This is a genomic window from Nocardia heshunensis (assembly GCF_054782115.1).
This window is the reverse complement of record NZ_BAAGTC010000009.1, coordinates 57,276-114,140: the sequence shown is the minus strand read 5'-3', so window position 1 is coordinate 114,140 and position 56,865 is coordinate 57,276. Positions and strand designations below refer to the sequence as shown.

General features: G+C 68.5%; 51 protein-coding genes, 1 tRNA gene and 2 riboswitches (2 of these 54 running past the window's edge). Of the genes, 21 read left to right on the top strand and 31 right to left on the bottom strand.

Going from position 1 to position 56,865, the window contains the following annotated elements:
• Together ACYVN4_RS28415 and ACYVN4_RS28410 are read left to right on the top strand one after the other, a co-directional pair.
• Positions 1-621: the 3' portion of a hypothetical protein gene (locus ACYVN4_RS28415; RefSeq protein WP_460725080.1), read on the top strand. It extends 84 nt beyond the left edge of the window; only the last 621 of its 705 coding nucleotides appear in the window; its start codon lies beyond the left edge, outside the window; it ends in the stop codon at positions 619-621.
• Positions 622-718: 97 nt separating this feature from the next.
• Positions 719-806, top strand: a riboswitch (glycine riboswitch).
• Positions 807-900, top strand: a riboswitch (glycine riboswitch).
• Positions 901-941: 41 nt separating this feature from the next.
• Complete coding sequence (locus ACYVN4_RS28410) at positions 942-1,475, top strand: hypothetical protein (RefSeq protein ID WP_460725079.1); 534 nt, start codon at positions 942-944, stop codon at positions 1,473-1,475.
• A gap of 34 nt (positions 1,476-1,509) precedes the next feature.
• Here the strand turns inward: ACYVN4_RS28410 and ACYVN4_RS28405 are convergent, their stop codons facing one another.
• On the bottom strand, positions 1,510-1,860 hold the full coding sequence (locus ACYVN4_RS28405) for a DoxX family protein (protein ID WP_460725078.1): 351 nt from the start codon (positions 1,858-1,860) through the stop codon (positions 1,510-1,512).
• 60 nt (positions 1,861-1,920) lie between these two features.
• Between ACYVN4_RS28405 and ACYVN4_RS28400 the strand changes: the two genes are divergently transcribed.
• Positions 1,921-2,817, top strand: a complete 897-nt coding sequence (locus ACYVN4_RS28400) for a LysR family transcriptional regulator (RefSeq protein WP_460725077.1) — start codon at positions 1,921-1,923, stop codon at positions 2,815-2,817.
• Between the two features lie 23 nt (positions 2,818-2,840).
• Here ACYVN4_RS28400 and ACYVN4_RS28395 read toward each other — a convergent pair whose 3' ends face one another.
• The 5 genes from ACYVN4_RS28395 to ACYVN4_RS28375 all read right to left on the bottom strand — a co-directional run bounded on the left by ACYVN4_RS28395 (position 2,841) and on the right by ACYVN4_RS28375 (position 6,643).
• Positions 2,841-3,710, bottom strand: a complete 870-nt coding sequence (locus ACYVN4_RS28395) for an SGNH/GDSL hydrolase family protein (RefSeq protein WP_460725076.1) — start codon at positions 3,708-3,710, stop codon at positions 2,841-2,843.
• A gap of 88 nt (positions 3,711-3,798) precedes the next feature.
• Positions 3,799-4,617 carry an acyl-CoA thioesterase domain-containing protein gene (locus ACYVN4_RS28390; RefSeq protein WP_460725075.1) on the bottom strand — a complete coding sequence of 273 codons (819 nt, stop codon included), beginning with the start codon at positions 4,615-4,617 and terminating at the stop codon, positions 3,799-3,801.
• 75 nt (positions 4,618-4,692) lie between these two features.
• The gene (locus tag ACYVN4_RS28385) at positions 4,693-5,640 is read right to left on the bottom strand and encodes an RNA polymerase subunit sigma-70 (RefSeq protein ID WP_460725074.1); all 948 of its coding nucleotides are present in this window, start codon (positions 5,638-5,640) and stop codon (positions 4,693-4,695) included.
• A complete protein-coding gene (locus ACYVN4_RS28380) occupies positions 5,637-6,179 on the bottom strand; it encodes a dihydrofolate reductase family protein (protein WP_460725073.1) in 543 nt (180 codons plus the stop codon). The genes ACYVN4_RS28385 and ACYVN4_RS28380 overlap by 4 nt, the downstream gene beginning before the upstream one ends.
• A gap of 89 nt (positions 6,180-6,268) precedes the next feature.
• Positions 6,269-6,643: a cupin domain-containing protein gene (locus tag ACYVN4_RS28375; RefSeq protein ID WP_460725072.1), complete on the bottom strand. Its 375-nt coding sequence runs from the start codon at positions 6,641-6,643 to the stop codon at positions 6,269-6,271.
• A 78-nt stretch (positions 6,644-6,721) separates the two neighbouring features.
• Between ACYVN4_RS28375 and ACYVN4_RS28370 the strand changes: the two genes are divergently transcribed.
• Entirely contained in the window at positions 6,722-7,168 is a 447-nt protein-coding gene (locus ACYVN4_RS28370; RefSeq protein ID WP_460725071.1) for a MarR family winged helix-turn-helix transcriptional regulator, read from the top strand.
• A gap of 13 nt (positions 7,169-7,181) precedes the next feature.
• Here ACYVN4_RS28370 and ACYVN4_RS28365 read toward each other — a convergent pair whose 3' ends face one another.
• Positions 7,182-8,039, bottom strand: a complete 858-nt coding sequence (locus tag ACYVN4_RS28365) for a GNAT family N-acetyltransferase (RefSeq protein WP_460725070.1) — start codon at positions 8,037-8,039, stop codon at positions 7,182-7,184.
• A 27-nt stretch (positions 8,040-8,066) separates the two neighbouring features.
• The gene (locus ACYVN4_RS28360) at positions 8,067-8,456 is read right to left on the bottom strand and encodes a VOC family protein (protein ID WP_460725069.1); all 390 of its coding nucleotides are present in this window, start codon (positions 8,454-8,456) and stop codon (positions 8,067-8,069) included.
• Positions 8,457-8,555: 99 nt separating this feature from the next.
• Between ACYVN4_RS28360 and ACYVN4_RS28355 the strand changes: the two genes are divergently transcribed.
• Positions 8,556-8,870 carry a hypothetical protein gene (locus ACYVN4_RS28355; protein WP_460725068.1) on the top strand — a complete coding sequence of 105 codons (315 nt, stop codon included), beginning with the start codon at positions 8,556-8,558 and terminating at the stop codon, positions 8,868-8,870.
• A gap of 49 nt (positions 8,871-8,919) precedes the next feature.
• Positions 8,920-9,984: a crotonase/enoyl-CoA hydratase family protein gene (locus ACYVN4_RS28350; RefSeq protein WP_460725067.1), complete on the top strand. Its 1,065-nt coding sequence runs from the start codon at positions 8,920-8,922 to the stop codon at positions 9,982-9,984.
• 3 nt (positions 9,985-9,987) lie between these two features.
• Here the strand turns inward: ACYVN4_RS28350 and ACYVN4_RS28345 are convergent, their stop codons facing one another.
• Positions 9,988-10,452 carry a MarR family winged helix-turn-helix transcriptional regulator gene (locus ACYVN4_RS28345; protein WP_460725066.1) on the bottom strand — a complete coding sequence of 155 codons (465 nt, stop codon included), beginning with the start codon at positions 10,450-10,452 and terminating at the stop codon, positions 9,988-9,990.
• Between the two features lie 386 nt (positions 10,453-10,838).
• On the opposite strand from ACYVN4_RS28345, the gene ACYVN4_RS28340 reads away from it, so the two are divergent.
• Complete coding sequence (locus ACYVN4_RS28340; RefSeq protein WP_460725065.1) at positions 10,839-11,144, top strand: excalibur calcium-binding domain-containing protein; 306 nt, start codon at positions 10,839-10,841, stop codon at positions 11,142-11,144.
• A 110-nt stretch (positions 11,145-11,254) separates the two neighbouring features.
• Here the strand turns inward: ACYVN4_RS28340 and ACYVN4_RS28335 are convergent, their stop codons facing one another.
• Entirely contained in the window at positions 11,255-11,479 is a 225-nt protein-coding gene (locus tag ACYVN4_RS28335; RefSeq protein WP_379357640.1) for a DUF3618 domain-containing protein, read from the bottom strand.
• Between the two features lie 290 nt (positions 11,480-11,769).
• On the opposite strand from ACYVN4_RS28335, the gene ACYVN4_RS28330 reads away from it, so the two are divergent.
• Entirely contained in the window at positions 11,770-12,063 is a 294-nt protein-coding gene (locus ACYVN4_RS28330) for a hypothetical protein (protein ID WP_460725064.1), read from the top strand.
• Between the two features lie 22 nt (positions 12,064-12,085).
• Complete coding sequence (bcp, locus tag ACYVN4_RS28325) at positions 12,086-12,559, top strand: thioredoxin-dependent thiol peroxidase (RefSeq protein WP_460725063.1); 474 nt, start codon at positions 12,086-12,088, stop codon at positions 12,557-12,559.
• A 66-nt stretch (positions 12,560-12,625) separates the two neighbouring features.
• Here bcp and ACYVN4_RS28320 read toward each other — a convergent pair whose 3' ends face one another.
• Positions 12,626-13,933 carry a hypothetical protein gene (locus ACYVN4_RS28320; protein ID WP_460725062.1) on the bottom strand — a complete coding sequence of 436 codons (1,308 nt, stop codon included), beginning with the start codon at positions 13,931-13,933 and terminating at the stop codon, positions 12,626-12,628.
• Positions 13,934-14,253: 320 nt separating this feature from the next.
• Between ACYVN4_RS28320 and ACYVN4_RS28315 the strand changes: the two genes are divergently transcribed.
• The gene (locus ACYVN4_RS28315; RefSeq protein ID WP_379358314.1) at positions 14,254-14,892 is read left to right on the top strand and encodes a TetR family transcriptional regulator; all 639 of its coding nucleotides are present in this window, start codon (positions 14,254-14,256) and stop codon (positions 14,890-14,892) included.
• A gap of 40 nt (positions 14,893-14,932) precedes the next feature.
• Here the strand turns inward: ACYVN4_RS28315 and acpS are convergent, their stop codons facing one another.
• Positions 14,933-15,355, bottom strand: a complete 423-nt coding sequence (gene acpS, locus ACYVN4_RS28310; protein ID WP_379357645.1) for a holo-ACP synthase AcpS — start codon at positions 15,353-15,355, stop codon at positions 14,933-14,935.
• 189 nt (positions 15,356-15,544) lie between these two features.
• Complete coding sequence (locus ACYVN4_RS28305; protein ID WP_460725061.1) at positions 15,545-24,883, bottom strand: fatty acid synthase subunit beta domain-containing protein; 9,339 nt, start codon at positions 24,881-24,883, stop codon at positions 15,545-15,547.
• Between the two features lie 389 nt (positions 24,884-25,272).
• Between ACYVN4_RS28305 and ACYVN4_RS28300 the strand changes: the two genes are divergently transcribed.
• Positions 25,273-25,354: transfer RNA gene (locus ACYVN4_RS28300), tRNA-Leu, on the top strand.
• Between the two features lie 108 nt (positions 25,355-25,462).
• Here ACYVN4_RS28300 and ACYVN4_RS28295 read toward each other — a convergent pair.
• Genes ACYVN4_RS28295 through ACYVN4_RS28285 form a run of 3 tightly spaced genes read right to left on the bottom strand, consistent with a single transcriptional unit; the run spans position 25,463 to position 27,519 of the window.
• Complete coding sequence (locus ACYVN4_RS28295; RefSeq protein ID WP_460725060.1) at positions 25,463-26,182, bottom strand: MerR family transcriptional regulator; 720 nt, start codon at positions 26,180-26,182, stop codon at positions 25,463-25,465.
• Between the two features lie 31 nt (positions 26,183-26,213).
• Positions 26,214-27,104: an alpha/beta fold hydrolase gene (locus ACYVN4_RS28290; protein ID WP_460725059.1), complete on the bottom strand. Its 891-nt coding sequence runs from the start codon at positions 27,102-27,104 to the stop codon at positions 26,214-26,216.
• 34 nt (positions 27,105-27,138) lie between these two features.
• On the bottom strand, positions 27,139-27,519 hold the full coding sequence (locus tag ACYVN4_RS28285; protein ID WP_460725058.1) for a VOC family protein: 381 nt from the start codon (positions 27,517-27,519) through the stop codon (positions 27,139-27,141).
• A 103-nt stretch (positions 27,520-27,622) separates the two neighbouring features.
• Here ACYVN4_RS28285 and ACYVN4_RS28280 point away from each other — a divergent pair, with 103 nt between their 5' ends.
• Entirely contained in the window at positions 27,623-28,606 is a 984-nt protein-coding gene (locus tag ACYVN4_RS28280; RefSeq protein ID WP_460725057.1) for a helix-turn-helix transcriptional regulator, read from the top strand.
• Between the two features lie 277 nt (positions 28,607-28,883).
• Positions 28,884-29,831: an AraC family transcriptional regulator gene (locus ACYVN4_RS28275; RefSeq protein WP_460725056.1), complete on the top strand. Its 948-nt coding sequence runs from the start codon at positions 28,884-28,886 to the stop codon at positions 29,829-29,831.
• Positions 29,832-29,891: 60 nt separating this feature from the next.
• On the opposite strand, the gene ACYVN4_RS28270 is transcribed toward ACYVN4_RS28275, so the two are convergent.
• From ACYVN4_RS28270 to ACYVN4_RS28260, 3 genes are all read right to left on the bottom strand, one after another.
• Complete coding sequence (locus tag ACYVN4_RS28270; protein WP_460725055.1) at positions 29,892-31,664, bottom strand: acyl-CoA dehydrogenase family protein; 1,773 nt, start codon at positions 31,662-31,664, stop codon at positions 29,892-29,894.
• 416 nt (positions 31,665-32,080) lie between these two features.
• The gene (locus tag ACYVN4_RS28265) at positions 32,081-33,337 is read right to left on the bottom strand and encodes a cytochrome P450 family protein (RefSeq protein ID WP_460725054.1); all 1,257 of its coding nucleotides are present in this window, start codon (positions 33,335-33,337) and stop codon (positions 32,081-32,083) included.
• Positions 33,338-33,410: 73 nt separating this feature from the next.
• Entirely contained in the window at positions 33,411-34,097 is a 687-nt protein-coding gene (locus ACYVN4_RS28260; protein ID WP_460725053.1) for an arsenate reductase ArsC, read from the bottom strand.
• 157 nt (positions 34,098-34,254) lie between these two features.
• Here ACYVN4_RS28260 and ACYVN4_RS28255 point away from each other — a divergent pair, with 157 nt between their 5' ends.
• Positions 34,255-35,217: a LysR family transcriptional regulator gene (locus tag ACYVN4_RS28255; protein ID WP_460725052.1), complete on the top strand. Its 963-nt coding sequence runs from the start codon at positions 34,255-34,257 to the stop codon at positions 35,215-35,217.
• 249 nt (positions 35,218-35,466) lie between these two features.
• Here the strand turns inward: ACYVN4_RS28255 and ACYVN4_RS28250 are convergent, their stop codons facing one another.
• Both ACYVN4_RS28250 and ACYVN4_RS28245 read right to left on the bottom strand, forming a co-directional pair.
• Positions 35,467-36,468 carry an alpha/beta hydrolase gene (locus ACYVN4_RS28250; RefSeq protein WP_460725051.1) on the bottom strand — a complete coding sequence of 334 codons (1,002 nt, stop codon included), beginning with the start codon at positions 36,466-36,468 and terminating at the stop codon, positions 35,467-35,469.
• 84 nt (positions 36,469-36,552) lie between these two features.
• Positions 36,553-37,281, bottom strand: coding sequence for a hypothetical protein (locus ACYVN4_RS28245; protein ID WP_460725050.1), 729 nt, complete (start codon positions 37,279-37,281; stop codon positions 36,553-36,555).
• Between the two features lie 207 nt (positions 37,282-37,488).
• On the opposite strand from ACYVN4_RS28245, the gene ACYVN4_RS28240 reads away from it, so the two are divergent.
• Positions 37,489-38,418 carry a tyrosine-protein phosphatase gene (locus ACYVN4_RS28240; protein ID WP_460725049.1) on the top strand — a complete coding sequence of 310 codons (930 nt, stop codon included), beginning with the start codon at positions 37,489-37,491 and terminating at the stop codon, positions 38,416-38,418.
• A 40-nt stretch (positions 38,419-38,458) separates the two neighbouring features.
• Positions 38,459-39,064 carry a hypothetical protein gene (locus ACYVN4_RS28235; RefSeq protein ID WP_460725048.1) on the top strand — a complete coding sequence of 202 codons (606 nt, stop codon included), beginning with the start codon at positions 38,459-38,461 and terminating at the stop codon, positions 39,062-39,064.
• Here the strand turns inward: ACYVN4_RS28235 and ACYVN4_RS28230 are convergent, their stop codons facing one another.
• On the bottom strand, positions 39,065-39,607 hold the full coding sequence (locus tag ACYVN4_RS28230) for an SMI1/KNR4 family protein (protein ID WP_460725047.1): 543 nt from the start codon (positions 39,605-39,607) through the stop codon (positions 39,065-39,067).
• Between the two features lie 140 nt (positions 39,608-39,747).
• Here ACYVN4_RS28230 and ACYVN4_RS28225 point away from each other — a divergent pair, with 140 nt between their 5' ends.
• Together ACYVN4_RS28225 and ACYVN4_RS28220 are read left to right on the top strand one after the other, a co-directional pair.
• The gene (locus tag ACYVN4_RS28225; protein WP_460725046.1) at positions 39,748-40,698 is read left to right on the top strand and encodes a LysR family transcriptional regulator; all 951 of its coding nucleotides are present in this window, start codon (positions 39,748-39,750) and stop codon (positions 40,696-40,698) included.
• Between the two features lie 88 nt (positions 40,699-40,786).
• Positions 40,787-42,646 (top strand): glycoside hydrolase family 5 protein, encoded by a 1,860-nt coding sequence (locus tag ACYVN4_RS28220; protein WP_460725045.1) that lies wholly within the window; start codon positions 40,787-40,789, stop codon positions 42,644-42,646.
• A gap of 142 nt (positions 42,647-42,788) precedes the next feature.
• Here the strand turns inward: ACYVN4_RS28220 and ACYVN4_RS28215 are convergent, their stop codons facing one another.
• Entirely contained in the window at positions 42,789-46,019 is a 3,231-nt protein-coding gene (locus ACYVN4_RS28215; RefSeq protein WP_460725044.1) for a BTAD domain-containing putative transcriptional regulator, read from the bottom strand.
• A 132-nt stretch (positions 46,020-46,151) separates the two neighbouring features.
• Here ACYVN4_RS28215 and ACYVN4_RS28210 point away from each other — a divergent pair, with 132 nt between their 5' ends.
• Complete coding sequence (locus ACYVN4_RS28210; protein ID WP_460725043.1) at positions 46,152-47,672, top strand: FAD-dependent oxidoreductase; 1,521 nt, start codon at positions 46,152-46,154, stop codon at positions 47,670-47,672.
• A 5-nt stretch (positions 47,673-47,677) separates the two neighbouring features.
• Here the strand turns inward: ACYVN4_RS28210 and ACYVN4_RS28205 are convergent, their stop codons facing one another.
• Complete coding sequence (locus ACYVN4_RS28205) at positions 47,678-48,520, bottom strand: SDR family NAD(P)-dependent oxidoreductase (RefSeq protein WP_460725042.1); 843 nt, start codon at positions 48,518-48,520, stop codon at positions 47,678-47,680.
• A gap of 137 nt (positions 48,521-48,657) precedes the next feature.
• Here ACYVN4_RS28205 and ACYVN4_RS28200 point away from each other — a divergent pair, with 137 nt between their 5' ends.
• The gene (locus ACYVN4_RS28200; RefSeq protein WP_460725041.1) at positions 48,658-49,518 is read left to right on the top strand and encodes a helix-turn-helix transcriptional regulator; all 861 of its coding nucleotides are present in this window, start codon (positions 48,658-48,660) and stop codon (positions 49,516-49,518) included.
• 76 nt (positions 49,519-49,594) lie between these two features.
• Here the strand turns inward: ACYVN4_RS28200 and ACYVN4_RS28195 are convergent, their stop codons facing one another.
• The 7 genes from ACYVN4_RS28195 to ACYVN4_RS28165 all read right to left on the bottom strand — a co-directional run bounded on the left by ACYVN4_RS28195 (position 49,595) and on the right by ACYVN4_RS28165 (position 56,386).
• Positions 49,595-50,230 (bottom strand): YcnI family copper-binding membrane protein, encoded by a 636-nt coding sequence (locus ACYVN4_RS28195; protein ID WP_460725040.1) that lies wholly within the window; start codon positions 50,228-50,230, stop codon positions 49,595-49,597.
• 79 nt (positions 50,231-50,309) lie between these two features.
• Entirely contained in the window at positions 50,310-51,002 is a 693-nt protein-coding gene (locus ACYVN4_RS28190; protein WP_460725039.1) for a hypothetical protein, read from the bottom strand.
• A gap of 28 nt (positions 51,003-51,030) precedes the next feature.
• Positions 51,031-51,429 carry a copper resistance CopC family protein gene (locus tag ACYVN4_RS28185; RefSeq protein ID WP_460725038.1) on the bottom strand — a complete coding sequence of 133 codons (399 nt, stop codon included), beginning with the start codon at positions 51,427-51,429 and terminating at the stop codon, positions 51,031-51,033.
• Between the two features lie 228 nt (positions 51,430-51,657).
• A complete protein-coding gene (locus ACYVN4_RS28180) occupies positions 51,658-52,209 on the bottom strand; it encodes a hypothetical protein (RefSeq protein ID WP_460725036.1) in 552 nt (183 codons plus the stop codon).
• A 171-nt stretch (positions 52,210-52,380) separates the two neighbouring features.
• The gene (locus ACYVN4_RS28175) at positions 52,381-53,193 is read right to left on the bottom strand and encodes an esterase/lipase family protein (RefSeq protein WP_460725035.1); all 813 of its coding nucleotides are present in this window, start codon (positions 53,191-53,193) and stop codon (positions 52,381-52,383) included.
• Positions 53,194-53,222: 29 nt separating this feature from the next.
• Positions 53,223-54,788: a family 20 glycosylhydrolase gene (locus ACYVN4_RS28170; protein WP_460725034.1), complete on the bottom strand. Its 1,566-nt coding sequence runs from the start codon at positions 54,786-54,788 to the stop codon at positions 53,223-53,225.
• The gene (locus tag ACYVN4_RS28165; RefSeq protein WP_460725033.1) at positions 54,785-56,386 is read right to left on the bottom strand and encodes a CocE/NonD family hydrolase; all 1,602 of its coding nucleotides are present in this window, start codon (positions 56,384-56,386) and stop codon (positions 54,785-54,787) included. The genes ACYVN4_RS28170 and ACYVN4_RS28165 overlap by 4 nt, the downstream gene beginning before the upstream one ends.
• Before the next feature lie 247 nt (positions 56,387-56,633).
• On the opposite strand from ACYVN4_RS28165, the gene ACYVN4_RS28160 reads away from it, so the two are divergent.
• Positions 56,634-56,865, top strand: the beginning of a protein-coding gene (locus ACYVN4_RS28160) for a class II fructose-bisphosphate aldolase (protein WP_460725032.1). It continues 596 nt past the right edge of the window; the window shows 232 of its 828 coding nt (coding positions 1-232); the start codon lies at positions 56,634-56,636; the stop codon falls past the right edge of the window.

Sequence of the window (56,865 nt, the reverse complement as noted above, 5' to 3'; positions counted from 1 at the left end):
CCCGCCTGGGGCAGTGACGCCGACCTGACCTTCGTGGCAAGCAATCAGCAGCCCGAGCCCGGCGCCTGGTGGCTGGTCGTCTCCGATGATTCGGATCAGGCCGGCGCGCTCGGCTACCACGACCTCACCTCCGAGGGGCTGCCGATCGGAAAGGTGTTCGCGCGCAGCGACCAGAACGCCGGACTGCAGTGGACCGTGACCGCGAGCCACGAAATGCTGGAGATGCTCGCCGATCCCGACATCAACCTGGCCGCCTACGTGTTCACCGCCTCGACCACCGGCACCATCTACGCCTACGAGGTCGCCGACGCCTGCGAGGCGGATCAGTACGGGTACCAGATCGACGGAGTCACGGTGTCGGACTTCGTGTTTCCGGCCTGGTTCGAGAACTTCCGCCAGGCGGGCAGCACCCAGTTCGACTTCGGCAAGCACATCACCGCGCCGTTCCAGTTGCTGCCCGGCGGCTACATCGGCGCGTTCGACATCAGCGGCGGCAGCGGCTGGCATCAGCTGACCGCGCAGGACACCACGGCCCAGTACTCGATGCGGGCCCGGGTCGGCAGCCGCCGCGAGCGCCGCCGCACCCCGCGTGACCAGTGGCTGCTCAGCGACCCGCGGTGAGATAGGCCACGTTTCGTATGCCACCGGGTTGCTGGTCCCTGGCCAGCAACCCGGTTCTCGTCTAGGCTCGCCGGGACAATCACATACAGGGCCGCTAGGAGTCGTGGCGGGAGAACCCCGGTCAACGGGGTACCGAAGGAGCAACCTCCCCGGAATCTCTCAGGTACAGATACCGTTTCGACCAGGCCACTCTGGAAAGCAGGCGCCTCCGCGCCTCACCTACGGTGCAAATCGCGTCCGCGCGGTGAAGCTCTCAGGTCCCGTGACAGAGGGGGAGATCCGATAACCGGGCGAGTGCCCGGCTGACCAGAGGACCTCCCATGCCCGGCCGTTCCCCGTTCCTGCCCCGCACCGCCGCCGAACCGACTCCGATCGATGCGCGCCCACCCGTCCCCGCGCTGGACACCCTCGCCGCCGCCGCACTCGGCCGCCGCTGTGCACTGGCCGCCGTGCTGGACTACACCCGCCGCTTCACCACCGCGTATTGCCGCGCCGCACTCGGCGCGAGCCCCGACGCCGATCGGCTGGCCACCGAGGTCAGCGCCACCGTCGCCACCGGCTGGCCCACCGCGCACGCCGAGCGCCGCGACTTCCTGGAATACCTGCATGCGACCGCGCACCGCGCGGCCCGCCTCGCCCGCTACGAGACCCCGCCGTCTCGCCTCCCCGGTCAGCTGACCGATCTGCAACGCGAAATCCTCACCCTGCGTGTGGCGGTGGGGCTCTCGCCACTGGAAACCGCTGTCGCACTCGGTATCCGGGTGCTCGACGTGCATCGGGACTCCGGCCGCGCCCTGACCCGGCTGCGGCGGACCGCGCATCGGCACACGGCCGCGTGCGCCGTCGCCTCTTGACGAATCCCGCAGCGTCGTAGCCCGATCCGCCTCGCTACTGCGCGACGGCCAGCGCCAGGGTCGCCGCGGCGAACGCGAAATACGCTCCGGGGAAAGCGATGTTGTGGATGACGCGGGTGCGAACGTGGACGATCAGGGCGGCGGCGAAGTACAGGACCAGGCCGAGGGCCGCCGCGATGCCGAGCGGGCGGGCGACCAGGAGGCCCAGTAGGACGCCGATGGCTCCGGCCATCTTCAAGGCTCCGGCGAGGGGGATCCAGGGGCGGGGGAAGCTGACGGCGTCGGAGTTGGCCAGCACGAAATCGGCGCGGGCGAAGTCGGCGACGGCCATGCCGCCGTTGATGGCGATCGTGACGACGGCGGCGATCAGGTAGGCGGTGAACATGATTCGAGCCTCGCCGGGCAGGGTTCACGCGTCCAATACCTGCATCTATAACCTGATGGCATGGATGTCGACACCCGGCTGCTGCGCTACTTCGCCGCGGTGGCGGAGGAGGGAAATCTCAGCCGCGCCGCCGAGCGGCTGTTCGTGTCGCAGCCGGCGTTGACCAAACAGATCAAACAGCTGGAGGGCCAGCTCGGCGTGCGGCTGTTCACCCGGTCGAAAGCCGGTATGGCGCTGACGGATCCGGGGCGGGCCCTCGCCGCCCGGGTGCCGCGGGTGCTGGGCAGTTGGGACGAGGCGCTGACCGAGACTAGGAGCGCCGCGAGCCGGGCGGCCAGCGTGCTGCGGGTCGGGTACGTGGCGAGCGCGGCCAATGAGGCCACCCAGCTCATCATCGCGGAGTTCAGCGGGCGCAGGCCGGGCTGGCGGGTGGAGATGCGGCAGGCGGCGGCCTGGTCGGATCCGACCGCCGGACTGCTCGAGGGCGAGGTCGATGTCGCCTTGCTGCGCTTGCCTTTTCCCGGCGACCAGGCCCTGCGGACCCAATGGTTGCTGACCGAGCCCCGGTGGGTCGCGCTGCCCGAAGCGCATCCGCTCGCCGCCCGGGCGGCCATCGAGTTCCACGAACTGTGGGACGAGCCCTTCGTCGCGGCCCCGCCCGAAACCGGTGCGTGGCGCGACTTCTGGCTGGCGGCCGACGAACGCGCGGGCCATCCGGTCCGCATCGGCGCGATCACCGACCGCACCGACGATTGGCTCACCGCCGTGGCCAACGGCTACGGCATCGCCCTCGCTCCGGCGTCGGCGGCCCGCTTCTTCGCCCGCCCCGGCATCGTCTACCGCCCGGTCACGGGTGTCAGCCCCACCCGGGTCGGCGTCGTCTGGCGGCCCGCCGCCGACACCGACCCGGTGGTCCAGGACTTCGTCCGCAGCTGCCTCGCCCACCGCGGGGCATGAGCGACCTCGGCGCGTGAACAACCTCAGAGGGTGGCGGCCATCTTCTGCGCGGTGGCGGCGTGGCCGTACTGGTTCGGATGGAATTGCGCGCCTTCGCCGTTGTCGACCGAGGTGCCGTTGACCCAGCGGTCCGGGATGGCCTCGCAGACGTCGTGACCGTTGTAGATCTCGTAGGTGCTGAAGTACTCGGTGCCGGTCTGCGACTTCAGCATGGTGTTGAGGCCGCCGATGACGGTGTCGCGGGCCCAGTCCACGTCGGCGGGCAGCACCGGTTGCCGACCGGCACACAGGGCGGCGTTGTCGGGCAGGATGTGCGGGTAGCCGACCAGCACGACACGGGCCTGGGGCGCGCGGGACTTGATGTCGGACACCAGTTTCGCGACCTTGGCCGAGGCGTCCGAGAGGCGACCGGGCATCGAGGCGTCGTACTTGTTCTTGCAGCCGAGCAGCAATTCGGCACTGCCGCTGGTGCTTCCGGTGCCGAGATTCTGCAGGACCGCGCTGCCCGTCCCGGACCCCGTGCCGAGGGTGCCCGCTTCCACGCAGCTGCGCACGATATCGGTGAACCCGATGTCATTGCCGCCGACACCCAGGGTGACCAGATTGGTGTCGGAGGTGACCGCGGAAAGCTGGGTGCTGGTCACCGAGTCGGTGGTCGCGCCCCCGCAGGTGACGTCGGTGAGGCTGTACCCGCGGGCCGCTGCGAACAGGTGCGCGTAGTTGCGATCCGACCGCGAGCAGGTCTTGTCCAGGATGTTGGAGATCCCGACCCCCGCCGCATACGAATCCCCCAGCGCCACATACTTACCGCCGTCGGCATGGGCGGGCGCGATACCCACCAGCGATCCGGCCGCGACGATCGCAATAGTGGACAGGCAATGCTTCAGTTTCACGGTAGACGTCCTCGTAGATGGCGCTCGGGTGAGTAGCCACCGACGGTACGAGACGGCCTACCGGCCAGTAGGGCAAGTTGCCGAATCGTTACCTTTCGACCGGGAGGGATCGTGAGGCAGCGAATTCGGCCATGTCGACCTGGCGCATGGCGTTGGACAGGGCCGTGATGGTGACGGTGCCGAGCGGGCCGCTGCGGTCGTACATGGTGGCGGTCGCGGTGGCGATGCCGTCGGCGGACATGTGATCCTGGGCGAAGAGGCCCACCTCGCGGCCCTCGGGCAGCCGGGAAAGGGTCAGGGCGACATCGGTATTGATGTAGCCGACGCCCCCGGTCCCCCAGTTGCACACCAGGTTCGCGGTATCGGCGACGAACGCGGCCCGTTCGAACGGAGTGACGGGGAGGCCCTCGACCACGGCGGGAACGTTGTTCCAGGCGGCCTTGCGCAGCGCATTGACACCGGAAGCGAAATCGTGGGTCCAGTCCAGGTCACCGGACTTGAACAGGGGCGGATTGCCGAAGGGCCCGTCCAGCGGGGTTTCGGGGACGGGCAGTTCCCGGGCGGGTTGCCAGACCTCACCCGGCGGCTCGTCGGCCAGGGCGAGAAAGTGCACGGTGGCGCGGGCACGCACCTGGCCGTCCTGGACGACGCTCGCGTCGGCGACGCGGATGCGGCGCCCGTCCCGCACGATCGAGCTGCGCAGTTCCAGCGGCTCGTTGCGGACGGGACTGAACAGATCGACGGTGAAGCGGGCGGGCCGGAAGTCCGTTCCCGGACTGTGGTTTTCGAGCTCGTGGGCCAGCAGGCCACAGACGGCGGTGCCCGCCAATTGTGCGTCCGACCATGCGCTGACCGCCATCTGACTCGCGGTGTAGCGACCGTTCTCCCGAGTGAAGAACGCGACCATGCTGCCTCCCCTACCGATTGTTGATCTTCCAAATTAGAACACGTTTCAGAAACGCGAGGGAGGACCCCGCTTCGGTCAGCGGAGAAAACGGGCGGCGAGCAGCGAGTCCTCGAAGAAGACGATGCGGGAGATGCCCATGCACGTCGTGTCCAGGAGCACAACACCGGACAGCTCCTCGCCGTTGTCCGACCGCCGGTAGGCGACGGCGGCGGGACCGCCGTTGGCCGCGGTCGGCACCAACCGCCAGAGTCCGGGAACCGGCAGCACCTGCTCGGCCAGAAAGGGCAGGCAGGTCCGGCGGCCCGCGAACCAGGTGGAGCTGGGCGGCATTTCGAGACTGGCGTCCAACAGCAGCAGGTGTTCGAGCTCGGCGAGATCCGCGTTCTCGAACGCGGCGATATACCGCTCGAGCAGCGCGAGGGAATCGGCATCGGTCGGCGGGATCACCCGATCACGCGCGGGCGACACCTGATCGAGCGTCGCGCGCGCCCGCTGCAGCGCGCTCTTCACCGCCGCGACGCTGGTCTCGAGCAGCTCGGCGACGTCGCTTGCGGGCCAGTCGAGTACATCCCGCAACAGCAGCACTGCGCGCTGCCGCGGTGGCAGGTACTGCAGACCCGCCACCAGCGCCAGCCGCAGGCTCTCCCGGGAGACGACGATCGCGGCCGGATCATCGGACTCCACGCTCACCAGGGCGTCCGGAATCGGCTGCAGCCACTCCACTCCGGACCCGTCGGCGAGCGCCGCACCCCAATCCGCCTCGGGCGCACCCAAACCCGAGGGCAGGGGTCGGCGCGAGCGTCGTTCCAGCGCGGTCAGACAGACATTGGTCGCGATCTTGTACAGCCAGGTGCGCAGGCTCGACCGCCCGTCGAAACCCGAGTATCCACGCCAGGCCCGCAGATACGTCTCCTGCACCAGATCCTCTGCCTCGTCGACGGATCCGACCATGCGATAGCAGTGGGCCAGCAGCTCGCGCCGATGCGGCTCGGTCGATTCGGTGAACTGGCGATCCGGGTTCACAAGACCGGAACGTACTCCAGTGCGACCACGCCATTGTCGAAAGTTGTTGTATTCGTGAGCTTCAGGCCGAGATACTTCGGGTCGACGCCGTCGAACAGCCGCCCGCCGTGGCCGACCACCACCGGCATCACCGCGAAGCGGAATCCGTCCACCAGACCGTTCTCGATCAACGGGCGGTCGAGCCCGCTGGTGCCGTACTTGATGATGTCCTTGCCCGGCTGCCGCTTCAGCTCCCGGACCGCGTCGACCAGGTCGCCGGTGAGCAGCGTGGCGTTCCAGGTCGCCGCTTCCAAGGTCGAGGAGGCCACGTATTTGCGCATGCGGCCGATGGTCTCGAAGTATTCGTCGCCGGTGATACCCGACCAGTTGGCCAGGAACTTCTCGTAGGTGACCCGCCCCAGCAGCATGGCGTCGTAATCCGCCAGCTGCCGCAGCGACGCCCGCTTGTTCTCCGCGTCGAAGAACGGGTTGGCCCATTCCTCGGGCGACTCGACGACGCCGTCCAGGGAGACCAGGGTCGATTCGATCAGTTTTCGCATGGGATTGCCTCGCTCGGGTCCGGCGACCGGCGTCTCCGATCGCTCACCGGTACTGACCCGGACCCGAGCGAAAAGGAATCGGAGCCTGATCAATTCACCCAGGGCGGGGTGATGACGGTGCCGTCGAGGAGCTCGCCGGTGAAGCCGACGGGCGCGTTGACCAGGACTTCGGCCGGGCTGTCGGCCGGATTGTCCAGGCGGATGGTGGATCCGGCGGGGGCCACCGCGGCGTCACCGGCGGCCAGTACGGCGGACTCGCCGTCGATGGTGATCGTGATGCCGCCGGAGAGGACGACGAACGCCTCCTCCCGATGGATGCGATGCGGGACGCCCTGCGTGCCGGGGGTGATCTCCAGCCGCCACAGGCACAGTTCGCTGCTGCCCATGCTCGGGCGGATCAGCGGGGTGAAGCGGGAGCCGTGCATTTCGTGGACTTCGGTGTCGGCGGCGTGGATGACGGACATGGCCTTCTCCTTTGGTCAAGCAGCTTGACTATATGGTCAAGCTTGTTGACTTTTCTGTCAAGTGCCAAGATCTCTGACATGCCCGGATACGCACAGGACCTGCCGCTGCTGCTGCTCGCGGCCGCCGCACAGGTGACCGACGCCGTCCACCACGGCACCGTGGCGGCCGGATTCACCGATATCCGACCCAGCCACGGCTTCGCCTTCGTGCGCATGGCGCCCGACGGCGCGACCGTCGGCGAGCTCGCCGAGCATCTCGGCGTGACCAAGCAGGCCGCCAGCCAATTGGTCGAGGAGCTCGTGAAAAAGGGCTACGCCCAGCGCAATCCGCACCCGAGCGACGCCCGCGCCAAGATCGTCACGCTCACCGAGCGCGGCTGGGCGTGCACCCGCGCCGCCGACGCCGCGCTGGCGAGGTTCACCGACCACTGGGCGGCGACACTCGGCCCGGAAGCGACGGTGGCGCTGCGCAATACGCTCACGCGAGTGGTCGTACCCGGCCGGGTACGACCGTCGGCGTGGTGAATTCGGTTACCGCTCAGCCGAGTTCGAGGGTGGTGACGCCGAAGACGCGTTCGCGGCGGAACGGGCGCACCGGCCCGGTGTACATGCGCGCGGTCTCGAAGCTGGGCCGCAACCCGGCCTCGGTGACCAGCCGCACCGCGGGCTCGTTGTCCAGCGGGACATCGATCGTCAACGGGATCCCGGCCGCGTGCGCGGCGAGCGCCGCCAGCAACTGGCGGGCGTCGAGTGGCGTGTCGGCGAACAGCGGTCCGACGCGCAGCGATTCGCGGGCCGGGCGCAGGGTGGCGTAGCCGGTCACCCGGCCGTCGACGATGCGGGCGAAGGTGCGATGCCCCGGCTCGGTCAGCCACGCGGTGAGGAAGGCCGGCCGATCCGCCGGACCGCACTCCGCGTCGTAGGGCAGCAGCGCCACGAAATCCGCCGGGTCGAGCGCGGCGATGGTGTCGTCCGGCAGCGGCAGGCGCGGCACACCGGTGAATCGCGCACTGCGATAGGCGAGTTCGAAACCGCTGCGCCGGTAATTGTCCTGCTGATCCGGCACGCCGTCGAGCCCGACGACCCGGTCCCCCGCATGCTTCATCCCGGCCGCCCAGGTGGCCAGTCCGAAGCCGCGCCCGCGCAGATCCGGGCGCACGAGATAGAAACCGAGAAAAGCGAATTCGTCACCGTAGTTGACCACCGACACCGCCGTGGCGGGCTCCCCGTTCACCCGCCCCAGGAAGAACCCGTCGGGATCCTGGGTGAAGAACGCGGTGACATCACGCGCGCCGGGGTTCCAACCCTCGTCGGCAGCCCATGCCACGACCGCGGCCCACTGCGCGGGAGTAGCACGGGAAATGACCAGATCATCGATACGCACGGCATCCGGCATGCGAACACGGTAGCGGCAAAACCTCTGCTACTCACGCAGATTCAAGCAGATGGGGTGCCCCTCCGGATCGAGCACCACACCCCACGGCAGCTGATTGTCCCAATCCGGATTGAGGCCCGGCTGGAACTCGGGAATGCTCGCGCCCAGGGCCACCGCGAGATCGGTGGCCTGATCGATGTCGGCGACATTCATATCCAGGTGCACGCGCTTGGGGTGGGCCGCGTCGTCCGGCCACGGCGCGGCCGTGTGTCCGGGCACGAAACCGAAGCACAGCACCGACTTTCCATCGGTGATCAGCGCGTACTCGTCCTCGGCGTGCATGATCCGCCAATCCAGCAGGGCACTGTAGAACTCGGCGAGCCGGCCCGGATCGGCCGAGTCGATGGTGACGCAACTGAGCACGATCGGCGCGGTCACGGCGAGTCCTTTCAGCTGGGCAGAGCCCTTCGGTCGGTGGAGCTGCCATCGAACTGCCCGGTCACCATAACCCGGCGCTCGGGTAGTGTCTGGCACAGCATGGCCGACTACGCGCATTCCGATCACGCCAGCCGCAGCCGGGAAGAGAAGGCCCGGCGCCTGGCCGCGTACATCTGGGCGCGCGGCATCACCGGCGACGAACTCCTCGCCATGCCCGCCGCGCAACGCCGCAAACTGGCCCGCGCCGCCGACACCAATCCCCCGAGCACCGAGGAAACCTGGCAGGTAGTGGCCCGGCTGCTCACCGACAAGGACGCCTGGGCCGAGCGGCATCCCGCCCACCCCGCCGCCCACCGCGAACACTCCGACGAGAAGATCCTCTGGGTGAAACCACCGGTCAAACCCTGGGAGTAGCGGGCCCCGACCCTTGACAGCAAGAAATGAACGGTAGTTCACTGCTTGAGTGTCCCCCGACTACGAGAACCACTCCGGCACCCGCCCGGCCGCCTGGCGCGACGATCTGACCGGCGGTGACGACTCGCTGTTCGCGGGGCGTCCGGAGCCGGTCGACGAATACACCGGCCGCACATTGACCTACGAGGTGACCGGGCGGATCGCGCGCATCACCTTCAATCGGCCCGAGCGTGGCAATGCCATTACCGCCGATACGCCGATCGAGTTGGCGGCGGCTGTCGAACGCGCGGACCTGGATCCGCGGGTGCACGTCATCGTGGTGAGCGGGCGGGGCAAAGGGTTTTGCGGCGGATACGACCTGTCGATCTTCGCCGAGAACAATCACGAAACCGGCACCGTTGCTCCGGCTGAGGGATCGCAGCCGACCGAGGGCACCGTGCTGGATCCGGTCGTGCAGGCGCGCAACCATAATCCCTGGGGCACTTGGGATCCCATGGTCGACTACGCCATGATGTCGCGATTCAACCGCGGGTTCTCCAGCCTGCTGCACGCCAACAAGCCGACGGTGGCCAAGGTGCATGGCTTCGCCATCGCGGGCGGCACCGATATCGCGCTCTACGCCGACCAGATCATCTGCGCCGACGACGCCCGCTTCGGCTACCCGCCCACCCGTACCTGGGGGATCCCGGCGGCCGGGATGTGGGCGCACCGGGTCGGCGACCAGCGCGCCAAGCGGCTGCTGTTCACCGGCGACAGCCTCAGCGGCAAGCAGGCGCAGGAGTGGGGTCTGGCCATCGAGGCCCCGCCCGCCGACGAGCTCGACGCCCGCACCGAGGAACTGCTGGAACGCATTTCGCGGGTGCCGATCAACCAGCTGGTGATGGCGAAGCTGGCGCTCAACAGCGCGTTGCTCAATCAGGGCGTGCTGAACTCCGGCATGATCAGCACGGTGTTCGACGGCATCTCCCGGCACACCCGCGAGGGCTACGCCTTCCAATTGCGTTCGGCCACCGCCGGTTTCCGCGAGGCCGTGCGCGAACGCGACGAACCGTTCGGGGATTGGAAGCGCGCCCAGTTCGAGCCGCCGAAGGACTCCCGGCCAGCCGACGACTGAGCCTCAGCCGAGGCCCTCGACATCCGTTCGCTCGACCTCGGCGACCACCCGCCCGGCCAGCGAGCGCAGGGCCGCGGCCTCGGCGGCGGTCATGTCGTCGATGAACAGCCGCCGCACCAACTCCACATGATTGGGCGCGGCGGCCTCGAGAGCCGCGCGGCCCGCGTCCGTGAGCCGCACCTCCCGGCCGCGCGCGTCCTCGACGGCCTGGCAGCGATCGATCAGGCCGCGCGCGCTCATCCGGGTCAGATGTTTGGACAGGCGGCTCTTGTCCCAGCAGATCTCCGCACCCAATTCCTTGGCGCGCAATTGTCCCCCGGCCGCGGACAGCGCGACCAGTACCTCGTAGTCCGACAACGACATCCCGTCCTGGGCCAGCCCGGCGGCGATGGCAGCGTCCAGCCGCTGCCGCATGCGAATGTAGGACTGCCAGGTCACCTGTTCCGCATCGCTCAGCCAGCGCGTCATGCCTCCATAGTATCGACGGTTAGTTGACGTGGACACTATGTGGATCCACAGGAACCTCACCGCGAATCGGAGCGGACCTCGAACGGGGTGCTGCCGTACAGTACTGACGGTTCGATTTGCGTAGTTCTGGCGGAAATCATCAACGCGCGAGCGGGTTTCCAGACGGGACGAATGAGACATATTCCGGCAGAAGAGCTTCCGGCGTTCGGGGCAAATCCCCTAATCCACCTGGATGGATAGCCCATCCGGTTGACAATGCAACGTTGCGCCAGAAAACTCGACGCCGAGCCCGGACCGGTCACCGCGCCGCGACCCCGTGGCGGCGGTGGCACCTCCGCGCCGAACCGGGCCAGCTACCACCCTATTGCGCCGACATTGAGGAATACATGAACGTTCGCCGGCTTCTCGTCACCGCCAGCGTCGCGGGCTTGACGACCATCGCAGCCCAGTCCGCCGTCGCCCTCGCCGACGTCCCCACCGGTTCCTCGGGCACCGGTTCTTCCGCGATCGACACCGGCTCCGCCGCCACCGGCTCGGCGGGTCTGTCGCAGACCGGCTCGGCCGGCGGACCCGTCTACGAGAACTGCGACCAGGCCCGCGCGGCCGGGGTTGCCCCCCTCTTCCGCGGCCAGCCCGGCTACAGCCCACACCTCGACCCCGACGGCACGGGAATGGCCTGCCCGACCGTCTGATTCGAGAGTTGCAGCAACTCTCGAACTCTCAGGGGCAAGCCCCTGAAACCCCGAACGAGGGCGGCCCCGGTCCGAATGGACCGGGGCCGCCCTCGTTTTTGTCGACCGGCTCAGCGGCGGAAGATCTTCACCACGACCAGGGTCGCGATCAGGGCGCCCGCGCCGATCAAGCTGTACTTGATCTTCGGCTCGTTCAGCTTGGCCACCACGGACTGCTTGGCGTTGTCGGCCAGCCGCTGCGGGTCGGCGCGGACCGCGAGTTCGTCGAGGGTGCTTGCGAGCCGGTTGCGGGCGGCCTCGATCTCGCGCTCGATCGCCTCGGTGTCTCTCGCCACGTCACACTCCTGTCTGAATGCCGCACTGCCGGCGGCGACTGTCGTCTCTGGGGTCGCCCGCGCCGGTTCGTTCGCGCGGCAGGCGGACCCGAACAGGAGTGTATCGCCAATACCGCGCCGGGCTCCGGGACTCACACGCGAGTCCCGACCGGCCGGGTCTGCACGACCGCTGCGCAATTGGTTGGAGTCTCCGGTGAACAGGAAATTCCGATCGAATACGGCCATAGCATGGCCCGTGCAAGTTTCGAGTGCATTGCACAACAGATTGCGCACAAAAGGGAAGGCTCCCAATGAAATCGAAAATTGTCGGAACATTGTTCATCGCCACCGCGACCGGCGCCCTGATCGCGGGGCCGATGATCGGCACCGCGAGCGCCGCCGTCCCCACCCTCGCCCATCAGCAGCCGGGTTGGGGTGATCACGACCGGGACCGCGACGGCGACTGGGGTGGTTTCAATCGTCCCGGCTGGACCGATCCCCGCGATCCCTGGCGCAATGACTGGCATTGCGACAGACGCGGCAATTGGCACGAGGACGAACACGATCACGACGGTCACCACGATGACCGTTGCCGCGCCTGGTAATTGCATCGGCTAGCGTGACGGCATGACCGAGAATCACCGACTCAGTCCCGGCGACACCGCCCCCGCCTTCACCCTCCCCGACGCCGACGGCAAGGACGTCTCGCTGTCGGACTACCGCGGGCGCAAGGTGATCGTCTACTTCTACCCGGCCGCCAGCACCCCCGGCTGCACCAAGCAGGCCTGCGATTTCCGCGACAACCTGGCCGAATTGGAGGGCGCGGGCATCGAGGTGATCGGCATCTCCCCCGACAAGCCGGCCAAGCTCGCCAAGTTCCGCGACACCGAGCAGCTCACCTTCCCGCTGTTGTCCGACCCGGACAAGGAAGTGCTCGGCGCGTACGGGGCCTTCGGCGAGAAGATGATGTACGGCAAGAAGGTCACCGGAGTCATCCGCTCCACCTTCCTGATCGACGAGACCGGCAAGGTCGAGGTCGCGCAGTACAACGTCAAGGCCACCGGCCACGTCGCCAAGCTCCGCCGCGACCTGTCCGTCTGACCGCCGAAAACACCGAACCCCGGCCGATATTCGGCCGGGGTTCGCTGTGAGGGGTGTCGGGAAAGGCTAGACCTTCGGCATCATCTGGGCGGCCCACTGGAGCATCATGCGCCAGTGGCCGTCCCACCAGTCGGCGAATTCGGCGGTGCCTAACGGGGGCGGCGCGGTTTCGCCGGGGAACAGGCCGGATTCGGTGGGCGCACCGACCGCGTGGGTCGGGGCCGGGATGATCGACTCCGGATTCGAGGCGACCTCGGGCTCGGGCTGGGCCTTGATCAGCGGCCGGGGATGGGACTTCGGGCCGTCGGAGTGCGGACCCCAGTTGAGGGTGGCCGGATCGATGGTCACCATTTCGCCGGGCGGCGGCGCGGGGGCGGGCTGCTGATCGGTATTGGGCGCGACCGCGTCGGTGGGCATGACCATGCCGGGCATGCCGGGCATCGCCGGCAGACCGGCACCCGCCGAACCGGAATCCGGTGCGGGAGCGGCGGGCGCGTCGCCGACCGGATGCTCGGGCCCGGGGTTGCGCGCGTCCGCGGACACTCGGGAGTCGATGAGGATCGGCTGGGGCACCTTCTTCGAATCACTGCCCGCCGCATACACACCGCCCGCCACCAGGCCGCCCGCCAGCACACTGGCCGCGGCGAACAGGGCCGCGGTGCCGCGGGCCCGGCCGATGCGCTCGGCCGCCTCCCCCGCGATCTCCGCCTCCGGCAGTGCCGTCAGCGCCGCACCGATGGCGGGCGCGACGGTGGCCACCGAGCACGGGATGACCGGCGCGCCGAAACCCGATTCCAGCGCGGCCACCACCGCGGGTTCGGTTGCGGCCGAGCCGATCAGCACCACCGCGTCCGGCTTCACCCCGGCCGCGTCGAACTGATCCCAGGCGGCGGTGACGGCGGTGCGCATGGTCTCCTCGGTGGCCGCGCCGCCGCCGAGGGTCACCGCGGCCAGCACCCGGCCCCGATCGGGCGAGATGAGCGAGAACGCCTGGAAGCCGGGCACCACCTCGCAGATGGCCAGGTCTTCGAACTCGTCGACCCAGGTCATGGCGCGCGCCACCGCGAGATGCGTGGCCTTGGCCGAGACCAGGGAGGCGTCGTGCCACGGGCCGGCGGCCAGCTTGGTCACGATCGCCCGGCGTTCGGCGGCATCGCGGTAAGCGACCGCCGCGCCGAGGATCTCGCGATCCGCGCCGATCTTGTCGGCGATGTCCTCCATCGCCGCTTCCACCGCCGCGGCCAGGTCGGCCTTCGTCTCGCCGGCGATCGGGACGACCCGCTCGAGCACCACCCGTTCGGGCAGCTTGTCGCCGTCATCGGCGAGCGCCACGGCGCGCACGGTGCCGCGCTCGGTGGCTACACCGATGGTCACCGCGGAACGAACAAGACTCGAAGAAACCACAATCAGCCTTCCAAGGTCATGCCGACAATGTTTCGATTCCCGGGACGTACGGCCGAGTCACCGGCCCACCCGCCCGCTCAGCAGAGATGCACAGCTGGGAAGCAGCTGCGATGGTCGTTCGGTGCCGACGGCGGCGTGGATGGGTCGGAATCGGTGACACACGAAGTACCGCAGCGTGTCATGCGCGTGTCGCTACCCGTAGGCTGTTCCTCGTGGAAGCGCGCACGGGAGCCAGGTCGACTCGACGACCGGACCCTGCGTTGGAGCTGCAGGACGACCCCCAGGAGCTGATGCCCCGTCGCCGCCCGACGCAGGAACGATCGAAACGAAAGTTCGACGCCCTGTTGCACGCCTCCCGGGTTTTGCTGGTCGAGGTCGGGTTCGAATCCTTCACCTGTGAAGAGGTGGCGGCCCGCGCGGAAGTGCCGATCGGCACGCTGTATCAGTTCTTCGCCAACAAGTACGTCATCGTCTGCGAGCTGAATCGCCAAGACCTGGTGGCGGTTTCACAGGAGCTGGCCGACTTCCACGGCGAGATCCCGTCCATGGACTGGCTGCGGCACATGACGCAGCTGGTCGATCACCTGGCGGATCTGTGGATGACCGACCCGTCGCGGCGCGAGGTGTGGCTGGCCATGCAGTCCACGCCCTCCACGCGGGCGACCGGCGCGATCCACGAAAAGGAGTTCGCCGAAGCGGTTTCGCAGATGCTGCGCCCGCTCATGCCGCGCACCCCCCGCGGCCGCCGCACCATGATGGCGCAGGTGCTGGTGCACGTCGTCTACTCGATGCTGAATTTCTCGGTGCAGGACGGCCTGAGCCATGAGGACGCCGTCGCCGAACTCAAGCGCCTCATGGTGGCGTATCTGCTGATCGCGGAGAAGGAATCGCGCTCGGGCGGGCAGCGCACCACCTTCGACCCGGACTAGATTCCGGCCACAAGCACGCCGGAATGACGGTGGACGAGGCTCAGTCGCGGATCAGGTCGGCTAGTTCGCCCGGGTCTTCCAGCACGACCATTGCCGCCGCCGTATCGCCATCGTGGGTGAGCGACAGGTGAACTCGCACCCGGGGCAGGAATTCCGCTGCCAGGCCGTGCAATTTGATGCTGGGGCGTCCCCAGGCGTCGTTCACGACCTCGATGAGCGGGTACGGGTTGTCGCCGATCTGCGGGCTGCGCGCGAAGCGAGATGTCGCCCACGCCTTGATGACCGCCTCCTTCGCCGCCCAGCGGATGGCGTAGCTCCGGGCCGGGTCGGTGCCCTTGCTTTGGCAGTAGCGCCGTTCTCCGGCGGTGAAACTTTCCCGGAGCATGGTGGTTCCGGTGCGTTCCATTTGTTCGGCGAACTCGGAGATGGTGACCAAGTCCAGGCCGATACCCAGGATCGTCACAGTTCGGGACTCCTAGATTCCTCGTTAGTGCAGTCGAATTGGCTGCGAACATACCAGCGGACCTACGGCACCGTAGGCACGCACATGGGAACGGCGGGCTCGCGCCCGTGCGCTCGGTGAGGAGCGCGGGACGCGAGCCCGCCGTGTCTGACCTGCCGGGGAGCTACTCGTTACCGGCAGGCCCGTTCTCTACTGGCAGGCCGGGCCTTTCGGCACTGCCACGTACACCGCGTCCGCGCCCAGGCGAGCCTGCTGCGAGAGCAGCATGTCGGCCTCGAGCTGACGCGACTTCTTGGCGGGGGTGCCGTCCCCGCCGAGGCGGCGGTCGGCGGGCCGCTCGTACATCGGGGCGCCACCGCACATGGCTTCGGCCAAGCGCTGGCGACCGGCGAGCTGACGCTGCTGCGCCTTGCGCTGGTACGCCTCCCGCTGGTCGGCGTCGGCAATGGCCTCGACGAACGCCTGCGGGTGCACGATGGCGACCAGACCCGACACGTGGCCGAAACCGAGCGAGGTGACCAGACCGGCCTTGAGTGGGAAGCGATCTCCCACCGTCAGCGCCTCGCGCAGCCACACCAGGTGCGGGTACGCCTGCATCTTCTCGTCCACGCAGTCCAGGCTGCGGTTGGGCGGGATGACGCCGGACTCGAGCACCTGGCACAGGCCGATCATCTGGAAGGCCGCCGCGCCGCCCTTCGCGTGACCGGTGAGGGTCTTCTGCGAAACGACGAACAGCGGAGCGCCCGCCGAGCGACCGATGGAGTCGGCCAGGCGTTCGTGCAGTTCGGACTCGTTGGGATCGTTTGCGGCGGTGGAGGTGTCGTGCTTGGACACCACCGCGATCTCGTCCGGGCTGACGCCGAGCTTGCCGAGTTCCTTGGCCAGCTTGGACTCCGGGCCACCGCGGCCCGCGCCCAGCGCACCCAGGCCGGGGGCCGGGATGGAGGTGTGCACGCCGTCGGCGAAGGACTGCGCGAAGGCGACGACACCCAGCACCGGCAGGCCCATTTCCAGGGCGACCGAACCGCGGGCGAGCAGCACCGTTCCGCCACCCATGGATTCGACGAACCCGCCGCGGCGGCGGTCGTTGGCCCGGGAGAAGTAGCGGTCGCTGATGCCCTTGGCGGACATGGCGGCCGAATCGGCGGTGGCCGACATGTCGCCGAAGCCGACGATGCCCTCGATACCGAGGTCGTCGTAACCACCGGCCACGACCAGGTCGGCCTTGCCGAGCTTGATCTTGTCGACGCCCTCCTCGACGGAGACCGCCGCGGTCGCGCAGGCGGCGACCGGGTGGATCATGCCGCCGTAGGAGCCGACGTAGCTCTGCACCACGTGCGCCAGAGCGACGTTGGGCAGCGCCTCCTGCAGGATGTCGTTGGCGCGCGGCTCACCGAGCAGGTTGTCGATGTAGAGCGAGCGCATCGACGACATGCCGCCCATACCGGTGCCCTGGGTGTTGGCGACCATGGCCGGGTGCACCCAGCTCATCAGTTCGGCCGGGCTGAAGCCGGAGCTCAGGAACGCGTCCACGGTGCAGACGATGTTCCACAGCGCGACGCGGTCGATGGAGCTCGCCATATCGGCGGAGATGCCCCAGCGGGTCGGGTCCCAGCCGGTCGGGATCTGACCGCCGACGGTGCGCGAGAGCTTGGCCTTGCGCGGCACCCGAATCTCGGTGCCCGCCTTGCGGATCACCTGCCAGTCGCCGGTGCCCTCGATCGGGGTGACGACCGTCTGCTCCGGGTTGGCAGAGAAGAAGGCGCGCGCCTCGGACTCGCTGTTCACCACGAAGGTGAGGTCCTTGTCCAGGAACACCGAGGTGAGCAGCGGGGCGGTGTTCTCGATCATGGCACCGTCGTCGCCGTAGCGACGCACGCCGCAACGCTCCACCACGGTGTCGTGGTAGCGGTCGGCGATCTCGGATTCGTCGACGTACTCACCGGATTCGGTGTCGTACCAGCCCGGCTTGGGGTCGTTCTCCCAGGTGACCAGGCCGGTGGTCCAGGCCAGCTCCAGCACGCCCGCGGCGGAGAGCTGATCGGAGACCTCGATCTCGAAGCGGGTGCGCGCCGAGCCGTAGGGGCCGAGCTCGCCAGCGCCGACAATGACGACCATGTCGTCGAGATCGGCGGTGACCGAACCCCATTCGGGGGTCGGCAGCTTGGAGGACAGGGTCGGCGGGGCGGGCAGGGCCGAAATGGTCACGCCGTCAACGTCTTCGACGTCCGCCTCGGCCTCGGCCTGCTCCCGGGCCTGGCGAGCCAGCTCCGGCAGATCCAGCTTGGCACCGGCGAGACCGCCGGTCAGGTCGATCTGCTGCGGTCCGGCCGCAGTCACGATGCGGGCCCGCGAGGTGCACCACTTGAGCAGTTCGTCGGCCATCTGCAGCGTGGACCAGGTGTGCACGCCCGCCTTCTCGACGGCCACGACCAGCGGGTCGTTGCCGCCCATGAGGCCGGTGCCACGCACCCAGCCGATCAGCGCGTGCACCAGGGTGACCCGCTCCGACCAGGACTTCTCCGCACGCCACTTGGCGACGATGGCATCCAGCGCGGCCTTGGACTCGCCGTAGGCGCCGTCACCACCGAACATGCCGCGGTTGGGCGAACCCGGCAGCACCACATGCAGTTTCGCGTCCACGTCGTGGTCCACGCCGATCTTGGACAGACCGCCGATGAGGCGCTCCACCGACCACAGCAGGACCCGCATCTCCATTTCGGCGCGAGCGCCGGCATCGGACATGTCACCGGCCACGCGGGGTGCGGCGAAGGGCAGCAGCAGCGTGGGGGTCATCGCCTCCTTGACGAGAACCTTGGCGCCACCGGCATTGTCGACCTGCTCATTGCCGACCCACTCGATGAGCGCGTCGATATCGGTGTAGGAGGCCATGTTCGCCGGGACCACCCAGAGGGCGGCACCGTGGCGAGCGTTGTCACGGTAGAGCTGCTTGTAGAAGGCCAGGCGGTCATCGTCCAGCTTGGAGGTGGTGACCACCACGGTGGCACCGCCCGCGAGCAGTCGGCCGGTGGCCGCCGCCGCGATGGAACCCTTGCTGGCACCGGTGATCACAGCGATGTCGGAGGACCAGACACCGGCCTCGGCGGTGGACAGGGCGGCCTCGGCGATCGCGCCGTAGACCCCGGCCAGCACCGAACGGGCCTCCTTCATGGCCCGGTTGCGCCACCAGTTGGCCTGCGCCGCAACGGCTTCACCGGCACCGCGGTAGCCGTCCACCTCGGGCTCGACCGGCAGCGAGCCGTCGTTGCCGAACCACAGGCGGGCGAGATCCTCACGGGCACTGGCCCACCGGTCGTCGATGAGCAGGGCCTTGCGGGCGTCGAAGGCGGGCGCGACCAGTCGCGGCCAGTCCGAACCCAATTCGGCCGAGACCAGGTCCACCAGGGTGTCGGTGGTGACCTCCGGGGCGGACGCCTGCTCGGCGTGGCCGAGGGATTCCAGGATCACCCGGGCGGCCTGCGCCAGCACGCCGTCACGGCCGGTGATCTGCTCGGTGAACTCGCCGAGGGCGGCCGCGTCGACGGTCGCGCCACCCGCACCGCCACCGGCGGACGGCATGGAAACCGCGACTCCGCGGCGCGCGGCCACGGACTGCACGGCGGCGTCGATGGCGGCATCCACGGACGCACCGTCCGAAAGTCCGCCGGAGACAAGGCCACCCAGGTCGCCACCGCGGACGGAGGCGCCCTCACGGGTGCCGAGGGAGACCTCGGCGGTGACGTGGCTGGCCCAGCCGTCGCCCAGACCCCAGACCTTCTTGACGCGCTCGCCGATGGCGGCGGGGCGCTTGCCCGAGGGGCCGAAGACCTTGCGCAGGTGATCGCCGATGGAGTCGGACAGCACCGAGCCGAACGGCTTGTAGGTGCGGGCCAGGCGCTCGACCGTGCCGGACAGCGCGCCCATGTCGGCGTCCGCGGCACCGTCGATGGCACCGAGCGAGAGCTCCGCGCCGAGGTCGACGAGCAGCTGGTTGCGGCGCGAGGAGACGCCGTCGCACAGGCCCTCGATGGTGTCGACCGGACCGATCTGGTCCATCCGCAGCTTGGTCCACAGCGCAATGAGCACGCGGGTGGCGTCGGCGGCGGAGAACGCGATGTCGTCGGCGATCGGGCCGCCGGTCGGTACGGCCACGGGGGCCGGGGCGGCGGCAGCGGCGGGAGCCGTTGCGGCAGCGGCGGTCTCGGCGGGAGCCTCCTCCGGCTCTTCCACCGGAGCGGGATCGGTGTCGGTCGAGTAGACGACGCCGCGCTCACGCTCGATGTTGACGACCTCGACCACGGCACTGCCGAACTGCGGCAGCTTCAGCGTGTTGGACGCCAGGTTGGCGACGGTCGGCGTTGCGGCCAAACCGATTTCGACGAACCGCTCGACGCCCAGGCCACCGTGCTCGACATCGGTGAACAGCAGATCCTGGGTCTCGATCCAGCGCACCGGGCTGGCGAACTGCCAGGCCAGCAGCTCGACGAGGACCACGCGGCACAGCTCGACCTGCTTGGCGGTCCACTCGTCCCAGTTGGCGAGCACCTCGGCCAGCGGCTCGGACGGCACCAGATCCGCGATCTCCTGGATGTAGTCGCGCTCCAGGTTGAACAGGCGCGGCACCAGGTTCGGTATGTAGCGGCCGATGAGCAGGCTCGGGTCCAGGTCCTGCGGCAGCAGATCCAGCAGCTTGCCACGGAACTCGGGCACACCGGCACGCAGCACGGTGGAGTGGAACGGCACGTCGATGCCCGGGATGAGCACGAACGCGCGCTTGCCACCGGTCTCGGCGCGCAGGCGCTCGATCTCGTCCTCGAGCGCGACCATGCCCTTCACGGTGCCCGCGATGGCGTACTGCGCGCCGCGCAGGTTCAGGTTCACGACCTCGAGGAACTCCCCGGCCTGATCGCCGACGCCCTTGACCCAGGCGATGACCTGGTCGTCGGCGATGCCGATCTGCGAGGGGCGGATGGCGGCCATGCGGTAGTCGCTGCGACCCTGGGCATCCCGGGGCACCAGCTCGTGCATGGCGGAGCCACGCTGGAACACGACCTCCAGCACCGCGTTCAGCGGCAGCACGCCCGCGGCGGCGGACAAAGCGTTGTACTCACCGACCGAGTGGCCCGCGAGCATCGCACCCTCGATGAAGGCACCGGCCTCGCGCAGCTCAGCGACCTGAGCCACACCGAGGGTCGCCATGGCGACCTGGGTGAACTGGGTCAGGTGCAAAACGCCCTGCGGGTGGCGGTATTCGACGCCGCGCGCCTTGAGGTAGGTCGGGTTGTCGCGCACCACAGCCAGAATCGAGAAGCCCAGGGCCTCGCGGGTGTGCTTGTCGGCGCGGTCCCAGATGTCCTTGGCGGCCTTGGAGCGGGTACGGGCCTCCAGGCCCATCCCCTTGGCCTGAATGCCCTGACCCGGGAAGGCGTAGACCGTCTTCGGCGGCGCGATGCGGCCGGTGGCGGTCATCACCAGGTTGCCGTCGATGCGGCAGGAGACCTCGACGATCTCCGAACCGTGGTCCACCGCAACGCGTTCCACGCGCACGTCGACCGGCGAGCCCAGTCGGACCATGCCCAGGAAGCGGGTGGTCCAGGCGGTGATGGTGCGGGGCGCGACCTTGTCGTTCAGGTCGATCGCCGAGACCGCGTGCTGTGCGGCGGCCGAGAGCCACATGCCGTGCACGATCGGGGAGCCCAGACCGGCCAGCTTGGCGGCATTGTCGGAGGTGTGGATCGGGTTGAAGTCACCCGACACCTGGGCGAAGGCGCCCATGGCGCGCGGGGCGAGGAGGGCCACGTCGCGGCGGCGGCGACGCGGGGTGTCGGTGGCCTCGTCCGAGAGCGAACCGGCGGCGCGCGGCGGGTCGACCAGCTCACCGGCGCCGGTGCGGCCACGAATGGCGAAGCGCTCGGTGAGGGTGGCGACGGTCGGCATGGACATGCCGGTCTCGAGCTTGTCGAGCATGCCCGCCACCCGGACGCGCACCTCGACCACGCGGCCCAGATCGGTGTCGAGGGTCTCGACCGATTCGGCGCGGACCGCGAGCACGCTTGCGGCGGAAGGCAGTTCGCCGTTCAGCTCGATCTGGTGATCGAGGTGGACCAGGTCCAGCATGCCCTCGATGACGGACTGGCCGTCGGCGGTGCGGGTCGCGCCCAGCACCGCGAACACGGCGGGCCAGCAGGCGCCGACCAGCACGTCGGGAACGGTGCGGCCGATGGTGGACAGGGTGTCCGGCAGACCGGAGCCGGTGACACCGGCGTGGTCGGCGACGAGATCCGGGCTCCAGGCCACATTGAAATGCGCGACCTTCGTGCCGTCGATCTCCTTGACCTCCGGCAGCGACTGCCCGGCGGCGACGGCCAGCAGCGCGCTCATGGCGGCGTCGGCGTCGTCCTCGGTAATGACCGGTGCGCCACCGTTGTACACGGAGACCGGGACGGTCAGGCGGATGCGGACCGCATCCTTGCCCAGCAGCGGGACGGCCAATTCCACATAGGCGGAATCGGATTCGGGGCCCTCGGTGGCCGACAGGGTGGCACCGGTGCGCGGGTGCTTGGCGCCCTTGCCGTTCATCTCCCACTCGTCCAGGTTGCCCAGGCGGTGGATGGGGTTGACGGTGGTGCGCCCGGCCCAGTTCACATCCGGTGCGGCGAGCACGATGTCGAGCAGGCCGTTGGCGACCTCGGCGCGGCGGCGGCCGTCCACGGCGGCCGGGACGATGCCGTCGCGCACCAGGGCGAAGGCGGTGTTCTGCTCGAAGCGGTCGAGCAGTTCACCGACCGGCTCGTCCACGCGGGTGATGCCCGCGACGGCGACGGTGCCCGGGATGATGCAGACCTGGTCGGCGCTGTAGCGCGGATCATGCGCCTGCCACAGGGAATCCGAACGCCACCAGCGGCGCACGTCCTGGTCCACGACCGGGACGAAGTTGACCGGCTTGCCGGGGGTCTTGCACAGGCTCACGAAGAACGGGACGTCCGCGGGGTGCAGGACGGCCTCGGCGACGGCCGGGTACTGCTCCTTCAGCGTGCAGATGGCCTGCACCGGGGTCTCGAACGCGGCGTCGCCGGCGAACAGTGTGGCGATCTCGCCGCGGTCGGCCGGGTTGAGGCGGGATTCGGTGCGGCGCACCATCTCCGCGAACCGGTCGCGCCAGGTGATGTCCAGCCACACCGAGCGGGTGGCGTCGGCGATGGCGTCGGCGAAGTCGCCACCGCAGTCGAAGTCCTTGCGGCGGTCCAGGCCGACCGCGAGCTCCACGTAGCGCTCCAGCCACTCCAGGTAGGTCATGGTGGCGACATCGCCGAAGTACGGCTTGGCGGTGCCGTCGAGGGCCGCGATGATCTCCGCGCGACGGTCGGCCACGGCCTCGGCGTCACCGGCGACCTCGTCGAGCAGGCGGCCGGTGCGCGAGGCAGCATTGTCGATCTCGTGAATGTCCGCGCCCAACTGCGAACGGCCGGAAGCCATTCCGCCGTTCGCGGTGCCCGCGCCGACCCAGTCGGGCGTACCGGGGGTGTCGACCAGCAGCTGCTTGACCTCGGGCGCGGTGGTGGCCTCGAGGGTGGCCATGGCGGCGGTGCCGACCAGCACGCCGTCCAGCGGCATGACCGGGTAGCCGTGCTGGGTGGACCATTCGCCGGTGAGGTATTCGGTGGCGCGTTCGGGCGTGCCGATGCCGCCGCCGACGCAGACGATCACATTGTCGCGGCCACGCAGCTCGGCGTAGGTCTCGAGCAGCAGATCGTCGAGGTCCTCCCAGGAGTGGTGGCCACCGGCCTTACCGCCCTCGATGTGCATGATGACCGGGTAGCCGGGGACCGCGTCGGCGATGCGCAGCACGGAGCGGATCTGCGCGACGGTGCCGGGCTTGAAGGCCACGTGGGTGATGCCGACCTCGGCGAGTTCCTCGATCAGCGCAACGGCCTCTTCGAGTTCCGGGATACCGGCGGTGACGATGACACCGTCCAGCGGCGCACCGGCGCTACGGGCCTTCTGCACCAGGCGCTTGCCGCCCAGCTGCAGCTTCCACAGGTACGGGTCCAGGAACAGCGAGTTGAACTGCACCGCACGACCCGGCTGCAGCAGGCTCTTCAGTTCCTCGACGCGGTCGGCGAAGATCTGCTCGGTGACCTGGCCGCCACCGGCCAGCTCGGCCCAGTGGCCCGCATTGGCCGCGGCCGCAACGATTTTCGCGTCGACCGTGGTGGGGGTCATGCCCGCCAGCAGGATCGGCGAGCGACCGGTCAGCTTGGTGAAGGCGGTCTCGACCACGATGCGGCCGCTGGGCAGGCGAATCGGCTTGGGCGCGAACTCACTCCACGCCGGGGCGACCTCGGGGGCCGCGCCGGGGGTGAACAGGCTGCGCTGACCCGGACGCGTGGAGGCGGCGAGCACGCCGACACCGGTGCCCTTGAGCGAGCCGGAAGTGAGGCGCGAGAGCAGGTCACCGGGACCGAGGTCCAGGATCCACTGCGCGCCTTCGGTCACGGTGTTGTCGACGATGGCGACCCAGTCGATCGGGTCGACGAGCACTTCCTGGGTGAGGGCGGCGGCCAGCTCGGCGTCCACGCCACACTGCTGCGCCCAGCCCTTGACCAGCTCGACGGTCTCGGCCAGCGCCGGGTGGTGGAAGGCCACCTCGACCGGGATGTCCTCGAAGACCGGAGCGAAGACCGAGCCGCCGCGCTTCTTGGCGTCGCGCTCCTTGGCCTGCTCGGCATTGATCTCGGCGGCGCGCTGGCGCACGCGGTCGAGCTGGGCGACCGGGCCGCTGAGCACGGCGCGGCGGCGGCCGTTGCGAATGGAGAGGACGGCGGCCTTCTCCGGGGCGACGCCGTTCATGACCTCGGCGACAACGGCTTCCAGCGCCTCGGGGTCGACATTGGAGACGGCGACCATGGGCGACTTCTCACCGACGGGCAGCAGGCCGCGACGACGCGCGACCAGACCGGCTGCGGCGCCGATCAACTGGGCGATGGCCAGCAGTTCGGCATCGCGACGGCCGTGCGCCTCGGCGGCGGTGGCGGCGATGCGGCCCTGCGAGTGGCCGATGACTGCGGTGGGGGCGTGCGCGACGATGTCGAGGCCCTGCAGGCGCAGCGCACGCAGCGCGGCGATCTGGGTCAGGAACACACCGGGCATGGAGACGGCGGCGGAGCGCAACACCTGCGCTGACGGCGCTCCCGACACCTCCCCCTGGTCCGGGTCGGCGATCTCTTCTTCCAGCATCCACGCGATCGGGTCGAAACCGACCGGCCGGACCACGAGCAGCTGGGACGCAACGGGTTCCAGCGTCTTCGCGGCCTCGTTGACCAGTGCGGTCAGCTCGGGCTCGAGAGCGGAATCGCGCCCGATCTCCTCGAGCTCACGCAGCCACTGCGCGCCCTGCCCACCGAATGCCAGGGCGTACGGCGCGCCCCCCAGCAACCGGTCCAGCAGCGACGAACGGACCCCACTCTCCCGTGACTTCCCCGCCGCCCTGGCCTTCGATCCGGTCCCGGTGCTCTCGTTGATCGTCAAGACGTTCGACTTCCTTCTCCTGGCGGCCCGCCCCCACAGGACTGGGCCGCGCTCACGGTGCGCAGGTATCCCCTCGGCCCGCAGGCCCTGGTAGACGCCGAGGATTCCACAAAATCATGAGGATCTCCTCATGTTTGGTTACCGCTGGACTCGCTACCGTCAGGTATTTCCGTACGCCCGTACCAGAATGCTCCGAAACATGACCCTCCCTCATGTTTGAACACCCTGGTGAGCTCAGTTACACCCGTGTAGGAAATATGAGCCCCCCTCACATTCCCCTTTATCAAATCGTTATAATCCCAGCTAGGGTTACCGACCAGTACGCCACACCCCCCGGGTGCTTCGCGTTACCGGTTGAACCCGGTAAAGTTTGGACGGTCGTACCGTTAGCGCGAGTGGCGAAATTGGCATACGCGCCAGATTTAGGTTCTGGTGTCCTAGGACGTGCGGGTTCAAGTCCCGCCTCGCGCACAGTTTGCAGCCGGCCCCCGGCCGCACCCCGCGAGTCCCGCGAATCGCCGAGGACTCGAACACCTTTCACATTCGAGCAACCACGCAGCGATCCACATCCGTGCCGGTTCAGGCGGTCCGGCGGCGTGCGGCGCGATGGGCGAGCACCTCGACCACCCGCTGCCAGGCCGGGGATGACTCGGCGATTCGGGAGCTGATCAGCGGGGTGCCCTGCCCGCCGTTGCGTTCGTGGGCGATTTCGAAGGCGTCGAGGTCGTCGATGAGGCGGTTCAGCCTCGGATCGTGTGGGTTCCAGTCGAAGGATTCGTCGCAGGCCAGGTAGAGGCGCAGGGTCTCGGGATCGTCCAGACTCGCGTTCTTCTGCTCGATTCGCTGCGGCACGGCGGCGGGATTCAAGGCCCGCAACAGGATCCAGGAGTCCCGTTCGAGCAACACCCGCTGTTCGCCGACTCCGAGGCCGCGCATCCGGTCCAGGATCGCGACGATCTCGGCGGGCAGGATCAAGCGTTCGCCGCCCGCCAATTCGGCTATGCGGCGACGGTATTCGGCGAGTTGGTCGATCCTGTTCCGTAGCTCCCGGTCGATATCGGCGATGGCGGTGTCGAATTCGGCCGGTTGCGCGTGCAGCAGCGCGTCCACGCGGGCCAGCGGCACCCCGGCGTCGGCGAGGGTTCGGATCCGGATGAGGTCCACCGCCGCCTGCGCGCTGTAGCGCCGGTAGCCGGAGGCGTCGCGCTCGGGTTCGGCCAGCAGGCCGAGGTGGTGGTAATGGCGGACGGCGCGCACGGTCACGCCGGCGGCCGCGGCGAGCTGGCTGATCGTGAGCACCGGTCTCCCCTACTGGTCGGTCTGGTCGAGTTTAGGGGCGGGTCACCCGGGCGAGGACATCCCGGACGGCCGCCACCACCGCGTCCGGGCGGTCGACGCAGAGCCGGTGATGGAAGGTGTCGGTGAGCAGGCGCTGCTCCCCCTGCGTGACCGAGTTCACCAGGGCGGCATCCATTCTCGTCTTGGCCTCGTGGACGGCCCGCATCCGCTCGGGGTCGCCGCCCAGCACGGTCAGTGCGATCACGGGGACGTCCGGGATACCCGAGCCGGAACGCACTTCGGTGGCAAGCTCGACCAGCGTGCTCTGCTCGGCAATGCCCGACCGGATCCACCCGTCGGTCAGCTTGGCTTCGAACAGCGGCTCCCGCAGCGGCTTCGGATAGTCCGCCAGCGACTCCTCCGCCCACTCCCGCAGGATCGGCCGCATCTGCTCGAGCTGCTCGGGATCCGCCGCCATCCGCTCGGTCGCGGCCAGACCCACCGCGGCGGGCATGAAGTCGTCCCAGTCGCGGTGCAGTGCGTCGAGCCAGACCAGGCCCGCCACGTCCGCCGGGAACAGCTGCGCGAACCGGTGCGCGTACAGGCCGCCGAGCGAGTGGGCGGCCAGCACGTACGGACCGGGAATGTCCTCGGCGCGCAACAGCTCCCGCAGTTCCGTGGCGACGGCGGCCGCGGTGCGCGGCAGCGGGACGTGATCGCTGAAGCCGGTGCCGCAGCGGTCGTACACCACGGCCGTGGTGAACTCCGAAACCCCTTGCTGGACACCGAAATAGTCCAACCCGACCGCACTCGCGCCGGACAGGAACACCACGGCCGGGCCGCCGCTGCCCGAGCGGTGCACGAAGATCCGCCGACCGTCGATCTCTCGGAATCCGCCGACGGGCGGGGCGACGCTGATGGAGGAGATGCTGTTGTTCGTCATGCGGCAACCCTCCAACCTTGACGCAGGGTCAGGGTCAAGCCCGCGCGGCGACGGGGGTGAAGAAGTTGATCAGGTTGCCGTCGGGATCGCGGAACAACAGCGACCGGTTGCCCCACGGCATGGTCGTCGGTTCGTTGACGAAGTCGGCGACAGTGCCGGTGAGCCTGGCGAATTCGGCGTCGACATCCTCGACCCGGAACTCGATGATCGCGGTGCGATTCTCGGCGGCGCGCGCACTGCCGGGGGCGAAGAGGGCGACGGTGCGGGTGCTGCCGATCGCCAATGTTCCTGCCGCCGTGTGAATTTCGGCGAAGTCGGGCGTGAGCCGCAGCGCCGCCACCCCGGTCACCCGCTGATAGAACTCGACCAGGCGGTCGATATCGGCGGTGATCAGGCGAATCGACACGAGATTCATGACTGCTCCTTGCGGGACATCCGGCGGGCGAATCCCGCCGGTATCGCCACGCTAAAAGCAATACCGGACAGGATCCGCCCGGTATCGGTGGGAAGATTTCGTCATGACCCGCCCCACCGCGCGCGTGCTCGCCTTGCTGGAGATCCTGCAGACCGGCGGCACCCATTCGGTCGGCCGATTGGCCGAGCGCCTGGGTGTCGATGAGCGCACGGTTCGCCGCTATGCCGAACATCTCGCGGACCTCGACATTCCGGTCCGGTCGGTGCGCGGCCGGTACGGCGGCTACCGGCTCGCCCCGGGATACCGGATGCCGCCGCTGATGCTGTCCGACGACGAAGCGCTGGCCGTCCTGCTCGGCCTGGTCGCCGCCCGCCGGGCCGGATGGGGAACGGGACCCGTCCATGCCGCGGACAGCGCGGCGGCCAAGCTGGGGCGGGTCCTGCCCAAGCCCCTCGCCGCCCGGCTCGACACGCTGCTGCACGAGGTGCAGTACACCGGCGAGGCTGGATCCGCGGCGACCCCGAAGACCCAGGTGCTGTTGGTGTTCGCCGAAGCCACCCGGGAGCGCCGACCGGTCGCGATCGCCTATACCGACCGCAACGGGCGCGGCACCGAGCGGGTCGTGCACCCCTACGGGATGGTCACCCACAACGACCGGTGGTACGTGACCGGAACCGATGCGGCCACCGGCGAATCCCGCTCGTTCCGGATGGACCGCATCGAGTCGGCGACCACGACACCCGGGACCTTCACCCCGCCTGCGGGATTCGAACCGGCCGCCGCGCTGTTGTCCGCGCTGGCCGATGCGCCCTACCGGTACGAGATCTCGGTGCGCGTCCGGGGCGACGCGGCCACCGTTCGCGCACTGCTACCCGTGGCGATCGTCACCGTGGACGAAATCGACTCCGGTGCAATGGAAACCGGCGAGGATCCGTGGGTCCGGGTACGGCTGCGGGCCGAACGGCTCGACTGGGTTCCGGCTCTGCTCGCCGGGCTGGACCGTCCGTTCGTCGTCGAATATCCCGACGCGCTGGTCGAATCCGTGCGAGGTCTCGCCCACCGTCTGCTCGCCGCGACCGGTGAGTAGGCGTTTCAAGCCCTCGGGGTGAGGATGCTCGATCGGGTCAACGACACGATCACCGCCGTCACCCGGGCGATCTCGGGAAGCTGATGGGCTGCCGCTCTGCCCCCCTTCGGCAGACCGACAGCACCGATTCGGCCGAGCCTGGCAGGGGGGCAGTCGCAGGCACCGTTGGCTGCGACTGCGGCCGAACCGGATCAAAGGTTATGTGCGCGGATATATTCGGGTCGACCGGATCTGCGACGAACTATGTCCGGATCTGCGACGAAGGAGGGGGTGTTCGGTGTCGGAGTTGGTGGTAGCCAGCGACGCCGCGGCCGACCTGTCGAGAGATGACAGGCCGGGTTATTGGCGGGAGCAGGTCGCGGCCAATCAGGGCGGTGCGCGGATCGACTTCGGGGACTGGCCGAATTTCGAAGGCGCGCTGCGGGTTCAACGCCTGTCGAACTTTCAGCTCGGCGACTTCCAGAACGTGCAGTTCGAATCCACCGAGATCTCGTATGAACGCACCCGGGCCGAGGTCGAGGCCGATGGCGACCGTAGCGCCCGACTGCTCATCCCCCGCAGCGGCCCCTTCGGCATCGAGCAGCATGACACCCGAGTGCAATTGCGGCCCGGTCAGATCGGCGTCGTCGATTGGGGGCAGCGCATGGTGCTCTCGCACGGTGACCACGTGTACGGATGGATTCTCAATATCCCCGCCGACTTCCTGCGCCTGTCGCCCGACGGGCCACCGCATCTTGCCCTGGACGCGAACGACCCGCTGCTCGGATCCGTTGTCGCGCTGGCCGAACAACTGTCCAGCTACACCGAGATGACGGCCACTCAGTTCGTGAAGATCAGCACGCACATGGCGGAGCTGCTCGCCGACGCCCTCGACGAACGCCGCGCGCCGGAAAGCACGAAACTGGCCGCTATTTCGCGAGACGCGCGCCGATACATCCAGCGGTACTCCGACGACCCGCGGCTCACCGTGGATGCCGTCGCCGACCATCTCGGTATCACCCGGCGTCAGCTCGAGCGGGCCATGCGCCTGTCCGGAACGACCCCGCATGGTTGTCTGCTCACCGCCCGCCTGGAGCGGGCGGTGAAACGTCTCGCCGACCCGGGCAACCGTCGCCGGACCATCGCCGATATCGCCTATGACAGCGGATTTTCCGCCGTATCGGTGTTCAACCGGGTGTACCGAGAGCGGTACCACGCCTCCCCCGGCCAGCTGCGTCGGACCTGACCGGGTGTACCGGAGCGGGCAGCCTCGTCGATGCCCGCTCCGGCCTCGCCTGGGCGAGGGTCAGTGCCGCCGGGGATCGTTGCAGCGGGCTTCCCAGGCGGCCGGGAGGTCCTCGGAAAGGACCGGCGCGCCGAGGATTTCATCGTCGAAGCCGAAGGCGTCCAGCAGGGTGGGCAGGTTCTCGCCGAGGGTGTCGAGGGCCAGGCGGAGCTGCTCCTTCACCACCTTCACGGCGGCGATGTCGAGCAGACCGCGCGTGAGATACCAGGTGGCGTGCTGATCGAGGTAGTCGAGCGCGAAAACGTCTCGCACAGCGGCGATCTCGGGATGCCCGGCAGCGTTCTGGTGCAGCAGCTGCAGGGTCTCCTCGGCGCAGTACGCCTCGGACAGGGCGAGGGCGTCCGGGATGATGTCCAGCCGCGCGTCGAGCCCCGGCGTCGACAGGTACGGCTGCGCCTCCTGCACGATCGTCAGGGTGCGGGCGTTGAACAGGCTCAGCAGATCACCGATGTCGGCGGGATCGTGCACACCGGCCTCCGGCGGCATCTTCCCGGCGAGGTGCTTGGCCAGCACGCGCCCGGCCACCGAACCCAGTACGTGGCAGTCGCCCTCGCCGGTGATGGCCGCGTGGCAGACACCGAGGTAGTCGGCGACCCGGTTGGCGCTGAACATGCCCTGGGCGGCCATCTTGAGGCGGCTGTTCGTCACCGACTGCAGGGCGTGCGGCTGGATGAAGTGCTTGGCCAGCATCACCGACACGACGGTGTCGCGGCTGGTGAGATCGCTGCCCGCGAGCGTGGTCTTGATCGCGTTCCCGTAGATCGTGCGGGCGACGGTGCCGGCCAGATCGGTGAGCAGGGTGTCGCGCACGTGCGGGATCTCGATCATGCGCGGGCGGTCGGCCGGCGTCAGCGGCACGGTCCGTTTGGCGGCGTAGCGCAGCGCGATGTAGAGCGCGGCGCGGGCCGAGGCGTTCAGACAGGACGAGAGCGCCAGCCGCCCCACGGTGAGCTGGCTGATCGCCGAGGCGAAGCCCCGCTTGCGGCTGGTTTCATCGCGCCAGGTCAGCACGCCCTGATCGTCGATGGTGGCGAGGTCATTGCTCAGCCAGGCGCCGCGCTCGACCCGGAGGTTGTCGAAGCTGATGACCGAGTTGTCCATGATGACCAGCGGCTGGTTGTCGAGCTGGGTGATGTTCACGCCCGGTGCGGCCGCGCCGTCCGCGTCCCGCAGCCGAGCCGCGAACAGGTGCACGCCCTGATCGACGCCCGCCGAGTCGACGTAGCGAGCCCCGACCACGCAGACCCGGGACACCGGAATGCCCACGCTGGGCATGAATTTGCGGGCGCGCGGCTCCGGGGTGTTGATGACGAACCCGTCGCCGTCCCAGGTCGCGATGGTCTGCATGAACTGGATGTTCGAGCCGCAGCCGTACTCGGTCAGCAGCATGACGCCGATGGCCGAGGCGTCGTCGAGATCCCGCAGATACGGTGCGGCCGAATCGGAATCGGTCAGCGTGGCCAGGCTCCCCGAGGCCAGGTTGTAGTGGCCGGAGATCAGCGGAATCAGATCCGTCGCCAGCACCGCCGACCAGTCGAACACCGCGAACAGCGCGGGCAGGTCGGTCGCGATATCGCGGGTGTCACCGATTTCGCCGACCAGGTAGCGCAGTTGGTCGTAGGCGTTCTGCCTGCGCTGCTCCTGGCTCTGCTTCTCGGTGACGAAGTAGTCCGGGTTGCTGAGAACTTTCTGCAGTCGCTCGTGGAACTCCGGGTTGCCGTGCCGAAGCAGCTCGGCCAGCGATACGCCCTCCATATGACCGTGCGAATCCATAACAACCTCCTACTTATTCGAGATCCCCGCAGCGGCAACGAATCCGCTACGGGCATACGGGGCCATCGCCGGGTTTCGGCATGCCACCTGCGGTGTCGGCCGCAGCGGACACCGGAGGGAGACCTGTCAAGAGGGGTTCCGGGCGATCACCAGTCAAAGATTCGTCGCACCACACACCTTCACGTGAATTCCGTTCGGGCACAGCGCGTCATCGCAGCTGGAGGGCACTATCACGGCCGTATCCACCGGCGGGTCACCTTGCCGCAGTGTCTGGTTCGGCCGAATAGTCACGAATTGTAGTGTTGCACACAGTCGCTGACAGTTCACAGTGAACACACAGTCGAAAGTGTGTCAACGGGTTGTTTGCCCGCTTGTCCGCCGGTGTTCGCGCAAGTCCGCCCGGATGCGGTGCGGGACTACGCCTCCGGGGTCGGGAACGGGCGGCAGGACGGGAACACCACGGGCAGCGCCGTCAGTGCCCGGTGGAACGGACCCGGTCGCCAGACCAGATCCGCCTCGGCGACAGCGAGTTTGGTTTCCGGGAGGAAGTCCAGCAGCTGATCGATGACGTCCTGCGCGAGCAGGATCCCGTACGGCCGGGCGTGCGCCGGGCAGGCGTGATCACCGGAGCTGAACGCCAGGTTCCAGCCGTTGTCCAGGGAATCGCCGGGAGCCAGCTCCGGATCGGTATTGCAGGCGGCCATGCTGATGATGACCGGCTGATGCGCGGGCAGCCACACACCCTCGACCAGGATGGGCTGGCGCGGATAGGTGATGCAGTAGTTCGCCATCGGCGGGTCGCTCGCCAGCCGCTCGGCGATGGCCTTGCTGGTCGGCAGCGGCATCCCCTGCATGCTGCTGGTGAAGCGGGAGTCGGTCATCATCAACACGAGGGTGTTGGCGATCAGGTTCAGCGGCGGTTCGACACCCGCGGCGAACAACAGCACCAGCTGATGCACCATCTCCTCATCGGTGAGCCCGACGGGATGCTGGACCAGCCTGGTGGTGACGTCGTCGGCCGGGTGCGCCCGCTTCAAGGCCGTGAGGTCGAGCAGCGCCTCACCCATCTGCGCGTTCACCGTCTCGGTGTCCACACCGTCGAACATCGCGGCGCTGGCGGCCGCGACCCGCGCGCCGATATCCGGTGGGCAGCCGAGGATCTGGCAGAACACCGAGAAGACCAGGGGCAGGGCGTACTGGCTCAGGATGTCGGCGTGACCGTCCTCGCAGAAGGCGTTGACGACGGGGACGGCGGACCGCTCCACCATGGATCGCACCGCGGGCAGATCGATCCCGGCCAGGGCATCGGCGAGCGCCGTGCGATAGCGAGCGTGCTCCGGACCGCTGGTGCGAATCGCATTGGGCCGATATTCGACCATGGGCATGATCGGGATGTCGGCGGGCACCGTCTGCTGCCAGATGCGCGGATCGGCCGGAAAGTGGGTGGGGTCGTTGAGAATACGCACGGCGGTCGCGTACTTGACCACCAACGTCGCGGGCACTCCGGGCCAGATCTCGACCGGAACCAGCGTTCCGTAGGTGCTCCGCATGTGCCGGTAGTACCCGTGCGGATCGGCCGCGAATTCCGGACTGTACATCGGGATCCGGCCCTGGTCCTCGATCAGCGACGCCGAGCCCGTGGAAGCTCCCTGATTCGCGTGCTGCTGATCCACCTGATCTCCCTTGAAATCGTTTGCAGCAGAATAGTACCCAAGGCAGTCCTCGGGCACCCGCCGCGACCGGCGATCAAGGCTGCTGTTCGGCGGGCCCGGAAAGTCCGAGATCGTCGACCAGGCGGCGCACGCGCGCTTCCACCTGATCGCGAATCGCACGTACCTCCTCGATCGGCAGGCCCGCCGGATCCGGCAGCCACCACTGCTCGAACCGATGGCCGGACACGATGGGATCGCTGTCGCCGCAACCCATGTCGATGACGACATCGGCAGCCCATACCAACTCGTCGGTCCATGGCTTCGGGAACTCGGCCGTGATATCCACGCCGCGTTCCGCCATCGCCTGCACCACAACCGGATTCACGGCCGCGCCCGGTGCCGACCCGCCCGACCAGCCCACCGCTCGAGCGCCCGCCAATTGCGCGAAGAAGCCCAGCGCCATTTGGGAGCGGCCCGCATTGTGGGTGCAGACGAACAGCACCCCGGGGATGCCCGAGCGACGCCCGGCCGCCTTCGACAGCGCGAACATCCGGTCCCGGGCGAAGCGCTCGGCGAGCAGCGGCACATCGCCTGCGGGGTCGGCGAATGCGGACAGTGCGGCGTAGGACGACGTCAGTAGCGGCTCGATCACCTCGGGGCCGAATTCGCCGCCGAACTCCGCGCCCAGGCGGGCGACGGACGCGGCGAGTGCGGTCGCGGTCGATTCATCGGACCCGTGCGCCACCTCGTCCCCTTCCGCTGGCCGGTCGCTACCAGCCACCCTACGCACCCGGCACCGACCGCGCCTGCGCTGACGCGGCCGTGCAATCGCCCGGTCCGGCCCGCCGCCGGGCGCGCTGCCACAAGATTGCTGACATCCTGAGACATTATTGGAAATCGATGTATTTCAAATTCCTGACCGGCCTAAACTGCGTCGCATGGAAGTTCATACCCGCCAGTTGCAGTACTTCATCGCGGTTGCGGAGGAGTTGAGCTTCACGCGGGCCGCACAGCGGTTGCACGTGTCACAGCAGGGTTTGAGCACCCAGATCAAGCAGCTCGAGCACGAGATGGGTGTGACGCTGTTCTCACGCACGACACGGCAGGTGGAGCTCACCGCGGCCGGGGTGGAATTCCTGCAGCATGTCCGAGACGCACTGGCCAGCTTGGGATTCGGACTCGAGGCGGCCCGGGCCGTACAACGCGGGGAACACGATCGGCTGGTGCTGGGGTGCCTCGAGGGGGCGGCACTGACCCTGACCGAGCCGATTCTGGCCGCCTTCCGGGCCGCCCACCCCGAGGTGACCATCGAGTTCACGCACTTCACCTACGACACCCCATCCGCCGGTCTGGCCGACGGGCTGGTCGATGTGGCCTTCGTGCGCCGCCCGTTCGCCGACCTGGGACTGCGCTTCGAGCCGTTGTTCACCCAGCCACTGATGGTGATGCTGCCCGCACATCACCGCCTCGCCGACCGCACCACGGTGACGGTCGGCGAGCTGCTCGATGATCCGATCCTCGCGTCGGGACCGACCGATCCGGTGTGGAATGCGTTCTGGCGGCTGGAATCCCACCGCGGCGGACACACGGCCCCGGCGGTCCTGCCGGTGAAGACCCTGCTCGAAGAGCTGCATCAGGTGGCAACGGGCGCGGGTATCGCGATGACGGTGCCGTGCGCCGGCTGGATCCGATTCCCCGGCGTGCGAGTCATTCCGGTGTCCGACGCCACCCCGAGTGAAGTCGCGGTGTGCTGGCGCGCCGCACACCAGACCCCGCTGGTGCGCTCCTTCGTCGACATCGCCCGGCGGGTACGCGCCGCCAACCCGGACCTGATCGCCCGGCTGGAGACACCGCACCGCCGCGAGCGGAATGCCACCGCCGTCGCGGCCCTGTCCTCCTGATCCACAAGCAGCACTTGTCGATCATCAAAACAAGTGATTTCCGCTCTATCTCCTTGTGCCATAACGTTTTTCGCGATGGGCAAAGGCTCATTCGAAAACACCCGAAGGAGAATGAAGAAGATGGGTTCCGTGGCCAATCTCGTTGTGGATGCGCTTATTTCGGCCCTGCTCAAGCAGCTGTTCAGCGGCTCCGGCAGCTGACGAAGAAGGCCCGGAACCTGATGGTTCCGGGCCTTTCTCGGTGCCGATCTATTCGGTGCCGAGCGCCGCGGCGAGCAGTGGCCACGAGTTGTGCAGGTCGTCCTGCCAATAGCGCCAGGTGTGGGTGCCGGTGGGGCGGAAGTCGACCTGGGCCGGAATATCCAGTGCGGCAAGCCGATCGGCGAGCGCGTGGGTGCACGAATTGGTGGCGGCTTCGATGATGCCGCCGAGCACCAGTTGATCCGCCTTGGTGATCACCTGGTCGGGGGTGGGCGCCGCGCCGAGGCTCTCGGCCGGTCCGGGCAGACCGGTGCCGCTGGAGAGGTAGATCGCCTTGCCTCGCAGGCTGTCCGCGGTGAGCACGGTGTCGTGCGCGCGCCAGGCGGGATCGTCGTCCGGACCCCACATGTTGGCGGGGTCGGCGTCGCCGCGGCCGAGCACCAATCGGATGTAGGCGCGCCCGGAGGGATCGGAGGTGGCGGCGCAGCCGCTGTAGGCGGCGACCGCCGAGTACACGTCCGGCGCGCCCGAGGCGAGGTCGAGCGCCGAGGTGGCCGACATGGACACGCCCGCAATGGCATTCACGCCCGAGGTGTGCAGCGCCGCATCGATGATGGGCGGCAGTTCCCGGGTCAGGAAGGTCTCCCACCGGTTGCGACCCAGTTTCGGGTCGTCGCGTTGCCAGTCGGTGTAATAGGAGAATTCACCGCCGACCGGCGTCACCACATTCACGTTCTTCTTCCAGAAGAACGCGACCACATCGGTTCGGCTGTACCAATTGGTGATATCGGTGCCGCCGCTGGCGCCATTGAGCAGATACAGCGTCGGGGCGTTCGGCTGAGCTGCCATTACCTGCAGCGGGATTATTCGTTGCATGGCAGCCGAATACACGTAGAACATCTCCTGCCGCTGCCCCTCGCGATCGATGTGATCGAGATGGGAGGCGACCTCCGCCCGTGAAATCTGCAGCGCACCCGGGGCGACGTAGAGCAACGCCGCCAAGGCTGCGCACGACAGGACCAGCGACGAAAGAGACCGCGTTCGTGACACGACCGAACTCCTGGGGAAGAAAGGGTCCTGGGCCGCGCACGGCCGCGCGCACGACGCGGCCCAGGAGTCTGAGGGAAGGGTGACTCAGCTGCCCATCAGGCGCCGGATCACATTGGTGATGGTGTCGGTCACCGAGCCGGTGGAGCTGAGCTGGTTCTGCGAGGATCCGAAACCGCCCTGGTCGAGGCTGCCCAGCAGGGCCTCACCGGGATTCGCGCCGCGGCCGGTGAAGCACACGCCCATACTCGGCTGGTTGGAACCGACGCCCACGGTGCCGCCGACGCCGATGCCGCCGCTGAGCACCTGCTGGCCGTCGGTGACAGACCCCGGCACCTTGTAGGTGAACTCGGCGGTGACCGGATTGCCCGAGTTCACGAACCATCCGGTGCCGGTCACCTCCCAGCCGCCGTAGTCCGGCTCCGGCGTCACTTCGGCGGGCTGCTCACCCTGCCCGAAGTGATACGCGGTGACCACGACCTTGACCGGCTTGTCGAAGCCGGGCGGCGGAAAGTCGGTGATCCGGTTGACGTACGGATTGCCGATGCTCGTGGTGCCGACCACGATCTTGTACGTGACCAGCGTTCCCGGTGCGGCCGTGGTGGTTTCGACCGTCTTGTCGTAGGTGTGCGTGATCCAGGCACTGCTGATGCCGGGGTTGTAGTCGACATGCTGGGTCTGCACACAGTCCGGGGACGCGGCGTCCGCGGCCGGCGCGGTATCGGCGGTGGCGGGCGCGGCGCCGAGCGCGATACCCGCGCCCGACATCACCAGGGCCGCCGCAATTCCGGCAGCCGATTTCGGGGTGTTACGCATGATTCCTTCCAACGGTTCCGGAGAAACACGGAACCTGTTACCGGTGAGCCGAGGAGAATTCGAGCATTTCGCTCACGCTGAAAACGCTAGAGCACAACGGAGGAGAACTTAAATCTTGATTTCCGAGCCATTGACAACCCGACCTTGTCAATCGGCCCGGAACAACTGTTTCTACTCGGACCGCCTGCGCCACTAACTTTTCCGGGCATGTCACCAAGTAAATCCCGCCGCGGCGGCGCGGCCGTGGCGCTCGCCGGAATGCTCGCGCTCGGCGCGGCCCTCGCCGACGCCCCCGCCTCGGCGCAACCGGCCGACATCGCATCCGGATCCGGTTCCGGCTCGGGCAGTTTCGGTTCCTCGGGCTCCGCGGACTCCGGATCCGGCGCGGCGAACGACCCGGTGTCGACGCTGCCCGCCCCGGCCTCGACCGCCCTGCGACTCGACGGCGCGGCCAACTTCCGCGATATCGGCGGCTACCGCACCGCCGACGGGCGCACCGTCCGCACCGGTGTCGCCTTCCGCTCCAACCGCCTGGCCGGGCTCACCGACGCCGACCTGGCCAAGCTGAGTACCGCCGGGGTCACGCTGGATGTGGACCTGCGCAACGGTTCCGAGCGCAGCAGCGCGCCGGATCGGGTGCCGACGGGCGCGCAGTACCGGGTCGCCGATGTGGTGAGCTTCGACAGCGGCGTCTCGTTCCACGAGTTCCCGGTGATCACCCTGGGTCGCGGCGTGATCGACGGCCTGATCAACGGCTCGTCCGATCTCGTCCAGTCGGCCGACTATCCGCTGATGGTCGATTTCCACGGTTCGGACGTCGCCTTCGGCACGCTGCTGCGGTCCCTGGCCACGAATTCCGGTGCGGCGGTGTATCACTGCACCTCCGGCAAGGATCGCACCGGCTGGGCCACTGCGGTACTGCTCACGCTGCTGGGCGTGCCCCGGGATGTGGTGAATGCCGACTACCTGGCCAGCAATACCGAACTCGGCGATCCGAAGGCGGTCCAATTGTCCTGGCTGGAGGCGGCTTTCGGCGAGGTGGACCGACTCTACGGCAGCGTCGACACCTACGTGCGGGACGGACTCGGCCTGGATCAGGCCACCATCGACGCACTGCGGGCGAAGCTCCTCGCCTGATTCTCACGATGTAAGTACAAGAAACACAAAGGAATTCACAATGGCACGAGCAATGACACACACCGCCGCGAGCGCCGCCGCCGCACTCGGGGTCGTGGCCCTGCTGGGGAGCGGCATCGCCGACGCCGCCCCCGCAACGATCACCTGGAACAACAACGGCACCCAGTACACCCGCACCATCAGCGACGGCACCCCCGCCTTGGGTGAAACCATCACCGTCACCACGACGTTGTCGCGCACCCAGGACCCCGACGAGACCTACAACTGGTTCAAGGATTTCCATCCCTCGTGCCTGACCTATGTGACCGGTAGCGCCAAGGTGACAGATTCCACCGGCGCCCACCCGGTCGAGCCCTACCTACAGATCGATCCCACTTTCATCGCGGGCGACTTCACCACCGCCGGACTGAAATTGGTCGTCAAGGCCGGGAGCACGCCGTCACCGACCTTCAGCGCGCAATACCAAGTCGGCTCGTGCACGCCCGGCACCGCCCTCGACACCGGGATCGCGTACCTGTCCAGCTCCGGCCAATCGGACTTCTCCACCCGGGGCCCCTCGATCACCGTCGGCGGCACGCCCGGCGGCACCGATACCGGCAGCAGCACGCTGACTTCGCTGCTCGGCGGCCTCGGCTCGAGCAAGTAGTCAGCGCAGACACCTGCGGTCCGCGATCTCCTCGGCCAACGCATGGGAGATCGTGGCCGCCTCGTGTTCGGCCCAGGCCGCGAAGTCGGGAAAACGAAGATCGATGCCACCGGCACAGTCCCAGCAGGCCGCCGGGCCACCATCCGGGCGAACCGGGAACAGCATCATGATGAACCGGTGCGACTCCGGGGTTTTCCCGACGAGCACGCGGCGATACCCGTCCGGTACGAGGAGCGCGCCGGATAACCCGGTATCGAAATACCGCTGGGCGCGCACGGAATCACGACGCCATTTCTCACCCGCGGCGAGATCGCCCGAGCCATAGAGTTGCACCGTCCCGAACCGTGGCCAGCCGTCGCAGGCCAGCAGAAACTGCCGGTACGCGGCATCGAAGCGCACGGCCAGCCGCCGTTCGGCCGCCGCGACGGCGAGCTCGGAGGCGGGTGGATGGGGCGGCATGGACAGCACGGGCTCATCGAGGCGCAGCGAGGCCGCGTATTGCGCCGCGTACACCGAGCCCACCAGATCGGGCCAATTGGTCATTGTTTCGAAAACGCTAGAGCACCCGAAGATCGAAGAGAAATCATTCTTCGCGGGCCATTCACAAGGCCGATTTGTCAATGAATGGGACTGTTCGAGCAGATGGTTCGGTTCCGGTCCCCCCTCGACCTAGACTGCGCGCCATGGAAGTCCACACCCGCCAGTTGCAGTACTTCATCGCGGTTGCGGAGGAGTTGAGCTTCACGCGGGCCGCGCAGCGGTTGCACGTCTCGCAGCAGGGTTTGAGCACCCAGATCAAGCAGCTCGAGCACGCGATGGATGTGGTGTTGTTCTCCCGGACCACCCGCAATGTCGAGTTGACCGCGGCCGGAACGGTCTTCCTGCAGGATGTGCGCGGCGCGCTCACCGGCCTGGACGTCGCGATCGAGCGGGCGCGGTCGGTGCACCGGGGTGAAAAGGACCGGTTGATACTGGGCGCGCTGGAGGGCGCGGCGCTGACCTTGACCGAACCGATCCTGTCCACGTTCCGGCAGCGCCATCCCGGCATCACCGTGGAGTTGCGGCACTTCACCTACGAGGATCCGTCGGCCGGGCTGACCTCGGGCGCGGTGGATGTGGCCTTCGCCCGCAGACCGTTCGTCGACGCGGGCATGCAATTCGAGACCTTGTTCGCCGAACCGCTGATGGTGATGGTGCCCACCGATCATCGGCTGGCCGACCGCACCGAGGTCTTCGCGCACGAACTGCTCGCGGAGCCGCTGCTCGGGGCCGTCACCACCGATCCGGTGTGGAATGCCTTCTGGGAGTTGGACGCCTTCCGCGACGGGTCCCCGGCTCCGGTGGTGTCGCGGTCCAATTCGTTGCTCGAGGAGTTGCACAAGGTCGCCACCGGGGTCGGCGTGGTGCTCACCGTGGCGTGTGCGCGCTGGATTCCGTTTCCGGGCGTGCGACTGCTGCCGATCGCCGATGTCCCGCCCAACGAGGTGGCGGTCGGCTGGCACGGGGCGCAGGAATCGGCGCTGGTGCGTTCGTTCGTGGAGGTCGCCCGCGGTATCCGGGACACGCATCCGGACCTGGTGGCCCAGTTGCAGGAACCGGACTTCACGGATTGCACTGTGCCGCCCCACCTTTGATCGGACGACGACAGTCACAACCCGAGGTTGTGAATTGATCCGGAAGTTTGATTTCTCTTCGAATCCCGCACCTCTTAGCTTCTTTGAAATGAAGGCTTTTACCATCCTTTTACTGGCCGCAGGACTGCTCCTGGCCCCCACGGTTCATTTCACTCCCCCGGCGCAGGCCGCGCCGACCGGTTTGAAGGGCCCGTTGAGCACGCGTGGCCGGTACATCGTCGACGCGGCCGGGAATCGGGTGAAGCTGAAGTCCGGCAACTGGCACGGATCCAGCGGCACCTGGACCGGCAGCGGGGACGACGACGATCCGGCGAACAACTTCGCCCAGGAGACCGGCCATCGCGCGCCGCTCGGCCTCGACCGCGTCCCGCTCGACAAGATCGTGGCGGACTTCGTGGGCTTGGGGCTCAACAGCATTCGGCTGCCCTTCTCCAACGAGATGATCAATGACGACCGGCCGGTCAAGGGGCTGACCGCCAATCCCGCGCTCAACGGGCTGACACCGCTGCAGGTCTACGACCGCGCGGTCGCCGCGCTCACCGGCGCCGGGCTCGGCGTCATCCTCAACAACCACACCACGACCACGCGCTGGTGCTGCGGCGTCGACGGCAACGAGCGCTGGAATTCCGGGCAGGACACCGACACCTGGGTGAACGACTGGGCGTTCATGGCCGACCGCTACAAGTCCGATCCGGGGGTGATCGGGGCGGATCTGCGCAACGAGGTGCGCCGCGACACCTGGGACAACCCCAACTGGGGACTGGGCGACAGCCACGACTGGGAGGCGGCGGCGCACCAGGCGGCCGATCGGATCCTGAAGGATGCCAACCCGAATCTGCTCGTCATGATCGAGGGCGTCAACTGGTCCGGCATTCCGACCGATCTGACCTGGCACCAGCGTCCCATGCTGCGGGATCTGAAGTCGTTGTCGGAGACGCTGGTTCGCTCGCACAAGCTGGTCTACTCGGTCCATTTCTACGGCTACATCGGCCCGAACCACACCGGTGGCACCGGACTGAGCGGCGGCGAGACCCACGATCCGCGCTTCCGGGACATGTCCCGCGACGACCTGTTCAAGTCCATGGACGAACTCGCGGGGTATGTGGCGAGCACGTCGGACCAGCATTTCACCGCGCCGGTGTGGGTCAGTGAGTTCGGAATCGGCAAGGGCGCAACGGGTCTGGACAAGGCCTGGTTCCCGAACATGGTCGACTACCTGATCAACCGCGACCTCGACTTCGCCTACTGGCCGATCGTCGGCTTCCAGCATCAGGACCAGGGCAATGACTGGGGTCTGCTGCGCTACGACACCGACGGCAGCAAGCGCAGTGTGATGGACGCCGACGACTGGCGGGGCGCGCAGGTGCGACGGCTACTCGCGGCCGACGGCAAGACCGGCCAGGTCGCTCCGGTGCGAGCCTGGTCCATGCTCAATGCGATCCACGACGACCACAACGCGTCGCTGCGGGCCGCCAACGATTGGGATCCGGGCGCGCACAAGCTCGTCTGCCCCGATGACCAGCGCCTGATCGGCATCAGCGCGACGGGCCAGGGCGGCCTGTGCACCGACGCCACCGAGGGCAATCTATGGAAGGACGGCACCTCCGCGACGAAGGTCTCCGACGAGAAGGTGACCACGGACTGGGCCAACGGCTTCACCAAATACCAGTGCGCCGAAGGCCAATTCATGATCGGCTACAGCGTCCGGGGCGACGCCACCTCGGCCGTCCTCTGCGCGCCCGGCCGTATCCCCCTGGCAGGCGCGGGCCGCACCGTATGGGACGACAAGGGTGACAACCGGCCGTCCTCGGGCGAAGGCGGCGACTACGCCAACGGCTACTACAAGGGCCAGTGCAACGCCGACGAGTACGCCGCCGGAATCGCCTTCTCCTGGGCCAACTCCCGCCACGCCCACCCGGACGCCCTGTACTGCCGCAAGCTGCACTGACCCCGCCCGATTCACAACTCGGAGTTGTGAATCCCTCGAAAAGTAGAGTTTCACCTCGAACCGGATGTTCTCTACGCTCTGACGAGTAGGCACCGCCGACGACCGGACTGAGCCCCCGGAAGTCGGCGGTGCCGACACCGAATCAGAGCTCAGGACCGCGCAGCCGGGCCGGGGCGACGCGGTTCAGGGCGGTCGGAACATCCAGTTGCCACCCGGACTCGTAGGCTTCGGCGAATTGCTCGGCGCCGAGTTCGGCGCTACCACGGCCACTCAGCTCATGGACCTGAAGGTCGGTCGGGTCGTGTGCGCCGCGGAGGCGGGCAGCGGCGCCGAGCAGGACGGCCGAATCCCGGTATCGGCCATGGAATCTCGCGAGATCGGCGACGGTCAGCGCGACCGTCGCCACTATCGGCATATCCCTGCTGTCGACCGCCGCCGAGTAGGCCCGGTCCAACGCTCGCTCCGCCCCAGGCCCATCGTTCGACTCGAGGCAGAGCGCGGCCCGGGCCGCCGCGACCAGTGCGGGCACGTGCTTGCTGCTGCCCGAAAGGCGCTTGGAGACAGCGGCTTCGGCCGATTCGATCAATTCGCGGGCACGACCCGGATCACCGATTTGCCGCTGTAGCAGGGCTTCCCAGGTGTCGAGCAGGATTGCGGCATCGGTCGGCATCGAATGCGGTGCGCGCCCACGGGCAGCGGCGATGGACTCGGCCGCCGGAGTGGTCTCCCCCAGCCGCAGGTGCAGGTCGATCCGACGCAGGTCGATGAAGATCTCGTCGGCGAGGTCGAGGGTACCGAATGCGCGGGCGAGCAGGACGGATTCGGACAAGTCGCCGAGCGCCCCGCCGAGATCGCCGTCGTATTGCCGCAACAGCGCGCGCAGTGGGAGGGCCTGAGCGCGGCCCCAGCGATCGCCGGTGCGGGCGAAGCATTCCAGGGCCGCGGTCACGTCGGCGCGAACCTGATCGAGGCGGCCTTCGTTCTCGGCGATGTGCGCCCGGAACATGCGGGCCAGCCCGGACAGCCACACGTCCGGACCATCGATGAGCCGCTGCATGGTCTCCGATGCCGTGCGGGTCGGCTCCATCGCGGCCAGCCGGAGGGCGAGCAGCGAGCCGCCGAAGCCCGGCAGGGTGGGGGCGTGCAGTATTCGATCGGCGAGCGCCGGGAGCTCGTCAACCGACTCGGTCACCGAAACATGCTGGGTAGCAATAATATTGAGACGCAGCCCCAGGACGAGATCGTGCTTCGCGCGCGGGCCGGTCGCCGAGCCCGGGACTGCTTCGCGCAGCCAGTAGGCCGCGTCGTTGTGCCTGCCGAGCATCTGCCAGAACCAGGACAGGTTCACCGCGAGCCCGATCGCGCGGTCGGCATCGCCGCTGTCGCAGAGCTGACGCAGGGCGGCGAGCACATTGTCGTACTCGGCGCGCAATACCCGCAGCGCACCGAGTTGCTCGGGGCCGCGGAGCGCGGGGTCGTAGCGAGCGACGAGCGCGGCAAAGTAGCGGGCGGACAGCTCTCGCACGGCGGTGGCCCGACCGTTCAGGCTCTGCAGGCCGTACTCGCGAATCGTCTCCAGCATGCGGTAGCGGCCGTCCGGTGCGAGTTGCAGCAGCGAGCGGTCGACCAGTCCAGCGAGCAACTCCGGGATCTCAGCGCTCGACACCGCGGTTCCGGCACAGACCGCCACGGCCGAACCGGGCGTAATACCGCCGGGCAGCACCGAGATTCGCTCGGCGAGCGTGCGGGCATCGGCGTCGAGCAGATCCCAGCTCCAGGCGATGGCGGCCCGGAGCGTGCGGTGCCGCTCGACCGCGGTTCGGCTGCCGGAGGCGAGCAGGCGGAAGCGGTCGGAGAGCCCGGCGTCGACGGCGGCCAGCGACAGCGTGCGCAGCCGGACCGCCCCGAGTTCGAGCGCGAGCGGCATCCCGTCCAGGCTGCGGACAATGCGCAGGACCGCATCGAGATTGTGCTCGCCGACCTCGAATCCGGGGCGCACGGCGGCCGCACGCTCGGTGAACAGCCGCACCGACGCCGTCCGACGGGCCTGCGCCACATCGGCATTCGGTTCCGGCAGGGTGAGCGGGCCGAGCGGCACCAATCCCTCACCGTCGATCGCCAGCGGCTCCCGGCTGGTGGCCAGCACGCGCAACTCGGGACAGCGGGTCAGCAGCGGCGAGAGCAGACTCGCCACGGCATCGATCACCTGCTCACAGTTGTCGACGAGCAGCAGGATCTCCCGGCCGTCGAGCCGATCCACGAGCAGGTCCAGTTCACGGATGTGGTTGCCGTGCAGTCTTTCCGGGGCCTCGAACAGCGCCGGTCCGCGCGGCCCGACCGCCGTCAGCACCGCCGCGCCGACTTCGGTCGCCAGGGTGACGGAGGCGAGATCGACCATCCAGCAGCCATCGCGGTACTCGTCGCGGCAGCGGCGTGCGGCCTCGACCGCGAGGCGGGTCTTGCCCGCACCACCGGGACCGAACACGGTGACCAGCCGACCGGCGGTGAACAGCGCGCGGATGCGGTCGAGATCGTCGGCGCGGCCGAGGAAGCTGGTCAGCGGAGTGGGCAGGTTGCCCGGCTCGGGTTCGCTTGCGGGAGTGGACTGTTGCGTCCGCAGCAGGCGCAGGTGCCGCTCCCGCAATGCGGTGCCCGGATCGATGCCGAGCTCGTCGGCCAGGGTCTCCCGGACCCGCTCGTAAAGCGTGAGCGCTTCGGCTTGTCGGCCCTGTCCGGCCAGGGCATCCATCAGCAGTGCCGCCGCGCGTTCGTGAACCGGGTGGTCGGTGAGCATCTCGGACAGGCGGGCCGCGGCTGCCTCGGCGCGACCGAGGGCCAGTTCGGCGGCGGCCAGGTCGGCGACGGCCTCGACCGAGAGCCGGGCCAGCCGGGTCCCGACGGCGGGTGCGACCGCCACCACCGCCGCGGGCTCGTCGCCCGGTCGACCGGCCCACAGGGTGAGAGCCTCGTCGAGTGCGGCTGCGGCGGAACGCGGGTCGCTCGCGCGGAGCCTGTCACCGCCGAGGACTGCCAACCGCTCGAAGCGCAACGCGTCCACGTCGGCTTCCACCGCGAGCCGGTAGCCGCCTCCGACCTGCTCGACGCTGTCGGCCGCGCCAAGCGCCCGACGCAGTCGCGAGACCAAGGTTTGCAGGGCGTGCGCGGGATCGGCGGGGAGGTCCTCACCCCAGATCGCCTCCACCAGAGCATCCGGCTCGACGGTCCGGCCGCCGACCAGCGCCAGCCGCACCAGCAAGCCCCGCAACCGGGCGCCCGGAACCGGAACCACGGCGTCGCCACGGGCCACCTCGACGGTGCCGAGCAGCGTCAGGCGAAGCCGCGCTACCCCGGTCGTCCCTCGATCTTCGCCCACCCCACGACTATTCCCCATCGGCGTCGACGCCACCGCACGGATTCCGTGTGAGCGCCGTGCGCGCCCCGTGTGAGCGGCCCGTCGCACTCTTTCGGTGCCCGAGGAGATCTCGGGATTCGGAAAGGAAATCTCATGCATGACGTAGTGATCGTGGGTGCGGGCCCGGTCGGCCTGTTCCTCGCCTGCGAGCTGGGCCTCGCGGGCTGCTCGGTCCTGGTGCTCGAGCGCGAGCCGGAGCCGGGTTCCCCGTGGCGGGCGGAACCGCTCGGCCTGCGGGGCCTGACGGCGACGTCGCTCGAGGCGTTCCATCGGCGCGGCCTGCTGCACCCGCTCTTGAAAGCCTCCGGCGTGCCCGACGATCCGGCCGCGACATCCGACTCGGACGAGCCGTCACGGCCGCGCTTCGGGGGCCAGTTCGGTGGCATGATGGCCGATCCGGCCGATATCGACCTCGCCGCCCTGCCGTTCCGATTGCCCACTCCGGCACCGGAATTCATGATGACCAGCCTCGAAACGATCGAGTCGCTACTGTCGGGGCGCGCGGGCGAACTCGGTGTCGAGATCCGGCGCGGAGTCGCGGTCTCGGCCGTCACACAGGACGAGCGGGGGGCCATCGCCTACGCCGATGACCGCGCCTACCCCGCACGGTGGATCGTCGGCTGCGACGGTGGCCGCTCCGTGGTGCGCGGCCTGGCGGGATTCGAATTCGTCGGCAGCGAACCACAACTCACCGGCTATGCCATGCACGTCACCCTCGCCGATCCCGAACAGCTCCGCCCCGGATACAACTTGACCTCGACGGGCATGTATCTCCGCATGCCCACCCCCGGCCACATCGGCATGATGGACTTCGACGGGGGCGCGTACGACCGCTCGCAGCCGCCGACACTCGACCATCTCCAGGCGGTGCTGCGGCGCGTTTCCGGAACGCATGTGACCGTGCGCGAGGTGCACCTCGCATCGAGCTTCACCGATCGGGCCATGCAGGCGACCACCTACCGACGCGGCCGCGTCCTGCTCGCGGGCGACGCCGCCCACATTCACTCCCCGCTCGGCGGACAGGGCCTCAACGCGGGCATCGGCGACGCCCTGAACCTGGGCTGGAAACTGGCGGCCGTCGTGCACGGCCACACCCCGAACGGACTGCTCGACACCTACACCGGTGAACGTCATCCCGTCGGCGCGGACGTGCTCGACTGGTCACGAGCACAGGTGGCGACCATGCGACCGGACCCGTACGCCCGAGCAATCCGACGCGTCATGCGCGACCTGCTCGAAACCGGCGACGGCACAACCTATGTCTACGAGCGGACCACGGGCGCCTGGATCCACTACGACCTAGGCGACACCCACCCACTGGTAGGCCGCACTGCCCCGGACTTCCGCCTCACCGACGGCACCCGCCTCGCCGACCTGATGCACGAAGGCCACGGTGTCGCACTCGATTTCGGCGACACCCGCGCCCTCCACGACACGTGGATGCACCGACCCGGCCGCATCCGCTACGTATCCGCCACCGCAAGAAACGATCTCGGCCTACGAGCAGTCCTGATCCGACCAGACGGCGTGGTCGCCTGGGCAACCGACGGTGAGCCCAACCCCGCCACCTTCGAGCAGGCGGCGAACCGCTGGTTCGGCAGTCCGCGAAGCTGACCACCTCATCGGGGAAGCGTTGCGCCGCTGCCGATTCCGGTCAGTGCGGCGGTCGCCTGCCACAGTGCGGCGGCCGTCGTCTCGTCCAGGCCCGCCTTGCTCGGCTTGCGCACGATGGGATGGCCCTTGATGCTGCCGAGGCCGTCGGGGCCGACATAGGCGTTGCCGGGCACGTCCTGGGTGGCGGCGTAGAGGATCGGCAGGGCTCCGTGTTCCGGATCGTTGAGCAGGAATCGGAAACGGTTGACGGCGTTGGCCGAGGTGTGCGCGGCCAGCGCGGTCGTTGCGATGCCGGGGTGGGCGAGCACCGACTGCACGGGGCTGCCCGCCGCGCTCAACCGCCGCTGCAATTCCAAGGAGAACAACACCAGGGCGAGCTTGGCATCGCGGTAGGCGTCCATCGGGCGATATTCCCGTGTCCGCCAGTCGAAATCGTTCACATCGAGCTTCGACTGGCGGTGCAGCTGACTGGTCACGCTGACCACGCGCCCGGTCAGGTGTGGCAGCAGCAGGTTGGTCAGGACGAAGTGACCGGTGTAGTTCGTCGCGGTCTGGAGGTCGAATCCATCCGCGGTCCGCGCCGCCGGGATGTCCATGACCCCGGCATTGTTCACCAGCACGTCCAGGCCCCCGGTCCATTCCTGTGCGAACCGACGCACGGAATCCAGGTCCGCAACGTCCAGACGCCGCACCTCGAATTCGCCGGGCAGCCCGGCGACCGCCCGGTTGCCCTTCTCCATGCTGCGCACCCCCAGCACGACCCGCGCGCCGACGCGACCGAGCTCGCGGGCCGCGATCGATCCGATGCCGCTGCCGGCCCCGGTGATGAGCACTGTCCTACCGGTCATATTCGGCAGATCTGCCGCTGTCCATGGTGTTTTCACAGTCACCAGTGCACAGCGCCCGCTCGCGCGGAGGAAGGACGAGCGCAACCACTGATTCGCAGTCAGTGGCTGCGCCGGCGCACGACTGCGACGATGAATTCGTGGAGCAAACCGTGGATCGCGCCGCGCTGGGGACCTTCCTGCGGGCCCGGCGGGCGGCCTTGCAGCCGGAGGACGTGGGACTGCGACGCGGCACCCGCCGCCGCACCCGAGGGCTCCGCCGCGAGGAGGTGGCCGAACTCTGCGACATGTCGGCCGACTACTTCGCCCGGCTGGAACGCGGCAGCGGGCCGCAGCCGTCGCCACAGATGGCCGCCGCTCTCGCCCGAGGTCTGCGCCTCACGTCCGACGAACGCGATTACCTGTTCCGGCTGTGCGGGCACCGCGCCCCACGACGGCAGCTGCGCGGCGAGCACGTGGGTCCGGGGCTGATGCGGGTCCTGGATCGGTTGCAGGACACCCCGGCACAGATCATGGGACCGCTCGGCGAAACCCTGCGCCAAACTCCGCCCGCCGTGGCACTTCTCGGGGAGCAGACCCACTACATCGGCCCTGCCCGCAGCGCTCCCTATCGCTGGTTCACCGACCCCGCGGCGCGCGATCGGTACCTGCCCGACGACCACGAGCTCAACAGCCGCGTGAATGTCGCGCTGCTGCGCGCGGCGGCCGCCCGGGACGGATCCCGTTCCGACGCCGCCCATCTGGTGTCGAGCCTGGTGCACGAGAGCGCGGAGTTCGCGGCGCTGTGGGATCGGCAGGAGGTCGGTCTCCGCTGGAATCAGGCCAAACGCTTCGTGCATCCGCAGGTCGGACGCATCGACCTGTTCTGCCAAACCCTCCAGGACCCCGACCAGTCCCAATCCCTGCTCATCTTCACCGCGACACCCGGCACCGCCGACCACGAGAAATTGGCGCTGCTGACAGTCCTCGGCACCGACAGCTTCCCGGCCGCCCGGGATTGATAGCCGATGTATATGGCGCGCAGGAGGATCGGGAGGGGGTTGGCTCGGCGTCGTCTGAACCTCGTCCGCACCGCCGTCAGGCGCGTCGACGAGCCAGTAGACCCGCGCCGCCCAGGGCGACAGCGCCGAGACCGATGCCGACACCGCCCAGCCAGCGGGCGGTGGTGTCGGAGGATGAGGCTGCCGCCGGAGCGGTGGTGCCAGCCTCGGATCCCTTGGCCGCCAAGGTGAGTGTCGGGACCGGGCGTTCGGGCTCGGTGCCGTCGGGGTTGTCGGGCTGATCCCATTTCACGACTTCGCCGTCGGCGTAGGTCTGGGTTGTGGGGAGGGTGAGCTTGTCCTGGTCGGGGAGATCGTCGACGAGGACCTGGAATTGGCCGAACTGGCCCGGGGCGATTCCCGCGCCGGGGTCGGCGGTCCAGGTCACGGCGGTCACCATGCCGGCGGCGTCCTTGGTGACGGTCGACTTCCAGCCGGGCACGGCCTGGGTGTCGACCTCGAGCAGGGCGGGGAACTGCACGGTCAGGGCGGTGCTCGCGCTGTTCGTGCCGGATTCGTTGGGGACGCGGAAGGTCAGGACCGCGTCGCCGGAGCGGGTCGCGCCGGGAGCGGAGACGGTGACGTGGGCGGAGGCGATACCCGCGCCCGCGAAGAGAGTGGTGACGCCGACGGCGGCGATGACGGCCGCGCGGGTGGCGAAGGATCGAGACATGACGAAATCCGTTCGGACGGTGCCGGATTCATGATCGATCCCGGGGCGCCCCGCCGAGACGGGGCACCCCGGGTACGCATCAATTCTTGGCTGCGTTGAGGGTGTTGTACATCTGGATGACGCTCACGACGGTCACCGGAATGCCCAGTGCCAGCGTGCCGATGGCGGTGCCGAGGCCCGCGCCCACGCCCGCACCGGCGATGCAGCCGCCGGGCGCGCCGATAATGAACACCGGCGGCATCAGCTCGGTGCCGACGACCGCGCCCGCGATGCAGCCACCGGCCAGGCCGATGGCCGCGCCGACCATGCCGCCGATGGCGGTGGCCAGGCCGATCTGGGTGCCCGCCACGCTCATCGCGTCATTGAAATCGTCCTGTGAGAAGACCGGCTTCAGCGGCTGATCGACCGCGACGGCGTCGGCCGGGTTGGTGCTCGGGGTCAGCGTCACGGTGTGGCCGTCGGCGTCGACCTGGGCGGCGATCGGCCACTGCTGCTTGTCGAGGTTGTAGGTCAGCGGCATGCCGAAGGCCAGGTTGCCGGCGCCGTCGAGGATCTCGAACTGGGTGCCGCGCACATTGATCCGGCCCGCGTCGGTGCGCAGCACGACGGAGTGGTCGACCACATTGGCGGTGTAGTGGATGCCGGGGGCGATGTCGGTGCTCACGGTCGAGCCCGGCTTCTCGGCGGGGACATCCGCGCCCGCGGTTCCGGCGGCGACGGTCAGGGAGGCGATCGCGAGGGTGGCGACGGCGGCGAACTTCATGGTCTTCATCAGGTGTGTCCTTAGGGGGAAGTCGTTATTACTGAGCAGGGGCCGCGTCGGCGGGCAGGGCGACGGTGAAGCTGCGCTGCCCCTCGACGACGTGGCCGTCCTTGGAGGTGATCAGGAACTTGGTGGTGTAGACCCCAGCCGGGCCCTGCGGCGCCAGCGCGATGCTGAGCGAGCGGCCGTCGACCTGGACGTCACCCTGCGACCAGACGTTGCCGTCGGGTCCGGTGACGGTCAGCTGCGGGTCGTCGACCTTCTCGTTGAAAGTGATGCTCACCTGCGGCGGTTCGGCCTGCAGGACGTCACCGTCGCCCGGCTCGGAATGGGTGACGTGCGAATGCGCGTCCGCCACACCGGTGCTCAGCACGAGCGCGCCCACGAATGCGGCGGCCAGCAGGGTGAATATCGATCTGAATTTATTGCTCGACAAGAGAGTTCCTTTCCACCCGGCATCGAATTCCGATTTCCGGGCAGCATGAATTCGTATTGTGCGCAGCACAAAGGAACGGTCGGGCATGGGACCGTTTACGCTGCGCAATCGACGGCGACAGTTCGCCGCAATTCATTACCGAATGTCTTCCGCCGCGGCAGTAATGGCCGGGGGCGGGTACAGAGCAGCCTCGGGCAACACGCGAATCCCGGTGGGATCAGCGCGTGTTCAGGAGGCGAGGAGAGCGGGTGGACCCCGCAGGGTGATGGCGCCGAGCAGGTCGGCGCGCGGCCGACGGTCGATGACGCGGGCGGCACGCACCGCCCGATCGTGGTCGGCGGGCAGCGGATCGAACCGGCTCAGCAGCGTCCACAGCACGCGGGAAACCGCTGCGTAGAGCCGCTCCACGGCGGTGATCAGCAGCACGCACAGGATGGTGGCCCCGATATGGGCCGCGAGCATTGCTTCGCCCGTGGCACCGACGCCTTCGGGTGCCATATGGGGATGGGCCGGGCCGGTGGCCACGGTGAGCGCGCTGTGCACGAGCAATTGCCCCGTGCCCAGCGCCGCGAACAATCGGAATCGGCCGCGCCCGGCGGACGAGCCCACCGCGGCCCCCACGGCCCCGCTGATCAACAGCAGCAGCGCCAATGCGGAGGAATGCGGTAACTCCCCTTCGAATCCGTGTGCGGCGATAGCCAATACCCCGCACAGAATTCCGGCGAGACTGCCTCTGACACGATCGCGCGACGGGTCACCGGCGTAAGCACGTGACACCATTGACGACAACCTTCACAGCAGCGAACCGAATACGGGCGGGATTCGCGCCGACTATATCCGCTCCGCCCGTCCACCCGGAAATCCCGGCCCCAATTTTCGGTTACGAATCACACTGTCCGCCAATAATTTCCGAATGGAAATTATTGGCCGGGGACACCTCCCACCGATTGATCAGTCGGTGGCGGCCAGACGGTCGAGGATCCAGTCGCCGACGGCGGGGTACTGCGGCATGCGTTGATGAGAGACCGTGCCCGGCACGAGGTCCTGGATGAATTGGTTGGTGACGCCGGGTTCTTCGATGAAGGAGGCGGGACCGGCCGGGGTGTTGATGATGTCGTCGCGGGTGGCCAGGACCGCGTAGGCGACACCGGGCTGGGCGATGGGCCCGTCGTCGAGGGCGGTCATGAGGGGGGAGCCGGTTTCGAGGTCGGCGCAGGCGGGGCAGATGACCGGGAGGAGGGCGTTGTCGGCGGCGGCACGCAGGGGCGGAATCTGGTTCGCCAGTTGGACCGCGCCGGAGAAGGTGGTGCCGTAAGTGACCGGGGTCAGCAGGATTTCGGCGTGAACGCGGTCGGCGTGGTGCAGATTCTTGGCGTAGTACTCGGCGATGGTGCCGCCCTGGGAGTGGCCGACCAGGTCGACCGCCGTCGCGCCGGTGGCGGTGCGGACGCGCTCGAGGTAGGCGGTCACCTCGTCGGCGGATTGCGCGACGGGCGCGATGCCGTCGCCGAACGGCACCGGCGAGTCGAAGGCGCCGTAGCTGGGGGCGTAGACGCAGTAGCCCGCGTCGATCAGCCTGGGCGCGAGCAGATCCCAGGCCGTCGCATCGTCGTCGGTGCCGTGCAGCAGCACCACCGGGTAGTGGTGCTCGGCCGTGGGATGGCAGCCCGGCACGTCCTCGATCGGCTGTGCGGTCGCGGGGACGGCGAGGGCGGTCATGGATACCGCGGTCGTCACGATCGCCGTGGACAGCATTCGGCGCATCGGCCGCTCCGTTCGAATGGTTGCGATGATCACCGGAGGGGCAGCCCCACGGTTCGCACCCGGTCGGTGAATGCGCCGAAGCCTACGTCGCCGGTGCCGGACCACAACTGCTGCGCCATGATCGGCAGGCGAGCCCGGATGGGACCGACCATCTGATCCTCGGTCATGGCGGTCGGGTCGTCGCACCAGACGCTCAGCGCCGAGCCGAGCAGCCGATCGCGCTGGTCGGGCCGCAAGCGGGAACCATTGACGAAAAGGCCCGGGTCCCAGGCGTAGAGCAGCTCCGGCGGCGCGTTCAGCGGGGCCGCATAACCGCCGCTGGCCCAATAGGTGGGCGTGAAGGCGTCATTGGTGATGCGATGGCCCGCGTCCACCAGCTGCTGAGGGCCATTGTCGTCCCCGACCCACGGCAGGATGCCGTTGCCACCGGTCCAATGGCCGACGACGATCGAGGGATCGATGGCAATCCTGCTGCCGGACGGGACTCCGTCGTTCCACACCCGGGCGGTCTTGCCGTAGGAGGCGACGATTCCGGCCGCGTGATTCACGAAGGCGGCCAACGCATCCTGCGGCCCGTAGTCGGCGCCGAGGCTGTCGTGTGCCCAGTCGGTCAGCTGCGGATAGCGGCTGAAATCCTTGACGTACTCGTCGCCGCCGAGGTGGAAGTAGCGACCGGGGAACAGCGGCACGAATTCCCGTAGCAGATCCTCGATCAGGCTGCGCGCCTGCGGTTTCGACAGATCGATCTTGCCGCCCGCACTACCCGCGAGCAGGCTGTCGGTGACGGCGTCGACCGGACCGGTGGTAGCCGGGTTCAGCACCAGGTCGGGATGCGCGGCGAGGATGGCGTTCATATGGCCGGGGAAGCCGACCTCCGGAATCACCTCGACCCCGTAATCAGCGGCGTAGGAGACGATTTCGGCGATCTCGGCCTTGCTGTAGTGCTGCGGCGAGGTGATCTCCGGATGAGAGTCGCTCTCCAGCCGGAAGCCGCCCACATCCGAAAGATGCAGGTGCAGCACGTCCATCCGGTAGTAGGCCAGCTCCCGGATGCGCTGCTCGAGGAAGCCGACGCTCATGTACTCCCGGCCCACGTCGAGCAGCAGCCCCCGCTCGGCATAGTCGGGCCGGTCGGTGACGGTGCCGTGCGGCAGCACTGTGGTCTGGGAAAACCATTGCAGCAAAGTCTGTGTCGCGTGGATGGCGCCTTCGTCGGTGCGCGCGGTCGCGGTCACCGCATCGTCGATGTCGAGGCGGTAGGACTCGGCCTGCTCCGGCCCGGAGGCGTCGATGCGAATCACCACCTCACCTGCCCGCGCCGGGCCAGGCGCCAGCGCGGCGGCCCGCCCCGCGCGGGTGAGATCCTCGGCGAACCGTCCGGCGATCGCTTCGGCCCCCGGCGCGGCCACGACGCGAACCGTGCCGGGCAGCTCGAATCGACCGTCACCGGGCTGCCACCGATGCACGCTCGGCACCGAAACCGGCAGCGGCGGAGACGATTCCGACCACGCCCTCGGCGCCGGCAGCACCATCGGCGCGAGCAGGAACGCCGCGAACAGCGCGGCGAACCCGGCGGCGCGCGCCCGTCGGATCACGACGCGTTCACCGGAATGTCCACGGTCGAAGGCGATGCGAAGGTCACGACACTACCCACGGGGGTCGAACTGGTGAACGGGATCGGGTCCTGGGTGGTGACGGTCAGCGTAAGCCGGTGTCCCGGTGCCAGATTCCAATAGGTGGGCGCGAGATCCCAGGCGACCTGGGTGGGTGCGCCCGGCGCGAGGCCGTGCTGGGTGATCGGCCAGTAGGTGATCTCCTTGCCCACGCCGTCGGGCCCCTCGTCGTAGAGCACTCCGATCAGGGTGAGATCCGGGCTCGACGGAACCACCGTCAGATTCACGCGCGCGGGTCCGGACACCACCCCACCGTTCGCGAACGGCGCGGTGCGCCACACACCGGCGGCATTGCGGTCCACGCTGTCGAGCGAAATCGGCGGCGCGATGCCGAGTTGCGCCGCCACCCCGGTGACATACGGCACCGCCGCGACCGACGTGGTGGCCCCGGAAATCAATGGCTGACTCCAGGATTCGGCCGGATCCCCGCCCATCACCCCGGCGGCGGGCGCCGACAGCGGGAAGGTCTGCACTGCGCTCTCGGCCGCGGCCACCGACGGGAATCCCAAATAGGGATTGCCCAGCCCACCATTGGCGGGCGAGAAGTTCACCGTGGCCTCGCGCTCGATGCCGTTGTCCGCGCCGTTGAGATAGTGGTCCAGGAACCGCTCACCCGCATCCCACGCCGGGTTGGGCAGCCCCACGATCTGGCCCGCGCCGCCGCCGGTGGAGTGGTCTCCCGCCTGCAGGTACAGCATCTTGGGTCCGGTGAGCTCGTCGAAGGAGTTCACCACCGGCCCCGAGGGCAGCAGCGAATCCTGCCAGTCGTGGACCAGGAAGACCGCGGTGCCATTGGCATTCAGCCTCGGGATGGAGTCGGCCAGCAGATGCTGGGCGGGCAGTCCCGCGAAGGCGTACCCGTTGTTGTGCAGGATGGCGTCCATGCCCCGGATCACCAGATCCGGGCTGAATCGGTTGGTGGCGACGCCCGCGGTCGCCAACGCGACGGGCCCACCGGTCTTCGGAGTTCCGTTGGGGGCCAGCGCATCCGCCAGATCCCCGGGCGGCGAGTCGGCGATGACCGCCCTGACCCGCGGATCGTGTGCCGCCGCGATCAGCGCCAGCCCCGCACCGTAGGAGCCGCCGGCGACCGCGATGCGGTCCGGGTCGACATTGAGATTGGCGATGGCCCAGTCGATCACGGCCGAGGTGTCGGCGGCATCGTTGGGGCCGAACATGTCGACGTCACCGCCGGAGAGGTACATGCCGCGCGCCGTGTACTCGATGGACACGAAATTCTCGCCGCTGGACATCTTGTACGCCGACCCGATGCTGCCCATGGCGGGCACACCCCAGCCCGACGGCTGGATGACGAGCGGGTTCTTGTGGGTGGCAATATCCGGCGGCGCGGTGATGACCGCGTTGAGCGAAACACCCGCTCCCGGAATGAACATGGTGGTGATCTGGCCGCCCGGGATCGGGACGGCCCCGGCGGGGACATGCACGAGGGCAATGCCGGAGGCGGCGAGGACGATCGCGGCGGCGGAACACAGCAGCCGGGTGCGCAGGATGGTCGACATGGTTACCGAATCACCCCGAGGAGCAATCCGAGGTTGTGTAGGAGCGAGGTCGGCGCCAGCAGCAGATAGCCGAGGAGGGTGCCGAGTAGGTCGGGAGCAGGTAATTGATCCATGAGCGGTCCTACGGCTCGGGCCGGGCAACGGTGACCGACTGAGATGAGAGCGATAGGCCCGAAGTCTATCTGCTCATTTGTGATTCATCTACGCTTGTACCGATCATTACCAATCATCTTGTCGCGAGAGTTCCATGCCCCTCATCTCTGTCCCGAAGTTGATCGAGCTGGCCCGCCCGGGTGGGCTCGGCGCCTTCAATGTCGTCACCCTCGAGCACGCGGAAGCCATCGCCGCGGCCGCGGAATCCGAAGGCCGCCCGGCGATTCTGCAGATCTCCGAGAACACGGTGAAGTACCACCGCACCCTGCGGCCGCTGGCCCTGGCCTGCCTGCGGATCGCCGCCGACAGCAGCGCCGACCTCGCCG

Coding starts and splice junctions, on each gene's coding strand:
- ACYVN4_RS28410 (WP_460725079.1), top strand. CDS start 942: ATGCCCGGCCGTTCCCCGTTCCTGCCCCGCACCGCCGCCGAACCGACT.
- ACYVN4_RS28405 (WP_460725078.1), bottom strand. CDS start 1,860: ATGTTCACCGCCTACCTGATCGCCGCCGTCGTCACGATCGCCATCAAC.
- ACYVN4_RS28400 (WP_460725077.1), top strand. CDS start 1,921: ATGGATGTCGACACCCGGCTGCTGCGCTACTTCGCCGCGGTGGCGGAG.
- ACYVN4_RS28390 (WP_460725075.1), bottom strand. CDS start 4,617: ATGGTCGCGTTCTTCACTCGGGAGAACGGTCGCTACACCGCGAGTCAG.
- ACYVN4_RS28380 (WP_460725073.1), bottom strand. CDS start 6,179: ATGCGAAAACTGATCGAATCGACCCTGGTCTCCCTGGACGGCGTCGTC.
- ACYVN4_RS28375 (WP_460725072.1), bottom strand. CDS start 6,643: ATGTCCGTCATCCACGCCGCCGACACCGAAGTCCACGAAATGCACGGC.
- ACYVN4_RS28370 (WP_460725071.1), top strand. CDS start 6,722: ATGCCCGGATACGCACAGGACCTGCCGCTGCTGCTGCTCGCGGCCGCC.
- ACYVN4_RS28365 (WP_460725070.1), bottom strand. CDS start 8,039: ATGCCGGATGCCGTGCGTATCGATGATCTGGTCATTTCCCGTGCTACT.
- ACYVN4_RS28355 (WP_460725068.1), top strand. CDS start 8,556: ATGGCCGACTACGCGCATTCCGATCACGCCAGCCGCAGCCGGGAAGAG.
- ACYVN4_RS28345 (WP_460725066.1), bottom strand. CDS start 10,452: ATGACGCGCTGGCTGAGCGATGCGGAACAGGTGACCTGGCAGTCCTAC.
- ACYVN4_RS28340 (WP_460725065.1), top strand. CDS start 10,839: ATGAACGTTCGCCGGCTTCTCGTCACCGCCAGCGTCGCGGGCTTGACG.
- ACYVN4_RS28330 (WP_460725064.1), top strand. CDS start 11,770: ATGAAATCGAAAATTGTCGGAACATTGTTCATCGCCACCGCGACCGGC.
- bcp (WP_460725063.1), top strand. CDS start 12,086: ATGACCGAGAATCACCGACTCAGTCCCGGCGACACCGCCCCCGCCTTC.
- ACYVN4_RS28315 (WP_379358314.1), top strand. CDS start 14,254: ATGCCCCGTCGCCGCCCGACGCAGGAACGATCGAAACGAAAGTTCGAC.
- ACYVN4_RS28290 (WP_460725059.1), bottom strand. CDS start 27,104: ATGACGAACAACAGCATCTCCTCCATCAGCGTCGCCCCGCCCGTCGGC.
- ACYVN4_RS28285 (WP_460725058.1), bottom strand. CDS start 27,519: ATGAATCTCGTGTCGATTCGCCTGATCACCGCCGATATCGACCGCCTG.
- ACYVN4_RS28280 (WP_460725057.1), top strand. CDS start 27,623: ATGACCCGCCCCACCGCGCGCGTGCTCGCCTTGCTGGAGATCCTGCAG.
- ACYVN4_RS28270 (WP_460725055.1), bottom strand. CDS start 31,664: ATGGATTCGCACGGTCATATGGAGGGCGTATCGCTGGCCGAGCTGCTT.
- ACYVN4_RS28255 (WP_460725052.1), top strand. CDS start 34,255: ATGGAAGTTCATACCCGCCAGTTGCAGTACTTCATCGCGGTTGCGGAG.
- ACYVN4_RS28245 (WP_460725050.1), bottom strand. CDS start 37,281: ATGCGTAACACCCCGAAATCGGCTGCCGGAATTGCGGCGGCCCTGGTG.
- ACYVN4_RS28240 (WP_460725049.1), top strand. CDS start 37,489: ATGTCACCAAGTAAATCCCGCCGCGGCGGCGCGGCCGTGGCGCTCGCC.
- ACYVN4_RS28235 (WP_460725048.1), top strand. CDS start 38,459: ATGGCACGAGCAATGACACACACCGCCGCGAGCGCCGCCGCCGCACTC.
- ACYVN4_RS28230 (WP_460725047.1), bottom strand. CDS start 39,607: ATGACCAATTGGCCCGATCTGGTGGGCTCGGTGTACGCGGCGCAATAC.
- ACYVN4_RS28225 (WP_460725046.1), top strand. CDS start 39,748: ATGGAAGTCCACACCCGCCAGTTGCAGTACTTCATCGCGGTTGCGGAG.
- ACYVN4_RS28220 (WP_460725045.1), top strand. CDS start 40,787: ATGAAGGCTTTTACCATCCTTTTACTGGCCGCAGGACTGCTCCTGGCC.
- ACYVN4_RS28210 (WP_460725043.1), top strand. CDS start 46,152: ATGCATGACGTAGTGATCGTGGGTGCGGGCCCGGTCGGCCTGTTCCTC.
- ACYVN4_RS28205 (WP_460725042.1), bottom strand. CDS start 48,520: ATGACCGGTAGGACAGTGCTCATCACCGGGGCCGGCAGCGGCATCGGA.
- ACYVN4_RS28195 (WP_460725040.1), bottom strand. CDS start 50,230: ATGTCTCGATCCTTCGCCACCCGCGCGGCCGTCATCGCCGCCGTCGGC.
- ACYVN4_RS28190 (WP_460725039.1), bottom strand. CDS start 51,002: ATGAAGACCATGAAGTTCGCCGCCGTCGCCACCCTCGCGATCGCCTCC.
- ACYVN4_RS28180 (WP_460725036.1), bottom strand. CDS start 52,209: ATGGTGTCACGTGCTTACGCCGGTGACCCGTCGCGCGATCGTGTCAGA.
- ACYVN4_RS28175 (WP_460725035.1), bottom strand. CDS start 53,193: ATGCGCCGAATGCTGTCCACGGCGATCGTGACGACCGCGGTATCCATG.
- ACYVN4_RS28165 (WP_460725033.1), bottom strand. CDS start 56,386: ATGTCGACCATCCTGCGCACCCGGCTGCTGTGTTCCGCCGCCGCGATC.